Here is a 57,671-nt window from a genome sequence, read left to right as displayed (position 1 = left end):
GCACTGCAATTCGGGCCGCTTGAGCAGATGCGAGAAAAGGGTGTTGTTGCCGAAGTGGCACCTTTACCACCAGCTTCGCATACGCTTCCTCATTTATTTGTGACACCGTGCAGAGATGCGCAGCCAAGCGAGTCTGATCAGGTGGTTGTTGGAAACAGTGCTGAAGTGCAATGATTGCATAAATGGTGTATCAGGTCTGCGCCATGTAAAAACATGCTTTTGAGGAGTAGGGATATGATTAACGAAGAGTTGAGTGCGCGTATTTCGTTAGTAGGGGATGTACTTGCGCCGTTTTTTCTTCAGGATCCACGTACGGGTGACGCGCAAGCTTGTTTTGATGCGCTTGCGACACTTGATGTTCAGACTGCCTCTCTAGAGTGGCCTTTTGTAGAAGCTGCTGAGGCGCGTGCTGATCTTGGGGCTATGCAAGCCTCCTTGCGCAAAAAAGACACTGCTGTCAGCGCTGATGCGGCGGTGATTTCTGATGAGATGATGTGGGAGTATCGCCGACTGTTTATTGGGCCAGGGAAGAAACCTGCACCGCCATGGGGTTCGGTCTACACCGATCATGAGTGCGTTGTGTTTGGCGAAAGCACGCTTGCGCTTCGTGCTTGGATGCGTGCTCATGGAATTGAGCGCATGAGTGACGAGAGAACGCCTGAAGACCATATTGGTCTTATGCTTGCGTTGCTTTCTTTGTTGGCCGCACAAAGGCCTGATTTAGTGGAGGTTTATTTACAAGACCATCTGTTGACGTGGTCCTCACACTATCTTGAAGAGCTTGAACAAGCAGCAGAGCATCCCTTTTATTCATCTCTTGCTCACTTGTGCCGCCTGAGCTTAGAAGGTATGCAAGACGAGCTTGGAATTGAAGTAACCTATCCTAAATACTATCGCTAGGGTGGGAGTGTGTTGTGATTTCGGGATTTGAGACAGCCCTTGGCGAAATAACGCTTGTACTGTTCACAACGCTTGCGCCTACCGGCGCGCTTGCGGTGCTCTGCATGGGACTCCCTCTGATTTTTGGAAGTGCAACGGATCGTGATATTGCGCGTCTCAACAAATATTTGTGCATTCCGCTTGTTGTCTCAATGGTGGGACTCATTGCTTCAGCAACTCATCTTGGCAACCCTGCCAATGCGTTGTATGTTTTTGCCTCCATTGGTACATCTCCGCTGTCAAATGAAGTATTTGCTGCAGTACTCTTTTTGGCTTCTACGGGTTTGTACTGGCTCTATTCGTTTAGCGAAAAGGCCCACAGAACGCTTTTGCGCATATGGTTCATTGTCATTTCGTTCACCGCAATAGCCTTTGTTGTTTCAGTTGGTTTTGCTTATTCGTCGCGCACTATTATTTCGTGGCATATGTGGCAAGCACCTGTTGCGGTGATGTGTAATGCGCTTGTCGGGGGTCCGCTTTTAACACTCATGTCATATGCATGTGCAGGATGTCAGTTACTCAATAAGCGAAAAGGTGTTCAGCTGCTCGTTGTTTCCGTAGGAGCATTTCTGGTCAATGCAATTGTGTATGTGCTTCAAATTAGAGATGTTTTTGAACTGAGTAACTCAATGGCATCGGTATCAGAGTTGGTTCCTCTGTATTGGTGGGCGCTGTTTGCCTTTGTTGTATTGGTGGGGGCTGCTTTAGTGCTTGCATGGAATATGATCAAGCGCCTGCCAGCTGATCCGCACGAAGAGGCAATTGTGGTTGCTTCGCGCTCTAACATGACCTTGATTGTAGGGTTGTGCGTGGCAACAATCCTGTGTTTGGCTGGCATTTTTATCATGCGCTTCTGTTTTTATATGTCCCATATCACCGTTGGGCTGGGTGTTTAAAAGCTCTGCCCCCTGTGGATTGATCTCAAAAAAGTAGCCATAAAAGAAAACTGCCCACCAGGAAGTGGTGAGCAGTTGAATTTCAATGGTGGTCGATGCAGGATTTGAACCTGCGACCTTGTGCTTGTAAGGCACCTGCGCTCCCGCTGCGCCAATCGACCACGGAAAATATGTCATCACACATTTCGTGTGCGACGGTTTGTTATTGTCTCATACAACTTAGTATTTAGCAAACATTTCTTTGTGCAGATGCGCGAATAATCCACAGATTCACATAAATGGCGCACGTTTTGTGATAGATCCCCGTGAGATTGGTATGACTCTCTGTAATATTTGCGGGAAATTGTTGAGTAAAGCGTCTTCTTTTCTTGCGAATAACTAAGACAAACACTTCTAAACTCCGTGAAAAAAATGACAGGCATGTCTGTTTGTATAAGTAACAGCGCTTATGCCAAGCGTGTTGATGTCAAAGCTAGTTGCTGAGGAGTCTGAAGCCATGAAGCGAAATAAGTCGCTGATCGTTGGGTTGTTGTGTGGGGTAATTTGTGCAGGTTGTATTTTTGCCTACACCCAGTCTCTTCGCGCTCAGGTTATTCAAGAGCGCAATGAAGCGCTTACTCGCTATGGTGGAGAGCAAATAGAGGTTTGTGTAGCAAAGCGTGACATAACAGCAGGTGAAACTATTGATGCCGCATGTATTGAAACTCGGATGTGGCTTGCAGACTTGTTGCCTGCGGGCGCTTATGCACAAAGCGATGACGTCATAGGCTTGCGCGCCTCGTCAGATATATACAGTGGTGAAGTTTTGCTTGAGAAGCGGTTTTCGTCAGAGGCGCGCACGCTATCAATTCCTCAAGGTCTTACAGCACTTTCGGTGCCCGCACAAAAGGTACAGGCTGTAGGTGGTGCATTGGTGGCGGGATCGCGTGTTGATGTATATGCCACCGGTGCAACAGCAACAAAGCTCATTGGTCAAAATGTTTTGGTTGTTGCTACGGATGGTGCTCAGGACGGTTCGTCAAACTCAAATCTTTCATGGATTACGCTTGCGGTGCAGCCTTCAGCGGTGCAAGAAATGGTTGCTGCAGTTGCTTCAGCCGAGTTGTATTTTACGCTTCCCGCCACACAAGACGACATACCAAGCATTCGCGAGGAGGAATCATGAGTAAACCTGCCGTTGCATTATGCATTGACCAAGTAACTGAACAGTATCCTGAGCAGCTTGGCCTGTCAGGTGAAAACATGTCAGCACAACCATGGCTCAAGATCTTTAATGACGGTCGATCCGCGCGAAATTATCTGAATCAACACTCTGGCATTGAAGAGGTTTGGGTGGTTTCAGTAGACGATATTGCACCGATAAACCTTGCAGCAACTCTTAAAAAGGATCAACCAGAGTGTTGTGTTTGTTTGCTCACGCGTCAGGAGTCAGGTTCGCTTTCAAGTAGGGTCATGAATGCGGGCATTGATGCGACGCTTACCATGACCGCGTTTGCTCGTCGGTATGCAAGCAGAAAACAGCGCTATCGTGAACAAGCGTTAGCTGCTTCGACACTTGATAAACAATCGATTTCTCAAACTACTATTGAGACACCGTCAGTTTCACCGGTAAGTACCACCAAGAAATCCTCGGCATTCATCGTAAGTGTTGTGAGCGGAAGTGGCGGTACAGGAAAAAGCGCAGTCTCGTTACTGTTGGCATATCTTTCAAGTCGCTTGGGCAAAAAAACAGTGCTTGTGGATGCTGATTTGCAATTCGGGGATTTGTCAGAGCTTATGGGCAACCCCCATGCAATTCGCATTACCGATGTTGCGGCAAACCCTGCATTGTTGGCAGGGGTGCAAGGAGATGACAGCCAGCCAGCATTACTTGGTGCTCCTCGTCATATTGAGGAAGCTGAGGGAGCTGCTAGTGTTTTGGGATCAATAGTTGATCAGCTCAGCGCAGCTTTTGAAGTTGTGATTCTCAACACGGGTTCTTCATGGGCTGAATACCACGCTCAGTTGCTCGAACGCAGTTCAAAGGCGCTCTTTCTTGTCGACCAGCGACCTGGAGCATTAATGGCAAGTAAGAAAGCGTTGGATTTATGCGCGCGATGCGGAATTGCGGCAAGTCCTTTTTTGTTTGGAGTAAATCGTTATGCAAAAGGTTCTCCCTTTACTTCCATTGATGTGTCATTTGCAATGCGCGGGATTCCTGCAGTTGAGATTCATGAGGGAGGCTCTGAAGTTGGTGAATTGCTTGCTGCTGGTATGGCATCTGAGCTGATAGCTTCCCAAAACGCACTCTGTGTGAGTCTTGAGCGGCTATTGGTGGATATACTGCCCGGTATTGATAAGGAGCAGTGGCAGCGTCAAAAAGGAGGCCGACGCCGTAAGCGGAAAATGTCGCGACGTCAGAGGCGCAAGCTTATGAGCGGAGGTGCCTGATGTCTTTAGCAAGTCGGGTTCAGGCGGCCGAAGGAATCAGACCGCGATCCTTTGATGAGCCTATGCGGGGCCTGGGAGCACTCAAAGCGCAGGTGCGAAGCGTCATCTCTATGGATGATATTGCTTTGATAGCACGCGAGAATCCGCTTCGTGCGCGCAGTGAGCTTAAACGCGCATGTGTGCAAGCTTTTGAGGATGCGTGCTGGGCGCTCACGAGTGAAACGCAGCGAGAGGGGCTTATCCGGCGGTTCATGGATGAAACGTTTGGTATGGGACCGCTTGAGCCGCTTTTGGCTGACGAGAGTATCACGGAAGTAATGATTAACGGTCCAGATCATATTTTTTATGAGCGAAATGGAAAAATCTTTGCCAGTGATCAGATGTTTGCAGATGTCGAACAATTGCGAGCTCTCATCGATCGCATACTTGGTCCTCTTGGAAGGCGTGTTGATGAAGCTTCTCCGGTAGTGAATGCGCGACTGCCTGAAGGGCATCGTGTTCATGTGGTCATACCACCTCTTGCTCTGGATGGACCAATAGTTACCATCCGTAAGTTTTCTCAGGATATCTTCAAGCTTGATGACTTATGTGCGAGTGGTTCGCTAGAGCCTGAAGTGGCGCAGTTACTTACGTGGGCTGTGCTTGCGCGGAAAAATATTGCCGTATCTGGTGGCACGGGATCAGGCAAGACGACGTTGCTTAATGCGCTTTCGGCGGTTGTACCCGACTCCGAACGCATTATTACCATAGAAGACTCTGCTGAGTTGCGGTTTCTGACACATCCTCACGTTGTACGTCTAGAAGCGCGCCCCCGAAACGCTGAAGGGTTTGGTGAGATCACCATTCGCGACTTGGTTATTAACGCGCTGCGTATGAGGCCTGATCGGATCATCGTTGGTGAGTGTCGAAGTGGCGAGGCGCTTGATATGTTGCAAGCCATGACGACTGGCCACGACGGTTCGCTGACCACCTTGCATGCTAATTCTCCTTCAGATGCAGTGGCTCGTTTGACGACGATGGTTCGTTATGCGGTTGATCTCCCTGTTGATGTTATTGAGTCAACTATAGCAAGCGCGTTTGATGTAGTGGTTCAAACGTCGCGCGCAATGGATGGAAGGCGTTATGTATCTCATATTGCTCAATATCAATTTGATCCTGAATGCCGACAATGTGAAACGGTTTTGATATACGAGCGAAACGATGTAAGGGCATGTGGTTGTTGGAATGTTGAACCGAACTGGATAGGTGATGTGACGCGGCGCACAAGGGTAAGATCTGAGGAGGTGAGGGCATGGCGACAGCATATCTCTTTGTTGCAGGGGCGGTTGCAAGCTCGTTTGGCTTAGCTTACCTATTGGGGAAAAGTGCTCATGGATTTTTCCAAGGAGGTATTTCAGGAGGAACTAACAGCGGTTATCAACGCGGGCACCGGTTCTGGTATCTCAGAAACGGCGTGAGTGCAACTCGATGTGTGGCTCGTTGGCTGTTGCGGATACCAGGGGTGACGCTCTTTACCAATGAAGGCGTCTTAATATGCAAGCTCGCACATCTTGAAACGAATCCTGTGTCGTTGTTATCCGTATATGTGGCTCTCCTGTGTGTGATTGGTGGCATAGTTGCCCTTGCAACAGCCTCGTTGCTCAGCGCTCTTGCTGTATGTGCGTGCCTTACTGCGTTTTGCTGCATGTATCTCAATTCCAGGCGCGACGCGCGTGAAGAGGCAACGCGTGAGGCACTCCCAGAGGTGCTCCGTTCAATGGAGATATGCTTTCAATCGGGTTTTACACTCCTGCAGACATTTAGGCAAATTGAACAAGAAACAACAGGAGCGTTGCACTATCTTTTTGATCGCGCCGCGCGACGTCTTGAGCTGGGCGAATCTGCCTCATCTGCGCTTGCGGTGTTTCGCGAAAACTCAGCTGTATCCGGTTTGTCCTTCGTTTCTATTGCGCTTGATGTGCAGCATCAGGCAGGGGGGAGTATCGCTTCGGTTTTAGAATCCGCGCGATCTGCCTTAAGAGATGAGCTTGATTTGCGTCGCTCATTAAGGGTTCAAACTGCTCAGGCGAAATTGTCAGCGCGCGTTGTTACCATTTTGCCGTTTGTACTTATAGCGCTTTTTTCGCTGGTGTCAGAAGGATTTTTACAGCCCTTTTTTGCAAGTCCACTTGGTTGGATGCTCTTAGCTATAGCTTTTGCGATGCAGCTCGGCGGCATTCTTTTGGTTCGTCGCATGCTTGCCGTGGAGGTGAATTGAAGGTGATTGCTTCTTTTTCGGCGTTGGAAATTGCTGCAATGGTTACTTCGGCGACTGCGGCAGGATTGCTTGGTTTTTCTTGGATGCGTCAGGCAGACCAGCATGCACGGCGAAGGCGTGTTGTAGAAAAAACACTGGAAGCATCTTTGGTGGCCGATCGACGTATAGCTTCGAAAGATTTCATGCATGTGCTGGTGAAGCAGTCACAACGCTTGGAATACACATCCTATCCGCAAGAAAGAGAAAAGCGCCTTGGGGGGATGGTTAAGGAGTGGTGGTTAAAGCAGCCTGTACCCCTGGCATTCAAGCGATCAATTACGCCGTTGGCAATCCTGCGAACTGCGAGAGTTTGTGGTGGCGTTGGAGCACTAATCGGATATACGGTTGGCTGTCTGTTTTCTGGAGAGCTTGCTGGTATAGGTTGTGTGCTGGGAGCGTGCATAGGGGGGAGCGCACCCTTTCGCGCTATAAAGCATTCTGCCCGCACTCATCAGGTACAGCTAGAGGCTCAGTTGCCTGAGATGCTTGAAGTAGTTGCCCTTGGCATGCGAAGTGGCTTGTCATTCGATAGAAGTTTGGAACTCTATTCGGATCATTTCGATGGGGTTTTAGCTCAGGACTGCGCAAGTGCGCAACGGATGTGGACGATGGGGCTTTTAACCCGAGAGGAAGCTTTGAGGGATCTCGCCGCCTCATATAAATCAGCATCGTTTGAGCACATCGTTGAAGGGATCATTCGCGCACTTAAGTTTGGCTCGTCTATGAGTGAGATCCTTGAGGAAGCGGCGGCACAAGCTCGTGCGACGTACCGAAGTGACATAGAGGAGCGCGTGGCAAAAGCGCCAGTAAAAATGATGATTCCAACAGGCGTTTTGATTTTGCCTGCGATGCTTTTGTTGGTGGTAGGTCCGGTGCTTCTTGAGCTTATGCAAGGGTTTTAGATCGCGTGTCAATAATTATGCACATTTCTTTTATGACCAGGAGGTTTAAAAATGAATCAGTTACGAAAGCTCTCTGCATATGTTGCTGCGAAAAGCTTTTATCTACGCCGTCGTGAAGGCGGTCAGGGTACCACAGAATACGCCGTGCTGGTAGGGGTATTAGTGGTAATTGCCGTGGTGGCAATTACGCTCTTTAAGCCAAAGATCGAAGAGCTTTGGAACGCAATTGCAACGGGTATCAACGGTTTGTAGCAGGCCGACATGAGAGACGATTTGGGTCAATCAACCGTTGAGTTTGCCATAGTCAGTGCTGCTTTTCTTGCGCTTGTGATTGGTCTGAGCCTTTTATGGCGAAGCGTATCTGACGGGACCTTTGTCGATCATGCCATTTTAAGTGCGTCTCATCATATCCAACAAAGTGTTGTGGGAGGAGGTATAGATGTGTTGCTGTATTAATAAAGAACGCTTTCATAAGGTTGACTTAATCTGTGCTGAGCTCGGTAAAAAAGAGCAAGGTCAGGCAACCATTGAAGCGGCTGTAATGCTGCCAGTGTTTTTTCTTGTGCTGTTACTTATGTTGCAGCCTGGCATTTTGCTGTATGACCGGTTGGTGATGGAGGGCGCAGCAAGTGAGGCTTGCCGTCTGCTTGCTACCAAAACTGATGCATTTGGGCAGATGGATGACGGGTGTCAAGCGTTTGTTCGTAGAAGGCTTGGCGCTATTCCGCCCCTTCCAATATTTCATGTGCATGAGCCAGCATGTAGTTGGGATATATCACTTATAGGAAGCGAGAGAGAAAGCGAAGTAAACATACGGATTGCACATGAGGTTCGTCCATTGCCGCTTTTTGATGCTGGTGCACGCGTTATGGGGCTGACGAACGATCGGGGTAATTATGAGATTGTCGTTGAGAGGTGCTTGCCGGCATATGCGCCCTGGGTTATAGAAGCGGCTGACGCGCTTGAGCCTAATTCGTGGGTAGGAGCGTGGTTGCAATGAAAAGAACAGGGCGTGTGTTTTGCGATGTTTTTCGCGATGAGAAAGGATTCACTTCCGTTGGCATGGCTTTATGCCTCCTTCTTTGTCTAAGCTTGATTTTCTCTGCAGGGCGCATTTATCGAATAGCTACAAAGTCATCTGAGATTCAATATGTCGCTGATGCAGCTGCGTTAGCCGCGGAGAACGAAATTGCCGAATATATGGTGGTAGTACGCTTATGTGACGCGGTAGTGTTGAGTCTTTCGCTTACGAGCTTGCTTTCAAGCGGGCTTGGCGTAGTGGCTGCTTGCACGCCTGTTTCGGCTCCCTTTTCTGAGCCATTGCTCACGCTTGGTAAAAAGATTTCAGACGCAAGAGACAGATTTGCTAACACCGCTCAGCAAGGATTGGAAAAGCTTCAGCGCGCGCTCCCTTTTATTGCAAGCGCCAATGCTTTGTTGGTAGCTCAAGCAAACAATAATGGCGAATCAGACTATAAGGCTGTAGCGCTTTTGGCTCCCCTTGAAGGTACGCCACTTCAGATGCATTCAGGGGATGAGATTGCTGCGGCCCAAGATAGCATTGATGAGCGTGCAGAAGATTTGCGAGAAGCGTCTGAGTTAGCGGAAGAGCAAATGCGTGAGGCGCGCGAGGCGAAAGAGCGTGCGTATATGAGGGATTGCGGTGATGATCCAGCTTATTGCATGTCGGAGCGCGCATCAACGCTCTGTGGTATGCGCGGTGCAGAAAACCCTGTGTTTTCAACAGTTGACACGTGGTCATTTCAGGTAGCACTTGAAAGAGCACGCGTCTATTATGCAAGACGGCTCATGCAAGAGGCTCCTGAGTCTGATGCATTGGACGACCAGGTTCGCTCTCACCTGCGCAAACAGTTCTACGAGTACGCTGTGGTTGAACTTGCAGATGGTTTTGTTCATGAGGATATTGATAATTTCGATGCTTATTTTCCGCACCTGCCAAAGAATACGAGCGAAATGCGCCAAACATCGCTTTATAGTGCTGCGTGCTATCCGGTAACAGAAAGTGAGACAGGTGCGTTTTTACATGCATGGACAGGGTGTCCCCAAGCAGCTGGTTATGAGCGGTTTGGGAGTCTTGAGGAGGCGGAGAGCCAAGGATTTGAGACCTGTTCATCGTGCAAATTTAGTGCGGCAAGCCTTGGAAAAGTGGCGGCGGCATCAACCTCTATAGAGAACGGCTTTGAATGCCACTACAATGCGGTCGCTCAGGCTGCTGATGAATATCAAAAAGCGCGAGATAAAGCGGCTCCCACCGTGCAAGAAGCTCAAGATATCACCTCAGAGTTGTTGGATATATTGCAAGTTGCTTTTGGAGCTGCTGCGAAAAGTCGCATAGATGCATCGCCACCTGGCTCTTCTGGTGTGGTAGTTATAGTAGTTAATCTTTCTACAGTGGATACCCGTGAGGGTTTTGTAAGTAATTTTATTGCTCATTCAGAAGCGCTTGGTACCCGCGTTGCCTTGTCGGGAGCTACGTTGCTAGCTGATCCAGCTGATGAAACTGGCTCAGTTATTGCTTCTATGCTTGATGGTGTTAACTCTGAAGGTGTTGGTACGGGAGCAACAAAGGTGGTGTTAACAGCATGGTCGCACATTCTGCAGACGTATGGTCAAGGGCAGCAAGCGCTTGGTGATGCGTTGCGAAGTGCGCTTAATGCGTTGCCGCTCATGAGCGAAAGTGGCTTGGGTAATTGGGCCGCTGATGCGCTCACTGAAAGCATTGAGTCTGTTGGCTTAGCTCCTGCCAACTTAGATGCGCTGAAGCCCGTTGTTGTTAATTCGGGGCATGTTGCCAAAAAAGAATCATCTCCGTTCTTTACTTACGTCTGCGAGGTTAAATCAGCTGTTACTCAAAATCCCGAGCTGGCAAACAATCCCCTCAGCGGGCTTTTTTCCACAGTAGAAGATCGGACTGCTGCCGCTTTGCAAAATATGGATTCCCTTGAAATTGCGCGTATTGAAATCTTTGATGGCGCGGTTTTATTTCCTATAGAAATAGCGCTTCCGCAACCTCTTAAAGATCTTGCCGGGCAAGGTCTTGCAGGAATATTCGATACCCTGCGTTCTCTTGAAAGCACTTTTGTGCGCGTGCGTGTGTGGCAGTGAGCTGGCTTATGCACGAAAAGGGACAAATGACAGTTGAATTTGCGGTGGCTTTTCCTGTGCTTTTAGCTGTGGCGCTTATTGCAGTGAACGCTTTGACGTTTATGTCTGAGTGCGCTGCGTTTGATAATGAGTTTCGGCACCTCGTTCGTACCTACTGCACGTCTTTCGGACATGGGCAGTCAATTCAAGATGCTACAGCAGATGTTTTGGCCGGACTTGAACAGGAGTTTTGTGCAGATAATCTGGTGGTTTCTCTTGAGACGGAAAGCTCATATCCCGGCTATACAAGATTTATTGGCACGATTGATTATTACCCCACCTTTTTTGGTGCAAGTTTCCGATCAAGTTTTTTAGGTGTGTCGCTAGAACCGCTCAAGCACCAAATGTCTCTCACGCTTGATTGCTATAAGCCGGGTGTCTTCATATGAGCAAGTTGCAGCTCAAAGATAGGGTATTTGTGCAGCGACTATTGGGTGCCGTCAGGATGTTTTTGGTAGCCGCTCTTGTTGTTGTTTTAGGAGAGGTGCTTTATAGCCAAACCAAGCCATCAATTATCCAAGAAGGTATTAGCGAAATTGCCACCCAAAGCTTAGGAGAGCCTGAGGAGGTCTTCGATTTAATAGCCGAAAAGACAAAGCGTGATTCACAGGTTGAGCTCCCTCAAGGGTTTGAAGATGAAGTGATATCGGTTCACGACTATCAAGAAGTGCGCGCAAATCAAACCGCTCAACTGGTCGGATTGAGTGCGCCCTATCCGATGGAGAGAACAAAACAGCAGATCGAAGAAGAGCTTCGCGCTAATTGCTGGATCAAAGTAAGCAGCAATGCACAGCCGTGTGATTCGTGGGTCAAGCATGAGGGAGTTTTTTGTTGGCTTTGGGTGAGCTATGGAGAAGTAGGAGAGATGACAAGTGTTGTCGTGCACTATCAAGCAATGATGGAAGGAGTTTTGTAATGAGAGATAAACCAACGCGAAAAGAGCGCGTACACATACAGCACAAAGCCGTTGACCGTGAGGTTGAGCAGCGCTTTGTTTTGGCTGGTACGAGGCTTGCGAAAACAAGAGGACTGCTCTTCACGCGACCTCATGATAAAACGTTGCTTCTCATGCCATGTAATGACATTCACACCGTAGGCATGAGACATCATCTTGATGTCGCTTTTCTTGATGCGGATGGTCGGGTGTTGCAGGTACATCAAAATGTAGGACCTTTTAAGCGCTTACGCAACAGGCGTGCCGTGGCGGTGCTTGAGCGTTTTACTTCATGTCGGAGTGCTTGGTATGAAAAAGGCGATGTCGTTTTGCTTGGATGCAAAGAAAGAGGGTAGATATGAAAACGTGTCCAGTTTGTCAGGCAAAGGCCTTTGATGATGCTTCAGTTTGTTATGGGTGTATGTATCCCTTTAATAGAAAATCCTCGTTAGAAGAAGGTGCGTTATTTGGTGAAAAAACCCTTGAAAGCGCTGCTTGTTCTGAGGTGACATCTCTATCTGCTAAAAAAGAGGACGAGATAACTCAGGGAGATGAGTATAAAAGTGCATCCGTTTTAGAGCTCAAGATACCCCTTTTATTACAAGAGGATGCGTCGGGGTCATTGTCAGGCAACGTCTCAACGGTGCAACCTATTACCAAGCAGGAGGGCTGGGAGATTAAGATCAAAGTTCGTGGCATTACCGGCAATGGAGAAACGCCTAAGCGTATGAATAAAAAAGAAAAAAAGGCGAATGCTCAAGATGTTATTGCTCGACGAGACGCGCTTGATCTGGGAGAAGGGGTATATGTGTAATGGTCGCGAAGTTGTTTGCGGTGCAGATAACCTGGCTTTTGCGTCGCTTTAGCAGACGTGCTGCATTTTATGAGAGCGAGGAGGGGATCGCTGTTGTTAATCATCTCACATGCCTTGAAAGCCCTCGTTTTACCTTGTGGGCAAGAATGGCTCTTGCTCTTTCAGTAATTACGCCATTTTTATATTGGATACATAGTCACTTATTCTTACCAAGCATACTTGTGTTTTTGATCTGCTTGGTCTTAAGCGATGCAGTTCTCTGTGACTTGGTAGCTCGTATTATTCCCAAAGAGTGTTGCATCGGTTTAGTTGTTTTAGGAGTTGCGTATCAGCTTCTTTGTAATGATGTATATAGTTTGCTTGCTGGGGTCTGTTGTGCGCTTTTGGCAGTAATAATTATGGTAGTTACACCGAGGCTTTTTTGCCAGGATAAGACAGCAGCCGTTGGTGGGGGAGACATAAAGCTCATTGCTGCCCTATCTATAGTCTGCGGCAAGCTTTCAGCATTTGCTTTATTGGTGGGCGTGGGGAGTGCTGCTCTCTTTGCTCTTGGATCTTTGTGTCTTAAAAGGCTTTCTCGGAAAGACACTTTTGCTTTTGCGCCCTTTATTGCTGCGGGGATAAGCGTACTTGTCTTGCGATAGGCAAGTACGCTTATGTGACTAGTTGATTTCTTCTTGGTAAAGAGCCTCAGCGCGTTGTTGAGTGAAGGCTTCAAGTTCGTTGTAGAGCTTCAGCAGCGTTTGGCATTCCTGAGTGAGCGTACTGCCGTGCGCGCCATTGCGCACAAGAAGTTGTACGCCAAGAGATTCTTCTGATTCACGAATAATACGCCAAGCTTTGCTATATGCCATGTTCATGCTTTTTGCAGCAGCATTGAGGGAGCCAGTTTCAAGAACACCTTCGCACAAAAGAGCAATGCCCTTGCTAAACATTGCATTTGCGTGTGACTGAGGATTCGAGATAGCTACGCGCACAAGCGGTTTAAGCTGACTGAGATCTTGCATATCAACCTCATTAATCCTGTTGATCGTCAAGAAATGTACTCACTGCCTCTTCGATGCTGGAGACATTATTGCTAATGATCTCGGTGAAGCGAATAGGAAGCTCGTCAAGTTCTGCTAAGCCTGCAGGAATGTTGCACATGCCCGTTTCTTGAGCAATAAGCTCATTAAGCTGGCAGCCGCTCAGTGATGCAACATCTTCAGGCAATGGCTGGCTTGGCTCTATGTCGTGAAGTGCGCGATAAACATTATTGCCAAACTTTGCCCAATGCGCAGTACTTGCAATCAGAACCGGGTTTTCGCCACGAAGGCTTTGGGCGACATGGAGCGCTACTGCAGTGTGAGGATCAACTAAATAGTTGTGCTCATCAAAGACATCCTTGATAGTTTTGAGGCAGGTGTCGTTGTCAACAGAATCAGCGCTAAAGTGTTCGCGTACGCAAGCGAAAGTTTCTGGATCAATGCGGAAGCTCTTGTTTTGCTTGAGGTCATTCATCCATTGCGCAATTGAAGTGGTATTACGACCTGTTAACTCAAACAGCTGACGCTCAAGATTTGAAGAAACCAAAATGTCCATAGAAGGGGAAGGGGTTAAAACAAACTCGCGATCAGAAATGTCGTAGGTGCCGGTGTTGATGAAGTCGGTCAATACGCGATTTTCGTTGCTTGCGCAAAAGAGCATGCCAATAGGAACACCCATGCGTTTGGCGTAATAGGCAGCTAAGATGTTGCCGAAGTTTCCTGTTGGAACGCATATATCCAAAAGTGCTCCAGCCTCAAGCTTGCCTTCAGCAACAAGCTGTGAGTAAGCCGAAATGTAATAAACAATCTGCGGCATGAGGCGTCCCCAATTAATGGAGTTCGCACTGGAAAGTGAGGTGTTGAAGCGCTCGCTGAGTACTTGAGCGTACTCGGTGTCACCAAATACGTTTTTGGCGCCTGTTTGGCAGTCATCAAAGTTGCCCTCTACGCTCCATACGCATACATTTTCACCCTTTTGAGTTGCCATTTGTTTGTATTGGATATCGCTTACGCCGCCATGGGGATACATGACTCCAATGGAAATGCCGTCAACGTCACAAAAGCCTTCAAGAGCAGCTTTGCCTGTGTCGCCAGAAGTTGCTACGAGGATCAAAAATTCATGTTCAAGTTTGCCCTCTTCGCGCAATTTGGCAGCGCTTGCTGAGAAGAAATGCGGAAGGCATTGGAGCGCCATATCTTTGAATGCGCTGGTAGGACCATGCCAAAGCTCAAGCACGTGAGTTTGTGCGTCAAGGCTGGTAATAGGGCAGATTGCTTCGGTATCAAAGTTGTTGCCGTAAGACTTTTGCATGAGCAAGTCAATCTGCTCATCAGGTAAGTCAACGCCAAAAACCTGATAGATGAATAGAGCGCGTTTTGCGTATGGCATATGTGCCAGTTCGCAAATCTCATCAAGTGTGAGTGTGGGTATATGCTCAGGGACATAGAGTCCGCCACCTTCAGCAAGACCATTAATGACAGCTTGGGTGAAGGGGACAGCTTGCTGACAACATCCGCGGGTATCACAATAAAGGTTCTCTGACATGGCAAGAGCTTTCTGCTTTGGGGTTAATTATCCACTGACAATATAATAGCCTCAATGCGTCCATGGCTCTACAAAACAATGAATGCTTCAAAGTGTACGGCGAGCGCCGTTTGGGTGATCAAGCAAAATACCACTTACTAAAAAGTTTTGGAGAAAATGTTAACCATGGTTTCCAAGATAAAAAGTTAGTAGTACGATACTTTTTGTTGCATATGGTTAACTTATAGGAGAAGAGATACGCGTACTCTGCAGAGTGAAAATACAATCTCTGACTTGCAATGCACAAAAGGAGCCACAATGAGCGCAACCATAACACAAGAAATGCCAACATTTGTCCCTGCATCAGCTGAGCAGATGAGCCAAAACGCATACAGGGCGCAGCAGATGCCGCTTTCGTTTTTGCGCGGTGGGCAGCAAGGTCGTGTGGTTAAGGTACGCGGCAAAGGAGAGCTTCGTCAGCATCTTAAAAACCTCGGGTTTGTTGAGCATGCGCCTGTGACGGTTATTTCTGAGCATAGTGGAGATGTGATTGTTGAGATTAAAGGGGCGCAATTTGCGCTCAATCGCGCAGTTGCCCTCAACATTACTGTTGAAGCCTAAGGGTACATTGCTCAAAACGTGAGCTGCAAAAGAAGCAGATAAGAAAGGAGACAGTACATGGATCACACACAAAACGATGTAGTAACTTTGCGAGACATACCGATTGGTCAAACCGCAACGGTGGTTTCGTTGACAGGGGAGGGTGCTCTTAAGCGTCATATTATGGATATGGGTATCACAAAGGGCACCGCAGTTTACGTTCGCAAGGTGGCTCCGCTAGGAGACCCTCTTGAGGTTACGGTTCGTGGCTATGAGCTTTCACTTCGTAAAAGCGAGGCGCAAAACGTGCTGGTGATACCGCAATAAGAAACACGCTTGCAAGACGCGGGTGTTTTGCAGAAGAGAAACGGAATGCAAAGCGCAAAGCGCTTTTCTTTTGAGGACGAGTTAACCCTAACTAACAATTAGGACATAGCTCAAGAATTAATTTAGAAAGGATGAAGATGGGAATCAACGTAGCCCTTGCTGGTAATCCTAATTGCGGCAAGACCACGCTTTTTAACGATCTCACGGGTGCAAACCAGTATGTGGGCAATTGGCCGGGTGTAACGGTTGAGAAAAAAGAAGGTAAGTACTCTGTCGATAAAGACGTGACTATCACGGACTTGCCGGGAGTGTACTCGCTGTCCCCTTATTCGCCCGAAGAGGTTGTGACGCGCGAGTATCTGCTAAGCTCGCATCCTGATGTGGTGATTAATCTTGTGGACGCCACTAATCTTGAGCGTAATCTGTATCTGACAACGCAGCTTATTGCTGTGGGCATTCCTGTAGTTATTGCACTTAATATGATGGATCTTGTTGAGAAAAACGGTGATCATATTGACGTTGATGCGCTTTCGCAAGAACTTGGTTGCCCGATTGTGCCTATATCTGCCCTGCGCGGTCGCGGTATTAAAGAGCTTATGCAAACCGCCGTTGTTGAGGCAAAAAAGGCAGCAGAACCAACCTCTCACCTGCGCTTTTCTGCTTCAGTAGAGGCGGCGCTTCTCAAGGTGGAGGACTGTGCAGGCAGTGCTATCGCGGGTCGCGCTCAACGTTGGTATGCCATCAAGCTGCTTGAAGGTGAGCAAAAGACTATAGCTTCATTGACGCTTGACGCGTCTTCGTTGCACGCAATCGCAGCTATTCGCGAACAGCTTGAAGCGGCTGAGGATGAGGATGTGGAGTCCCTCATAACCAACGAACGCTATGAGAATATCGCTGCAGCATGTAGCAGGTGCGTTGAGCGAAAGCCGCAAACTGAAACCTTGACGCAAAAGATTGACAAGGTTGTGACGAATCGCGTTCTTGGTTTGCCTATCTTTATCATCGTGATGTTTTTGGTGTACTACATCTCGGTCTCAACTGTAGGCACACTTGTGACCGACTGGGCAAACGATGGTTTGTTTGGTGACGGGTGGCTCTATACCGGCACCGAACAATACGATGCCGCTGTTGAAGAATTCGAAGGGATTCTTGAGACCTCGGAAGGTGTAGCTGCATTTGAAGCTGGCGAACTTGAAGAGCCTGACCCTGCGGCATATGGCTTGTATCATGTTGGCGTGCCTGTTGTTGTGGGAGAGTGGCTTGATTCGATTGACTGTGCGCCATGGCTTTCCAGCTTGATCCTGGATGGCATTATTGCTGGTGTCGGTGCAGTTATTGGCTTCATCCCTCAGCTTATCGTTCTCTTTATTCTTCTCGGCTTTTTGGAGGGTTGCGGCTATATGGCGCGCGTTGCGTTCATTATGGATCGCATCTTCCGTCGGTTTGGCCTATCAGGTAAGTCGTTTATTCCTATGCTCATTGCGTCCGGTTGTGGAGTGCCAGCAGTTATGGCAACGAAAACAATCGAAAACGAAAAAGACCGCCGCATGACTATCATGACCACCACCATGATCCCGTGCGGAGCAAAACTGCCAATTATTGCGCTTGTGTTTGGTGCTTTGGCAGGGGGAGACTATGAAGCTACCTGGTGGGTTGCTCCAGTATTTTACTTCCTCGGACTATTCGCCATTATTATTTCGTGCATCATGCTCAAAAAGCTCAAGGCGTTTGCTGGCGAGGCTGCCCCATTCATCATGGAGCTTCCGCAGTATCACCTGCCCACGGTAAAAAATGTGTTGTTGTCTATGTGGGAGCGCGTTAAGAGCTATGTGGTTAAGGCGGGAACGATCATCTTCCTCTCCTCGATGGTAATTTGGTTCCTGTTGAACTTTGGAATGTATGAAGGTTCGTTTGGGTTGCTTGATACTGAGATGGATGACTATATTCAGTACTCACTGATGGCTGGTTTGGGCAATCTTTTGGCATGGATTTTTGCGCCGCTTGGCTTTGGCAATTGGGAGTCAACAGTTACCACCATCACCGGTCTTGTAGCGAAGGAAAACGTTGTTGCCACGGTTGGTATTATCACCAGCTTGGGCGAGGTGGGCGAAACCGATCCGACTCTGTGGTCTTCGTTTGCTGCGCTTATGGGTGGCTCGTCGGTTGCAATTATGGCGTTTTGCGCATTCAATCTTTTGTGCGCTCCGTGCTTTGCAGCTATTGGCACAATTCGTCGTCAAATGATGTCTGCACGATGGACCTGGGCTGCCATTGGTTACATGACGGGATTTGCGTGGTGCGTTGGTTTGATGGTGTATCAAATTGGTGGCCTGATCACAGGCGAAGTGGCTTTTAACTTCTGGACAGTTGTGGCGTTTGTGGTAGCTGCTGGCATGCTTTATCTCATCTTTAGGCCGACGCCTGATTATTCACATGAGCCAGTAAAAGGCTTGAAGAAAACACAGAAAAACGCAGCATAGCGGATATGAAAATATGAAAGGAAATTGGTATATGGTGCCTTTGGAAATGACTCCAGCCACCGTAGTCTTGGGATTGGTTATTGTGGCGCTGGCGGCTCTTGCACTCAAACGCTTGTTCAAAAAGGGGCTTTGTGACTGTCATGCGGATAAAGATAGTACAAGCGCCTCGGCTGGTTGCGGTTGTGCAGGAGGTTGTGCAGGGTGTCGCGGATGCTCAAGCATCAGCCATGAGGTATAAGCACGCGCGTCTTGTGAGTTTGTGACTGACCCATCTTGGTGAAATCTTTGTGCTACCATAGACGCTGATTATGAGGAGGCGCTCTGTGGAAAAGATGTCGAAGTCTTACGAGGATTACTTAGAAGCTTTGGTGATGTTGGGAGGAACCACAGATGCGGCCGTTCGCTCAGTGGATCTAGCGGCCAAAATGGGAGTGTCTAAAGCGTCAGTTAATAAGGCGGTGGGCATCCTTAAGGAGAAAGGCTTCGCTGATCAGCCTTATTATGGGGACATAACGCTTACCGCAGAAGGGTATGCTTATGGTTCTTCGGTGCTTGAGCGCCATCAGATGCTTTTCGCCTTTTTGCATAAGGCGCTTGGGATTGAAGCCGAGCGCGCAGAGAAAGAGGCGTGCATGATGGAGCATGCTATCTCCGATGAATCGTTTGAAAAATGGCGGTGCTTTATTAAGGATTTAGATTTGTAGTCATTTTGCAAAAGGACGCTGTACCATTTACCGAATCGTATCGTGCCTATTGCGCCAAAAATTTAGTATCATTCTAACTTCGCCTTTTCGCTGGGTTGCGAGAAGGCGAAGTTGCAATTTGGCAAGTAAAAGGCGTTTTGCACGCGAGATATTTGAGCATAGGAGTGGTGCATATGGCATTAGGTGTAAGTAGAAAAGAATTGGTAATGGTTGGCGTGTTGCTTACCGGCACGCTGCTGGCGGTATTGAATCTCACCATGCTTTCGCCAGCACTTCCAGCAATTATGGCCGATATGGGAATTACCCCCACAACAGCACAGTGGTTGACATCAGTGTATGCATTGGTCGAGGCGGTTGTTATCCCGCTTTCGGCGTATCTTGTTGGACGTTTTAGCACGCGACAGCTTTTTATTACGGCGCTATCGGTGTTTACCGTAGGTAGCTTTCTGGCGGCAATCGCGCCGAATTTCTGGGTGATTTTGCTGGGTCGTATTCTGCAAGCTGCGTGTACTGGTGCGGTCATGCCGATGGTATTTACCGTGATTCTGCTGGTGTTTCCGCGCGAAAAGCGTGGAACGGCAATGGGTGTTATAGGTCTTATCATTGGATTTGCGCCTGCGGTAGGTCCATCACTTTCGGGTTTGTTGGTTGATAGTGTTGGTTGGCGTGCTCTTTTCACAATTATCACGGTGCTTGGCGTTGTGGTTGTGTTGCTTTCTGCGCGTTTTTTGCGCAACTATGGCGAATTTGCTCGTATGAAATTTGATGTGGTGTCAGTGATTCTTTCAACACTGGGCTTGGTCAGCTTGCTCTACGGGCTCTCTACCTTCGCCTCAACGGACAATATGTTTGTCACTTTGGCACTGATCGTAGTAGGTATTGTGCTTGTTGCGTGCTATGTGCGTCGTCAGCTTAAACTTGAGCAGCCTATGCTTAATGTCAGCATTTTAAAAACACGCAAGTATGCAACAGCTGCAATAGTCATCATTATTGTACAAGCATCGCTTTTGGGCACAGAAGTTATTACGCCGCTCTACATCCAAGGAATTTTGGGCTTTACGGCAACAATGTCAGGTTTGGCCATGTTGCCAGGTGCGGTTATTGGCGCGGTCATGGGCTTGATAAGCGGACGCCTTTTCGACCGTTTTGGTATGCGCAGAATTGCAGTGCCTGGCGTTATCGTTGCAGTCATTGGTGCATCAGGTCTTGCGCGTTTGGGCATAGATGCAAACTTTATTACGGTGGTAATTACTTATACCGTTTTGGTGATTGGTCTCCAATTTACCATGACGCCACTTAATACATGGGGCGTTAACTCGCTTGATAATCGTGTCATCCAACACGCCCAAGCGCTGTCAAATACCATGAACCAGGTGGCAGGTTCTTTTGGTACTGCGGTCTTGGTGTCGGTCTCTGCGCTGGCTCCTTATGTGGCACCAAACGCTTCTGCCTTTGAGCAGTCATATTTGGGCGACCACATGGCATATATGACCACGTTCGGACTTATGTGTGTTGCAGCTTTGGTGATTCTGTTCTTCGCTCGAGACAAGAAGATGCCTGCTCAAGCTGCTGCTGGTGCGGTTGAAAAGGGCGAAGAGTTGGTCGATTACGCGGCAGGCATTGATGGCGTTGTGGTTGATACAACTTCTGAACAGGCCTTCGGTCAAGATAAGCTGTATCGTGCGGTTGACGTGATGAATCGCGAGCCGGTGTGCGCCCTTGATACTGCCTCTATGAAAGACGTGATTCGTTTGATGGACAAACATCAAACCAGTGGTGTTCCGGTTGTGAACAACGAAGGTGATCTTGTCGGCTTCGTTTCTGATGGCGATGTGGCAAGTTATCTGGGCAAAACAGAAATTTCACTTTTGGATTCAACACTTAATATCTATCGTTACACCGACGACGAAACGTCCATTAATCGCTTGATTGAGCTTATGAATCTCAATGTTATGGCGGTTGCAACTAAGCGTGTGATCTCAGTTTCTTGGGACACACCGCTTGATGAGGTTTGCACGTTGTTTGCTACCAAACGCATTAAGAAGGTGCCCGTTATTCGCGATGGCAAATTGGTTGGTGCTCTCTCTCGCAGAAACATCATGCGATCACTTGGGGAGGCCATTGACGTTTTGGAGGCGCAAGGAAACTAGCGCGCGCTCCTATTTGGAAGCGTGGAGAGTTTAGCATTACGCGCAACCAAAACATTCGTTGACAAAAAGTCGACAATCACAGAGCAACTCTGTGCGTCTGCGCTGTTGTTTTTTACAATGCAGCAAAAGCAGCGCGCAAAAGGGTTGCTCTGTGGTATTCTGATAACTAGCTTCTTGCATTATATAAACATTAACCACACTACAATGCGCAAAGGAGCCACTTCCGTTGGCAAAAAAGACGAATATACTTTCGTTTGACGAAGCGCGACGCAGCGGCGTCGGCTCTTCTCGTGTGCCTTCATTGGCTGATGGTTTTGGCGGCTCTTCTTCGCGCAGTCGTAATCGTTCCGCATCGCGCAATACAGGGATGGTTGCACTTTACGGTCCAGATGACTACGAGCAGGACTGCGAAGAAGATGAGGAATACGCAGTTCAAAGAGGAGCTTCAAAAAAGAGCGTCTCTCGGAGCGCACAAGCCAAAAAGCGCAATCGAACAAAAAAGAAAGCAGAAGCTCGTTTCAATAAGCAATACGGCTCTGATTCGCCTGCCTCGTCAGAGGGCGCGCCGCGGGCTGCGCTTTACAAAGGGCAGATGGGCACAAAGCATAAACAAGCAGCGCGCATGCAGCAAAGTGCGACAAAGTCTTCGTCTAAGCGAGGTTTTGGCGCATTTGGCATCAAGCAAAACTTCATTAAAGCCCCTGTTGTACTGGGTACCGTTATTGCGGTGCTGGCTCTATCATGGGTATTTTTGTATCAGCCCGCCAAAGACCTCTACGTGGCTTCACGTGAACACGATCAGCTGCAAGCAGAATATGCAGCGCTTGAACAACGCAATGCGCGTTTGGCGGCCGATGTGGCTGACCTGCAAACGCAATCAGGTGTTGAGGCTCGTGCACATGAAGAACTTGGTTGGATTAAAGAGGGCGAAGAAACAGCAAACGTGCGAGGTCTTGATCTAGAAGAGGTAGAGGATCCCTTTGTAGCTAATGTAGTAGCTGGAAGCGTTCCTCCTCCACAAACCTGGTATTCGCCATTTTTGGATGTAGTTTTTGGCGTTGGCGATGTGCAAGAATCACTTGAAACGGAAGCAGAATGACCTTACAACCTGGACGTTATGGTGCAATTGATATTGGAACTGTGACGTGTCGAATGTTGATTGCAGATGTGTTAGCTGATGGATCAGTGCGCGATGTTGAACGCGGATACACCATCGTTAACTTGGGCGAGGATGTAAATGCTACGGGCGTCTTAAAAGAGAGTGCGATGAAGCGCGCTGAGGCTGCCATCACGCATTACCTGCAAAGAGTAGACGAGCAACAACGCGCTTATGGCAAACCCATTCCTATCGTTGCTGTAGCAACTTCAGCAGCTCGAGATGCTCAAAATGGCGAGGAGTTTATTGCTCGTGTTGAGCGTCTTGGTGTCAAGCTTGCCATAATACCTGGTGAGCGCGAAGCAGCCCTTTCGTTTGCGGGGGTTGCAAGCAGCTTTGCTTGTGAGCGAATTGCTGTGGTTGATATAGGTGGCGGCTCAACCGAGGTAATTGTTGGATGCACGGGTGAAGGTGTACAGTGCGCGCATTCTTTTGATGTGGGATGTCGCCGCGTGACTGAAAAGTTTTTCTTTACCGATCCGCCCACCGAAGCTGAGCTAGATGCAGCGCGCTTATGGATTCGCCAGACAATGGAGCCATTTTTTGCCCAGCTGGCAGCTGAAAGCGCTCCAGTTGACAAGGTGGTCTGCGTTGCTGGAACAGCAACTTCAGTGGTTTCAATTCGCGAAAAGATGGTGGTCTACGATACCGAACGCGTGCATGGTGCGCGTGTAACCAGGCATGATGTGGACAGTATTGCAAAGCAATTAGCAAGCGAAGATGTTGCAAAACGCGCACAAACGGTTGGTCTCGACCCGGGGCGAGCACCTGTTATTGTTGCGGGCATGCTGATTTTGCAGGTGGTTATGGATTTGTTCGATACACCCGATTTTGTGGTGAGTGAATCTGACATCTTGCAAGGTATTGTATTAGCCGAGGCGCGCAAAGAGTTTATCTAGTTTCTCGTTCTTGAGGTGCCGGGTACTCCTGATGGCGTAATCAGAATGAACGTCTTATGCGTTCACCAACTCTTTGTGGCTTGTTTTGGTGAAGTTTGGTACTATAGTCTGCGTTGACAATTTGGGAGCGTGGCGGAATTGGCAGACGCAGCGGACTTAAAATCCGCCGCCGCAAGGCTTATGGGTTCGAGTCCCATCGCTCCTACCAGTTCATCAATTTAAAGCGTCCTTTGGGCGCTTTTTGTTTTCTCTGGGTGCCTTTTTGCTGTGATCAAACCGCCAACTTGGCGAATGTTGGCGAATTCGCCATAACCCATAGAGTGCACAAAACAAGCTCTTTTTTTGTGGTACCATGGACAGTTGAACTAGCACACGACAACACAAGAAAGCGCTCATGAATACCATCAATTCAATTATCGAATCAGCACCAAATTATCCCGAATCCTTTGCGTCGTATCTTGCATATTTTGCTGATCCTGTTGGTGATTTGGTGAACACATTTATTCCTCAGGGGTCACATCCTGACATGGATCGATATTTATACGACCCACTGAGAAGCTATAGCGAAAATGCTGGTAAGCGCCATCGTCCGCTTATTTGTTTTGCGGCATGTAGGGCAGTTGGTGGCAATATGGATAAGGCCACTTCGGCCGCAGCTGCTATTGAGCATTTCCATACTGCAGCGCTTATTCATGACGATATTGCCGATGAAGCTGAGCTTCGTCGTGGAGAGCCGTGCATGCACCTAAGCGAGGGCTTAGGCATTGCCATCAACGTAGGAGACTTGGCGCTTTCTACCGTTAATGGCACGGTTGTTGATGATGACAATCTTGATGATGCAACAAAAGTACGCGTTATTTCTGAACTTATTAATATGACGCGTCGAACCATTGAAGGTCAGGCGCTTGATATTGGCTGGGCGCGCGACGGTCGCTACGATATTACGCCTGAGGATTATCTGGTAATGGCAACTCACAAAACTGCACATTATTCAGGAGCGGTGCCGCTTGCTGTTGGAGCAATCGTGGGCGGTGGTACCGAGGAAGAAATTGAAGCGCTTCGCCAATATGGTCTTGCTACTGGTCTTGCGTTCCAGATCCAAGACGACTTGCTCAACCTTATTGGTTCTGAAGAGAGCACCAAGAAGGATTTCCGCAACGACATCACTGAAGGAAAGCGCACGTTAGTTGTAGTGCACGCAATTCAGCATGCAGATGAGCAAGATCGTGCGCGCTTAATTGAGATTCTGTCTTCGCATGAAAAAGATGCAGAAGTATTAGCTGAAGCGGTTGCCATTATGGAAAAAACGGGCAGTATTCAATATGCTCGCGAATATGCTTCGCAATTAACTGATCAGGCGAAACAATCTTTGGTAGCGCAGCTTCGAGAGTCTGATGCTCGCGACCTTTTGGTGTCAATGGCGGACTGGTTTGTGAATAGGTTGCAATAGCGCATGGAAACAATCAAGAAATATGATCAGGGAGTTGCTGTTGAAGACGTGCAACAGCGTCTAGCGCTCATTGGTCTTTTAAAAGAAGCAGATATCGATGGCAATTTTGGCGACACAACCGCAAAGGCCTTGCAGGTATTTTGCGAGCAGTCCGGCCTTGAACCTGCTGATGGTGTAACTGAGCGTGTATGGGTGGCGCTTGTTGATGCGTCATTTAGCTTGGGGGATAGAACGCTGTATCTGCGCATGCCTTATTTTCATGGACACGATGTGCTGCAATTGCAACAAGCACTTGGAGCACTTGGCTTTGCCTGTGGTGAAACCGATGGCATTTTTGGTGCATTTACTGAACTTGCATTGCGCAAATTCCAGCTGAATTTAGGTCTTCCTTCTGATGGTATTGCCGGGGCGTACACTTACGCTGCGCTTCGCAATCTGCATCATTCCTGGGAAGGTAAAGAAGCAGTTCATGGCACAAGTCATCTTGGCTTTGCTCGTGCAGCAGATGTGCTTGAACGCAATGCGCTCTGCTTGTTTGGTACCGATGAATTTACGCGCTCTGTCGCTTCTCGTATGTCAAATTTGGCGCTTGCAACCAATCCCGCTTCAAAGATCGTAAGCGCGGATTCTTTATTGGTTGCCCCAGATGAAAGCATGCTTTTAGTGCATATCGTTTTACCTGAAGAGCAAACAGGACAAGTTCCTCGTGTGACCTTTGACCCTGATAATACGTTGGCGCTTCGCCTGGATTCTGCCCTTGAGGCAGCCGAGATGGCTCAGCCTGCTCGCATTGCTATTGAGCTTCCGGGTATTGTTTGGGAAGGGGCTGGCGAAGGACGCTCTGCGCAGCATTTCGCTATTACCTTGCTGGATGCTCTCTGTTCGGCGCTTTCTTAGTGCTGCCCGCCGCTCGCGCTCGCGCTGATGCTCGCGTTCGCCCAGCTCGGGCGGCCGGCAGGGTGATCGGCGTGATAAAATTTGCAATAAAACACCAAACTTTGGCAGGAAAAGTGCCTGATTAGGTGGATTGGGCCTCAAAATGGCTGGAAAAGTTGCCGATTAGGTGGGTCATCCTTCAAAAACCGCCTAATCGGACACATTCCCTGCCAAAGTTTGCCAAAAACCGCCATATTTTAGTTCAGCTCTGTAACAAAATTGGCGCGCAGTTTCGACAAATTCTTCCATAACTCCTGATCAGCGCATAATAGATCAATTCGACCCTATTTGAGGTTTGGTCAGAGGTTTTAATCGTTGCGTGCATCAACCACTCAAGCGTGTTTCAAGAAGTGAAACCGCAACGAAAGAGGGTGCCTGAACTCTTATTCTTCGGCAACTCGAAATCTGTGTAATAATGAAAAATGGTCTTAAGAAAACCTGATTTATCAGCAACGATAGCTCATTGTAATCAGCTTAAAGAAGGGGCTTGCTTATACTATAAGTAAGCTTAATGCATGCTTTAATGAAGCATACCCAATATGATATTTGATCAAGAGAGGTCATTATGAGCGAAGAAGAGAAGCAAAATCAAACAATTGAAACGGCGACAAATTCTGAATCAGTCGTTTCATCGCAAGTTGTGTCAACTACAAATGTAGAACCGGCCAACGGAGGCGCACCGCAGAATGAGGTTGTCCAGGGGTCGCCTCAACCTGCGACAGCCCAACCCGCGCCTCAACCAGCGCCCCAACCTGCACCGCAGCCAACGCCGCAAGCAGCGCCGCAACCGGTAGGCGTTCCGCCAACAGCACAAGGTATGCCGGTATCACCAGCTTATCAACCACAGGTACAACCTGGGTATACCCCTCAAGCTGCACCGCAACCAGTATTCGTTCCAACGCCGTTGCAGCAACTTACGGGGGGCATGAAGTTTGCTTGGGCGGTTATCGGTGCGTTTTTGGGCATTCCGGGCGTAGTACTTGCGTGGGTTTGCAATGCAGATAAAGTGCCTCAAGTTAAAAATGATGCAGTGAAGTTCTCCATTATCGGTTTTGTAGTTTGGATTGGGCTTGGAGTTGTTGTTGGTCTTGCCATTGGGGGCATTGCCACTGCAACATTCTTTGGTGCGCTTGGGGCGTATTTGTAACCTCTGCGCCTCTGCACATTTCAAATCTGTTAAATACATCCTCTCGAAGAGCCTTACACGGGCTCTTCTCATAGGTGCTCCTTTACGGTGGTACAATAATTCGGATTGTATATGCGCTTTTATCACCGCTTTATGAGGAATAAAAGTAGCCAAAACGACAACGAAAGTACCAAGTGTGAAGGAGCATCTATGGCACGTCCCATGACGATGGCGGAAAAGATCTTGGCCGCACATGCCGGATTAGACGAAGTAGAGCCCGGTCAGCTCATCGAATGCGACCTGGATCTCGTCTTATCTAATGACGTTACGGCCCCTATCGCTATTCGCGAATTTAATAAAATTGGCGTTGAGCGCGTTTTTGATCCCACGAAGATCGCGCTTGTTCCTGACCATTATGTTCCGAATAAAGACATCAAAAGTGCCGAGCAGGCAAAGATTGTCCGTGATTTTGCTCACGAACAGGGTATCACGCATTATTACGAAGTTGGCTGCATGGGTGTTGAGCACGCGCTTTTGCCCGAGCAAGGCGTGGTGGGTGCTGGTGACTTAATCATTGGCGCTGACAGTCACACCTGCACATATGGCGCTCTTGGCGCATTTGCTACTGGTGTGGGGTCAACCGATGCAGGCGTTGGCTATGCAACTGGCAAAGCATGGTTTAAGGTTCCAGAAAGCTTGCTGTTTAAAATTGAGGGCGAACTTGCGCCGGGGGTTACCGGAAAAGATGTCATCTTGCATATCATTGGCATGATTGGAGTGGATGGCGCTCTGTATCAGGCAATGGAATTCACCGGAAGCGCCATTCGTAATATGGATATGGATGAACGTATGTCTATATCTAACATGGCAATTGAGGCAGGCGGCAAGGCTGGCTTGATTGAGGTTGATGAAGTGACGCGTGCCTATATGGATGGTCGCGTAGAAAAGCCTTATACCGAATATCATTCTGATCCTGATGCAACCTATGCGAAAGTCTACGAAATCAATGCGGCAGACATTCAGCCAACTGTTGCATTCCCGCATTTGCCTTCCAACACACGACCGGCAGCCGAGTCTCGCGATGTTGTTATTGATCAGGCGGTTATTGGAAGTTGCACCAATGGTCGCATCGTTGATATGCGCCAGGCTGCTGAAGTACTGCGCGGTCGCAAGGTGCATCCTCGTGTTCGCTGTATTGTTATTCCTGCAACGCAGCAAGTCTATCGTCAGTGCATCGAAGAGGGCCTGATGGACATCTTCTTAGATGCAAACTGTGCAGTTTCTACGCCTACGTGTGGTCCATGCCTGGGTGGCTATATGGGCATCTTGGCTGCGGGCGAACGCGCCATTGCAACCACGAATCGTAACTTTGTTGGACGCATGGGAGATCCAACGAGCGAAGTGTACCTAGCTTCTCCTGCTGTAGCTGCAGCTTCAGCAGTGCTTGGACACATTGGTCTTCCGCAAGACTTAGATGAACAGGAGTAGTAACCATGCAATTTAAAGGAACTGCCCATAGATATGGTCGCGACATTGACACCGATGTCATTATTCCGGCTCGCTACTTGAATACTTCTGACCCTGCTGAGCTTGCAAAGCATTGCTTGGAGGACTTAGACGTTGAATTTGTCAACAAAGTAACTCCTGGTGACATCATTGTTGCTGACGAGAACTTTGGTTGTGGCTCTTCGCGCGAACATGCGCCCATTGCCATTAAAGCAGCTGGTGTTGACGTTGTTATTGCCAAAAGCTTCGCACGTATTTTTTATCGCAACTCCATCAATACGGGCTTGGCAATCATGGAATGTCCTGAGGCGGTTGACGCAATCAGCGCTGGGGATGTGGTGAGTGTTGATGCTGATGCAGGCATCATTACCGACGAAACTACTGGTCAATCATTTAAAGCGCAACCATTTCCGCCGTTTATTCGCGAGATTATAGAGGCTGGTGGCCTGATTAATCGCACGAAGCAAAAGATGGAACAGTAAGAGATAAGGACTTGCAATGAAAAACTACAACATCTGCTTGCTTCCAGGTGATGGTATCGGACCAGAGATTATTGCTGAGGCAATAAAGGTCTTGGATGCCGTCGGCCAAAAGTATGACACGAGCTTCACCTATACCGAGGCGCTTATTGGTGGCATTGCTATTGACGAGACAGGAAATCCGCTTCCCCAGGAAACTCTTGATATTGCAAAAGCGTCCGATGCGGTTTTGCTTGCAGCAGTGGGCGGTCCGAAATGGGATACGACTGATCCGAATCAACCGCGCCCAGAACAGGGCTTGTTGGGCATTCGTAAAGAACTGGGTTTGTATGCGAACTTGCGCCCTGTTTGCATCTTTGATGCGCTCGCAGATGCTTCAACACTCAAGCCTGAGGTAGTTGACGGCGTAGATCTGCTTATTGTTCGCGAATTAACTGGCGGTTTGTATTTTGGTAAGCGCGAGCGCTTTTATGACGAAGAAGGCGCAGGTAAAAATGGCGAAAAAGGTCAGCGCGCTTATGACACGCTTGAGTATCGCGAATACGAGATTGAGCGCATTGCCCGCCATGCATTTGAGACAGCTCGCAAGCGCAGAAGCCGCGTGCATTCAATTGACAAAGCCAATGTGCTTGAAACAAGTCGTTTGTGGCGCCAGATTGTGCACGAAGTAGCTCAAGAGTTTCCGGATGTTGAGTGCATTGATATGCTGGTTGACAATGCTGCAATGCAGCTCATCAACAATCCGCGTCAGTTTGACGTTGTTGTTACCGAAAACATGTTTGGCGACATCCTTTCAGACGAAGCTTCCATGTTGACCGGTTCGCTGGGCATGCTGGCTTCAGCAAGCTTAGGTGACGGCACGGCGCTCTATGAGCCAAGCCATGGCAGCGCACCCGACATTGCTGGCAAAGGCATTGCAAATCCGCTTGCGCAGATTCTTTCAGTTGAGATGATGCTTCGCTATAGTCTAAATATGCCCGAAGCCGCCGATGATGTTGCACAAGCGGTACGCGCGGTGCTGGACGCTGGTTGGCGTACTGGTGACATTAAAAATGCCGACACGCCCCTTGATAAGGTTGTTGGCACTGAAATGATGGGTGACCTGGTAGTTCAATATATTCAGCCCTCGGATAAGCCCGAAGAGTTGTGGGGCCGTCATCCTGAGGACTGGACGGTTAACCGCGCTGACTAAAGCGGTGAAGACAAACGCAGTAAGCAGGCTGCGTTTCACATAAGCGCACTAAAGCTTAAGGGGGCGCAAAAGTGAAAAGCAGGCGAAGCTCTCGCTTGCTAAACGACAAGAGTTTCGCCAGGTGCTTTTAAAGCATCTGGCGCTTTGTCACTTTTTGAATAGTTGTACGGGCGCGAAAAGCGCTCTTTATTGAAGGAGGCATGTCATGGGTTTAACGATGAAGCTTGCTGTTCCTACTGAAGGCTCTGCAGGAATGGATGCGAAACGCGCGGGGCACTTTGGTCACTGTGATTGTTTTAGCGTTATTTCAATTGTCGATGGCGAACTGCTTGAGGTAACTGAAGTTATTAATCCCCCTCATGAAGAGGGCGGCTGCTTGCGTCCTGTAAGCCTGTTGGCCGATGCGGGAGTAAATGCAATTGTTGTTGCCGGTATGGGCATGCGCCCGCTTATGGGATTTAACGAGCGCGGCATTACGGTGTATTTCGACAACATTCATCCTCTCGTTGGCGATGCCGCACGAGCTGTTGCTGCAGGTGACGCTCCTGTGATGCAGGCAGATCAGGCGTGCCATCACCATCACTAAGAAATGCAAGTGGCAAGTAGTCTCACAGAGTTGACTACGCTTAAACTGTCAGAAAGCGTGTATCTATGACAGAGCAATCACAACAAAAGACATACCAGTTTTCTCGGTTTGCTCGGCTTTTGCAAGTGCATGAGCGTGTATTGGCGGATGCTGTTCCACGTGTGCCAGCTGGTATGGGGGAGAACATAAACAAGAGCTCTGCAGGCGCACTTGAAGAGACGAGTGCATCTGATGGAGCCCCTGTTCAACCGATATATGGTTGGGTTTCAGGTGGAATTTCCTTACCGGCGTCTGGCGGTTGTTATGCGGTTGAGATTTTGCCGGACACCTCAGTACGCGTTTTAGCATATCTGGATACATTTGGTCGCGCGTTTGTCATGAATGAGGCAACCGTTGTTCCGCCAGCACGCACGCCTGATATGCAATTTGTGGGCGATGATCCCGAACACCCCTTTGCTGATGGCACAGGAAGCGTGTATGTGCGAGGACCAGAAGGTGAACCGCGCGATGTTATGCGCTTTCGTCGTGAAAAAGGAAGGTATACCTTTTTTGATTCCTGGTATGACTTTGGCGAACATGGTGAAGACTTGCCTTATAACTCTGCTATGGCACGTGCATTCTTTGCTTTCGTTTACCGTCCTTCCTTGGGTGCTCCGCACTTACCCAAACGTGGTCTTGATGGCATCTTCCACCTACTTCGCAGTGAGCGACCACTTAAAGCTATGGAAGCCATCTTGCGAAGCGTCGAAGAGACGCGAGCTGACCCTCTTGTTCAAACACCGCCTTTGGTCTTGTGCTTAGCGGCATGGCTTGAGGAAGCAGGCATTGATGTGTTGCAAAAGGCGCACCTTGCTGACGATGCCTTAAGACTGGTGCGGACTATTCGCTATGCAGATACCTTCTTCTTGGCGCTTGACGATGAAACAGCAAAAGTACCTCCTTCATATATCTGGGCGCTTGAATCAGCGCTCAATCGTTTCTTGCTCGTGGCAGAGGCGTTGGGCGATCGCGCTTCTCAAGCAAGCGAAGAAGAGTGCTTGCGCTGGGATGGGCATCTGATTGAGACAATTGCTCTACAACAACCAGCGCTAGGCAACTTGGCTGACGCGCCTTTAGGTGAGGCGGGGAGTGAATGGGAAGTGCGTTGTGCAATCTCTTCGGCCATTGAGCGTTTGCGCCTTCCCTATAGGGTTAGCATCACAATTCGCGAAAATCTGGAGAATGGGGCGGTGGCGTTTAATATTGTTACGCCTGATGAAAGCATCATGCCGGCGTACAATTGTGAAAATACCGACCACAACGACAACCCTATTGCCAAGCTTAATTCCGAGCAAGATCGTCAAAACGAGGCGCTTCGCTATGCCATGCATGTTGGCCTTTTGCTGACTGCAATCTCGTTTGAAGCAAGCGAAAAGATTACTCGAGTTGATATTGTTGCACGATCACTTCGAGAGCTGAACAAAGAGTATTACGCGCGCGAAGGCTCGCATGATGTAGCTTCTCTTCCTGCGCTTTATGATGTGACTTTTGAACGTGATTTCTATTTGGAGAATGGCGAATTTGAATCAGGGCGTGCAGGCAACCCGCGCATGATTTTTGAGGCAGCGGGGGCTCGCTATGATGTTGATGATGCTGACGCGTTTGCCTTTATTAAGTCGCACGAATCCTATCAGCAGCGACGCGAAGCACCAGAGGCGTTTCACCAAGAGCTCGACGCGCGTGATGCTGCGGTGCTTGGCATTACGGGTGATGCCTGCGATATGCGCATTATGTATGATGGCACGCGCAGACGCTTTGCTGAAAAGCTTTCTGATGAGGTGATGTGCGCCACAAGCGCAACCGATGCTATTCGCTTGGTACGAACTGCCCAAGAAAAAGCTAGCTCAAACAATGATGAGCGCGCGGTGGCTGGATGTACACGCCTGATGGCTGCATTGACAGAGGGAAGCATAGATGTAACCGATCAAAATGCTATTGTGAGCTGTGTTTTGGGCGAAGACAGGTGTTTGGCTGCACTTGGGCGAGCCAATGCGCTTGCGGAGTCTGGCGAATATGACCAGGCAGTTGATGTGCTTATTGATGCTATTGCAGAAAGTGCTGCACTTGAAGGCTTTACTGATGGTTTGGCAACGGTGTATCGCACCTTTGATTCTTATGCTTCGCGTTTGATTTACAACCAAGCACGCCAAGGTAAATTACCTGCGCCGCAAAGTGCTCGGGAAGATGCAGATAAGCGTGTTGAGCTTGCCCCAGATTCATACTACCTGTGCTTCTTAGAGATCGTACGTTTACTTGAGCACTCATTTGAGCGCAGTGATGACGCGCTTCGTTATGGCAGGCAAGCACTTGCTCTTGGTCCTGCTACAGGTGCTGGGTATAGGCAACTCGGACGCGCATTTATGCTGGTAGGCGATATGGAAAACGCCGCACAGACGCTCATGCATGGTTTAAAAATCATGGTACAACCCAACGATATAGCCATGGCTTATTATCAGCTTGCTTATGTGCTCTGGAAGCAAAACCGCTATGCTGAAGGCGCATTGTGCTATGTTAAATCCATTATGACCTCTTCTATTATTGCCCCTCAAGCTTCTGCTGAACTGCAAGAGCTTATGGAAGAAGCTCCCGTAGTCTTGCCGGAACGCGAAGAGATTGATGGAGCACTTGAGAGCGCTGGCATTGTTGTTGCCCCTACAGGAGAGGTCCTTGATGCATTGGGGTCTGCCATTGTAACGGCGGTTAATGGCGGTCTTTTCCCCGTTGCGCGCAACTTGCTGGCAATACGTTTGCGTTATCGCCCTGATGATGCACTGATGGCGGTGTTGATATCGCTTGAAGACTAAACAAGTGACTACTAAATGAAGTCATGGTTGATTTCTCGGTAAGAAAGAGTTGAGTCCGCTTTTCTTTTGCGGAGATAAGGAATGAGGTATGGCGATTAACTGTCCAGAAGGAACACGCGATCTTTTGCCAGACGAAATGGCATTTTGGACAACATTTAAGGCGTGCACAACTGACATTTTTTCTCGGTATGGATATCTGCCAATAGAAACGCCAATTTTTGAACAGACTGAACTTTTTGTTCGAGGCATTGGTGAGGCAACTGACGTTGTGTCAAAAGAGATGTTCAGTGCGGTGTCGGGGGAAAACCTCAAGCGGCTTATGGCGGGGGAGTCTATTAAGGCAAAAAGCAAACTTTCGCTTCGTCCTGAAGGTACAGCAGGCGTCGTTCGTGCCGTTGTGCAACATGATCTGGTCCCTCAAGGCGCTGCGCCCGCGAAATTGATGTATGCCGGCCCTATGTTTCGCGCTGAGCGCCCGCAAAAGGGACGTCAGCGCCAGTTTAATCAGGTAGGTATTGAGTGTTTAGGCGCTGATGATCCGAGCGTAGATGCTGAAGGCATCATCATGCTTATGCGTTTTTATGAAGCAATAGGCATTCCCATTGAGCATACGCGCTTGCTCATAAATTCTATGGGATGTGAATCATGCCGCCCGGCTTATCGCGAAAAAGTTCGAGCGTATATGAGCGAGCACGCAGCAGAGTTATGCGATGAATGTAATCGTCGTGCTGAAATTAATCCTTTGCGCGCTTTTGACTGCAAAAATGATGCGTGTGCAAAAGTGATGGAGCATGCTCCTAAGATTTCTGATCATTTGTGTGACGATTGTAAAGCGCATTATGCCACCGTCAAATCTTATCTTGACGCGGCAGGGATTTCTTATGTGGAAGATTACAAGCTTGTTCGAGGCTTGGATTATTACACGCGTACTGTATTTGAAGTGCAAGTAACTGAAGGTATGGGCAGCCAAAATGCTATTGGCGGCGGCGGTCGATATGACAAGCTTGCTCAGGAGGTAGGAGGGCGTCCTACTCCCGGATTTGGGTTTGCGCTTGGTTATGAACGCTGTGTGTTAGCGCTCGAGGCAGCAGGGTTCAGCTTTCCTTCTGCGCAACGCTGCGATGTCTTTGTTGCCTGCGTGGATGATTCTGCGCGTTCGCTGGCGTTTTCGCTTGTCCAATCGTGTCGCGATGGCGGCTTAGTAGCTGAAATGGATCATCAAAACCGCAGCCTAAAAAGCCAGTTTAAGCTTGCTGACAAGCTTGGAGCTGAAAGTGTTGTTGTACTTGGTCCAGATGAAATTGCCCAGGGCGAAGTAGTAGTGCGCAATATGGCAACACACGATGAGCGCCGTGTGGCATTGGATGCAGTAGTTGACGCTTTGCGTTCGGATGCGCAATAAGATAAGCGCGAAGGGCTATTCTTGTGCCCTTGATAAAAGACACAATAAGACCCCGTTTTCAAGCGGGGTCTTATTAGTTTATGGGGCGCAATGGGAGGGATTAATTGCGCCCCACCGGGTATGTGATTTGCCTTGAAGCAGACTGCTTCATCTGGGCCAACGTAATGGCTAGCCGAGGAACTTGGCTACTGATTTGCCGCATTCGCGACCAAGAACAGTTGCAAAGCCAATGGAAACGCCAGGGATTGGAGTGACGTACTCGGTGCCGAAGCGACGACCGCAGTCATTACCTGAAACATAGAGGCCAGGAATTGGCTCGTAGTTTTCATCAACAGCATTCTGCTCACCGTCGGTGATAATGCCACCCATGGTAACCATGGTCTCGCCCAAAACCGGGTCAAATGTGCATGCATAGAAAGGACCTTCTTCAACCGGGAAGAGAACCTCAGATGCACGACCAAATTCCATGTCTACGCCATCTTTGCAATAGCCGTTATAGCGTTCAATTTGCTCGATGAATGCGGTTGCTGCGTCGCCGGTAAGACCAATTTGAGATGCCAGACCCTCAAGGGTGTCATCGGCAATCCACTCAACACCAGTCATAGGACCGCCGCCACCAGGTCCGCCCTGGCCTTCCTCTTGCTCCGGCTCTTCATAGGTGCCTTCAAATTTAGCATAAGCGGTGTCCATGGCTTCGCGAAGTGAAGCAATGTTCTCTTCGCTCGCAGTAAAGCCAGCATGTTGCGGAAGCGTGTACTGACGATACTCGGTGAAGTTGTTGTCAACAACAGCATACTTCGTCTTGCGGCTCATAAACGTAGTTTGATAGCCGCGCTGCTCTGACGTGGGATAATACTCGTTGCAGAAACGCTTGCCGTTTTCATCAATCCATACAGCCTGCGGTAAGCAGTTCATTTTGCCCGGAACAGACAGGCCCTTCATGTTCATGCCGGGGATAGGTGTGGTTTCAAGATGTGCGCCAGCCCAGTATGCCATCTGAACGCCGCGACCGTCGTTAGCAGACATTGAGGTGAGAGCGTCATTTCCGGTCAAAGCTTGAGCCATATCGGGCATGAAGTAAGCCATCATTTCAGGGTTGCCACCCATGCCACCGCATGAGATAACAACAGCCTTGGCATTTACTTTGATGTATCCGCTTTCGTCTTTTGCAACAAGACCGGCAACTGCGCCGTTGTCCATGATGACGTACTCAGCGGTGGTGCCGAAGTGGAACTCAGTGCCTTTTGCCTCAGCAACTGCTTTATTTGACAGAACAATCTTGGTCTGGTTGCAGTCGGGGCTGTAGAACGAGCAAACGCTTGGCCAGAACTTGATGCCAGAAAGCTCGCTGAGCTGATGCTCGGTGGGCGGGAAGAAGGCGGTGGTCATAGCTGAGAGCTCTTCTTCAGTGAGCTGATCAAGATACCAGTTGGTGGTATCTCCTGAGTTCTGAGCAAACTTCATAACCAAAGTTGGGTTAGGCATGTTTGCAGTGATCTTCATGAAGTTTTGATAAAACTCAACCGGGTCAATCTCGGGTACACCGCGAGCCTTCAAAACGTCAGAGTTAAGAGAAGCAAATTCGTTGCCAACTGGTGCATAGGTATCTTCCGGTTGCTTTTCAATAACGACAACCTTCTTGCCTTGCTCAGCAAGCTCGCGGCACGCGCAGATGCCTGCAAAGCCCATACCTGCAACAACAACATCGCAATCAATCTCTTGTGCGAAGTCAGTGACTTCCTCTGGTGGATTCATCCAGCTGGTGTCGGTTACACCATGAATGGTGTTGTTGACATCAGATTTTGCGGGCGTGTTTGATGCGCCGTTTTCCGCGGGGGCACCACTATCGTTGCCCGTGGTTGCGGCTGGAGCGCAGCCAGCAAGACCTGCGGCACCTGCAGCAACTGCTGCAGTAGCACCCAGTCCCAAGAAGGCGCGGCGTGAAAGACCTGCGCGAGAAATCTTGGATTCGTTTTTCATGTTTCCTCCCTAGCTCCTTGCTATTACGAGATTGCGTTTGATCTTTGTGTTTCAAACGCTGGGGCTAGCATATGCTGCACGGATTGTTTGCGTAATCGCTTAGCTTGGGTAAATGTGTCAAACATGTCCTCGCGGATATTGGGTAATTTTTGCAAAACCCCAGGTAATTGTTGTGCAGCTCATCATTCATCTACAAGATAAATCTCACAAAGAAAGCCCCAAGAACTCATTGCTCATGGGGCTTGTTGAACAGAAGTGGTGGCTGACGCGGGAGGGCTTTGCCAGCCACCGGAGTGGTAAAAAATGACCTGCCTTAAGCAAGATCTCCTGCCATGTGGCGTACGGCATGGCGGCTGAAGGTGATCGTGCGACCACATGCGCAACCAACGATATACTCGGGGTAGTTGTTTGCGAACACGCTACCAGAGCAGTCGCCAGCAGCATACAGACCTTCAATAACATGACCTTCGGTATCAAGAACTTGCATATCAGGATTGATGCGCAGACCGTCAACCGTGGTCAAGATTGAGCCACCGAACCATGTGCCAAAGAATGGAGCAGTGCGAATCTCAGAGAGGCGATAGGCTTCCTTGCCGAAATCCTCGTCTTTTTGAGCATCATAGAAACCGTTATATTTATCAATTTCAGCCAGGAGCGCTTCTTTAGCCTCTCCTGCAAAACCGAGTTTGTCAGCCAACTCGTCTAAGGTATCTGCCATAACCATGGTTCCCTTTTCCAGTTGGTCAGCATAGATTTGATCAATCGGCGTATCGGCTTCTTTAGCAAGCAGTTGTTGGGTTTGGCGTGAGCAGCCAATGGTATTGAAGCGCTTAACGTCCTCTTTGAGATTTGAGTCAAAGATTTGGCAGAAGACGCCACCTTCATTAGCTGCAGCGGCAAAGCAACAGAAGTCATACGGGGTAGATTCGTTAACGAAGCGCTTGCCATCGCGGCTAACCTTCAGGAACGGTTGAGAACCAAGGTTGAACTGCTTGTCGGTGCCGACAAAGGTGGCAGGAGCGCCTGCTTCACTGACGATACCTGCATTTTCGCCCGGAAGAACAGCGCCACGATCGAAGACCATCGGTGCACCAATGGCGTCTTTTTGTGCACCAATGTGCATAGCTGCGCGAATGCCATCGCCAGTGTTGTTTGGAGAACCATATTGCAAGGTGACACAACGCTCGACCATGGGGTTGCAGGCACGGAGCATCTCTGCATTTGATACATAGCCACCTGTGGTAAGCAAAACGCCCTTTTCAGCATTGATTTGCACATATCCGTCAGGCGTTTCAAAGATACCGCCGCAGACTTTGCCTGACTCATCCTGCACCAATTTGACCAGACCGTGATTGTAAGTTACGTCGTGACCAAGATCGTTGATATAGGCAAGCAGTATTTTATTACGCTCGAGTTTTTCGCCAGCAGCGTCTGTGCCAGAGTAGTAGTGCTCCATGGGGAAGATGTTGTAGTCAGTGCCGCCGGTTTCATGATCAACGTTCGTGTCGAAAGCGCATGTCATGCCCGCAGCGGTAAGGATGGGGTCAAGCCATTCGGTTACTTCGGCGCTCTCGTCAATCCAAACGCGCACAACGCGTTGATCAGCTTGGTTGGAAGAGTAGCGCGTGAATTCGTTCAGTAATTTAGCGGTATCAATCTCAATGTTTGCTGCCTTGGTATACATGGTATTAATGGCACCAAACCAATGACGCGTACGCTGGATAGATTCGGTCTTTTCGCACAGGGTGAAATCCAAGCCGAGGTCTGCCGCAGTAGCTGCTGCAGCCATACCACCGTTGCCTGCACCAACAATCAAAAGCTCGGTGTCACGCGTTTCAATGATGTCGCTCTCAGCAATTTCTGGGGCGCTACCCAGCCAATCGCTACCAGTGTTGGCAAGTTCGGTAGTATCTTCGCTGGCGGATTCGCTCTTGCTTGCGCTTGGTGCTTGCGGTGCGCATCCAGCAAGACCAAACGCTGCCAGTGCGCCTGCAGCAGTGGCACCAGTTAAGAAGCTACGACGAGAAAGATTGTTCAGAGATTTCATAGAGTCCCTCCTTGAATATGAGATGCTCAAGCGAAACAACTTTTCGCCCGCGACCCTCTCCCGTGGGGTCGTTGCATCGGCTAGGAGCATCATGGGGGAAAAGAGGTGTGTTGTAATCGCCATGAAAGTACTATTTAGAATGAAAAATGTGAGCAGAATAATCTCACCCTCCCGGTACCAGATTAGACGTTTCCCCTTGTCAGAATGTGGTGAGATGCGATAGTCTGCTTGTGCGTGTAAAAAAGGGGGAGGGAAGCGTTGAGCCTAATACAAGCAGATTGCCGACTTTGGTTCCGTTGCTTGATAGCACTGACCGCTGAGGTGTTTGGTACCTGGCTTACTAATGTGTATTTGTACCCACACTATATTGGCATTGCTCCAGAGGCACGTGATATCTCCTCTGCTTTGGCGGTAATAACGCTTGCAATTCTTGCACTTGTTGCCATGAATAAGCCAACGTCTATTCACGAGAAAACCCTTACCCCGATTTCTTTAACACTCTATTCATTTGGGTTTATGCTAATTCTGCTTGGCCTGTGGCAAGCAAATCCTGCGATTCTCATTTTAGGTGCAAGCATCCGATCAATAGGATCTCGTTGGATTGTGGTGCTTGCAGGTATTTCGCTGTGCTTGTTGCAGCGGCGCGATTGTATGCTTTGTATTGCGTCTGCGTTTGGGCTGAGCTATCTTTTGCGCATTCCCTTTGCTTTTGTCGGCTCAGACATAGCCATTGTTGTACTTATTTCACTCATGTTTGTTATGTATGCGGCATGTCGCCCGCTTGCTATAAGGGTGCTTGAGGATATGCAAACAGCCTTGGCTGGTAGAGAAGCGTCCATCACTGAGCCTGATTCATATTTGCCCTTTGCCCACGCATTTTTCGTTGCAATCTTTGTTTTCCGTATTGCGTATGGGTTTGCTTTGACTTTTGAATCGGTTGATGGAATCCCGCAAACAACCATGTTGGGTCTTATTCCAATTGCGCTGTTGCTTGTACTAGCGTTGAAATCAGGCAATCGGCGGGCAGATATTCTCTATGAGGCTGCGGCATTGCTTATTGTTGCCGGTTATCTGTTTATTATTGTGTTGCATGGGCGCGTTGTTGTGGGGTATCCGTCGCTGGTCAATGGGTGCTTATTTGCCGGGAGCGAATGCTTTGAGGTGCTCATGTGGTTTGCTTTGTCAGCTGTTGGAGCGCGCAACCCATCAAACGCTCTTGCGGTGTTTGCGTGGGGCAGGGCCGCGTCGTCTTTCGGCTTGCTTTGTGGTGCGAATTTTGGTCATTGGGCAAATGCGCTTCCCGATAACCTGGAAACCTCAGTGCTCGTAGCCGGTGTATTGTTCTGCTTTATGGCGGTAAATCTCACGGTGTTAAAAGGTTTTAGTTTTCAAGACACCATTGATGGGGTACAGCCAGTGAAAGCAGTGCGTATTGCTTTGTATCCAGATGACACATCTGAAGGTCAGTGTAAAGAAGAAATTGCAGATCGTACGCCTGCTGACGTGGAGCAAGAGCGTACAACAACACGTGCGTTATCCGATGCTCTAACGGCATCCTGCGATGGGATGGCACAGAAGTATCATCTTACCCCTCGCGAGCGGGAGGTTCTTGGCATGCTTGCTCATGGTCGTAACGCGCCTTATATCCAAGAGAAACTTGTGCTTTCTCGCAATACAATAAAAACGCACGTTCAGAATATCTATGCAAAGCTGGGTGTTCACTCGCAACAAGAACTGATTGATGCGGTGGAATTGTTTGGTGAGCATCAATCCTAGTGTTTCTTGCTGCCCAGAAAACGCCTCTGCAAATTGTTCTTGTTTCGGAGTGTGTTAGTATCACATAAAGTGAAATACCTTGTATTTGCACTGCACGATGTCTGCTTATGAGTATTGTGTAGGTGAGCAAAAGTTGTAGGAGGACACTTTTGCGGCTATCTTCAGATTTCAAGCTTGAATCGCTACTATTTGTGGCTTTTTTCGTCACAATACCAATCTATTCGCCCAATATCGTCATGTTTCGTGATGGTCTTGGCGGCAATGAAACACTTATGCCCTTTTTTGTGGGAGCAATGCTTACAACAGCAACCCTTGTTGGCATTCTCTTTGCCTGGCTTGCTGCGCGTCGGAGTGGCAATTTTGCGTTTGACAAAAGAGTGGTTATTGCAAGTGCTCTTGCCTATTTAATGGGGTTTGTACTCTTTGTGGCAACGCTGGCTTTTCCCGATTTTGGATCTCCTTTTACTGCGGTGGGTGCAGGTCTTTTGTTGGGGGCATCAACGGTAGAGCTCTGCATTGCGTGGGGAGCATATTTGGCAATGTATGACTTGCGGCAGGCGCTTTTGGCGCTTGCCATGATGGTTGGCATGGGCTCAGTCATTGAGCTTTTGCTCTCTACGACAGCCATTCAAGTAGGGTTGGTGGTTTTTGCAGTATTGGCGCTTGTGGGTGTTGCTTTTCCTTGTGTGCAGGCTGTGCAAGGGAATATGGTTTTTCCTGACATACACATTGAACACGCAAGCAAGCCAGCAAAACGGCAAGGATCATTTCGCTTAAGTGTTTTGCGTATGACGCAAGTGCTTGGTGTTCCCTTCGTAGGACTTTTAGTCTTTGCTTTTATTATGGGTGTGCGAAAATTCATGATTTTCGACGTAATTTACGTTGAAACTTTTGGTGGCATTATTGGTGCCATTTTGGTCTCCCCATTGTTTTTTGTTCGCAGTTCTCGTCCTTTGCTCCCGCTCATCTATCAAGTGCTGGTGCCGCTTTTCGCCCTTGTCTTAATTGTTTGTAATAGCTTTTCTGAAGGCTCGGTTCCCTTGTGGTTTGCGGCGTGGTTGTCATATGTGTTTTACGGCGTAGTGAGCGTGCTTGCACTTGCGAGTCTTTGCGGAATGGCGCATGCGCGCGAGTTTTCGGCAACGCTTATTTATGGCCTTACGGTAGGATGTTTTTCGGCTATCTCATTGTTGGGTATTGTCTGTGGCTCAACGCCTCTTTTCCAAGATGCCAGCTCAGGACCTATCCTTTTGGTGGTAAGTACTTGTTATTTTGCTTTCTTGATAGCCGTTCCGCTTGTTTCGGCTTGGAAGCGCCAAGGAATTGAGACAGACGATCTCAAGCCCTATGAGGCTGGCGTTGAGCAAGATGGGGACGCAGTAGGTGTTTCTATTGCAAAGCGTTGTGATGACATGGCAGTTTCACATGGTCTGTCTCCGCGTGAGACAGAAATACTTGGTTATCTTGGCCGAGGTCATGGTGTGGTTTTTATTGCTAAGACGCTGGTGATTTCTGAAAGCACCGTTCGCACGCACGTGAAAAGTATCTACAAGAAACTTGGCGTCAATTCGCGCGAGGAGCTTCTTGGTCGGGTGAATGCTGAATAGTTTTTGCACATTGCTGTTGCGATTGTTTAATTCACGCGGTAACTTGGATATAATTGTTTATTTGTGAGCAAATGTGACGCTCAATTGAACCTTATTGCAAGAGCAAGGAAGCACGCAATGACTGATTATATGAACGAATACTGCATGCATACTGCAACCTGTGGCCAGTTGCGCAAAGATAACGTGGGCGAAGAAGTAACGCTTACGGGTTGGGCATGGCACAATCGTGACCATGGTGGGCTGATCTTTATTGATCTACGCGACCGCAGTGGTTATACCCAAATTGTTGTTGATCCTGATTGTGTAAGCGCTGAAGACTTTGCTGCCGCAGAACACTTGGGACGTGAGTACGTCATTAAGGTGGTAGGCGTTGTTCGCGAGCGCGCAGCTGAGGCGGTAAACCCCAATATGGCTACTGGTCAAATTGAGGTTTTAGCAAAGAAACTTTCGGTTCTCAACACCTCAGTTACACCTCCGTTTGCAATTGAAGATGGTATTGAGACAGACGAAACCACCCGCATGAAATGGCGTTATCTGGATATTCGTCGTCCGGAAATGTTCGAGGCTTTGCATCTTCGCCATAAGGTAGCTCAAGCTATGCGTACTGCATTAAACGAGCGTGGCTTCTTGGAAGTTGAAACACCTATTTTGGCAAATTCTACACCTGAAGGTGCTCGTGACTACATTGTGCCAAGTCGTCCAAATCCTGGTTGTTTTTATGCCCTGCCGCAAAGTCCGCAGCAGTTCAAGCAGATGCTTATGGTGGGTGGCATTGAGCGTTATTATCAAATTGCTCGTTGCTTCCGTGATGAAGACTTGCGTGCTGATCGTCAGCCAGAGTTCACTCAGGTTGATATTGAGATGAGCTTTGTTGAGGGTGACGACGTAATTGATATGATGGAAGACGTCATGGCTGAGACGCTTGCGGCAGTAGGGGTGGAGCACGAATTCCCGCTTCAGCGCATGCAATACTCTGAGGCAATGGATCGTTTTGGTTGCGATCGTCCTGATACGCGCTTTGGGATGGAGCTCAAAGACATCACCGATATCGTGAAGGATTCAGGCTTTAAGGTGTTTGCAAGTGTTGCGCAAAATGGCGGTATTGTAAAAGCTATTAACGCCAAGGGTGCAGGTGACTGGAGTCGCGGCGACGTGGAGAAGTTGGCTGACATTGCTGCTGAAAATGGCGCAAAGGGTATGGCTTGGATTGCCTTTACCTCAGATGGTCAAGAGAAGAGCCCCATCATCAAGTTCTTTACTGACGAAGAGTTTGCTGCACTGAAAGAAGCCATGGACGTTGAGCCTGGTGACTTGTTGCTTTTCGCGGCTGACCAGCCCGAAGTGGCAAACGCCGTGCTTTCTGCGCTTCGTCTTCATATGGCTGATGCGTTGGATATCCCGCGTGAAGGTCATCAGCTTCTGTGGGTGGTGAACTTCCCGATGTTCCGCTATGACGAAGAGAGCAAAAAGTATGCTGCTGAACACCATCCTTTCACGCATGTGCTTGATGAGGATTTGGACAAGATTGATACTGATCCGCTTGCGTGCGGGAGCTACTCATATGACTTGGTAATGGATGGCTTTGAAGTTGGCGGCGGCACAATTCGTATCCATAACGCCGACGAACAGCGTCGTGTGCTTCGCGTATGTGGTTTGACTGACGAAGAGATTGATGAGAAGTTTGGCCATCTCATTCATGCACTTGAGTTGGGTGCTCCGCCTCATGGTGGTATCGCGCTTGGTCTTGATCGCTTGGTTATGCTCTTGGGCGGCAAGCAGTCCATCCGTGACGTTATTGCATTCCCCAAGACCAGCTCTGCATCTGATCCGATGACAGGTGCACCAAGTGCTGTCACACCCCGCCAGCTCAAAGAGGTAAGCTTGCGCACCATGTAGCACAAGATAGTGCTGCTTGAGGAGTTGCACAAGGTTTATATGAAAGGGCGACCATGTGGCCGCCCTTTTTCTTTGGAAGATACAAGAGGGGTATCTGTTTAACTAGTTTGAGGCGTGCGCATCCCAAAGAGCTTTGGCAAGTTGTGCCACAGCAGCTTCACTCTCTTCGCAATCAGGAGCGCTTGTCATGATGGACATGAGATAGACACGACCATTTTGATCAGTTATGAGTCCGGCATCACATGTGGCGCTAAAGGCAGGATCAGAATCTGCAATCCAGCCTGCTTTATTCATAATAGTGACGTCTTCATTTGCAAGACCGGTGCGAATATAGGAGACTTCAGTTTGCTCAAACTGCTGCGAAAGCCACGGAGCATAGTATGTAGAGGGGTCAGCAAGATATGTGGCACCATTGAGCCACATCAGGGCGCTTTCACGTGCGCTGTAGGTGGGGAACCACTGCTGCTTGTCAATTTCGGTTATGCCAAGACTGGCAAGCCATGCTTCCCATTCGTCATCTCCTGCGTAAGCGCGCAAGATGCGGAATGAGTCATTGTCTGAGGTTATTATGCTATCGGAAATAAGCGTTCCGACAGGATAAGCTGGGATGCCATCGGTAACGTAGATGCCGTCCATATCAAAAAGAGCCGAGCTTTCATCTATGAGTGTGTCGCCATTCATAAGATTAGTTTCAAGTTGGTTTTGGCAGTAGTACAAAGCAAGCGGTCCTTTAATGGAACTTGCGCCATACACGCGATAGTCAAGATTTCCTGCAATGCCTCTACCCTCAGCAATGTCCACCAGTATATAACTTGCATCTCCGCCTAAATCATTGATATTGCTCACAGCTTGTGCGATGGTGTCGTATTCATCTGAGTCTAAGGTTGCTTCGCTTGCTTCATTGGTGGCAAAGGCAAATGCGAAAGGCTCTCTATCGCTTGAAAGTGAAGCGAGGTCATTTGCTGTAAGGGTGTAGCCTTTTGTTTGGGGAAGCTTCAAAGTGGCCGAGTTATCTAGAGATTCCGGCGCATCATTTTCTTCCGAAGCGGCGGTGCTGTTTGGAGTTTCGGGTTTGTTGGTGGTGCCAGATTGCGCACTTGCTTGTATGGTGGTATCGAAATCATAGGCGTTGAGTGGATCATCAAGAGCAAGAGTAATGGAGGTGCCAACAATTCCCACTACCACGACAACGCCAATATAAGTAAATGCTTTTACTGCGGTGTTTTTAATAAGCTTAGGTGTGAGCTTTGACTTAATATCAAAAATTTCTGACTGCTCTGAGGTGTGCAAGGCGGCATGCTTGCCACGTGGTGCATCATTGCTGGAAGCTTTTTGAGTTACACATGACGAAGCATTGGAAGTAGTTGTATCAGTTGTGCGAGCGTGTTGTGCCACGAAAGCTAATCCCTCAGTTCAGATGTGCGTTTGTATAGGATGTTTAATTCTTGCGTATTGTAACAAATTCTTTTGGCTTCAAGAGGGGTAATGAGAGTAAAGAGGTGTCGTTTTCGTTGGATTCGCACAAAGTAAAACGGGCGCCTTAAAAAGGCGCCCGAGATGTTGAGGATGAGAGGAAAATGACAACGCGTTTAGCAGGACTATCCTAAGCAACCGCTTCGTCTTTTGGAGTGCAATCTTCCAACAATTCTGCGCTGTCAAAAGAAATAATATCTGCACGCTCTTCTGAGGTTTGATTGTCAGGCATAGGAACAATGGTTCTGCCAATGCGTTCAAACTTAGCTTTGTCGGTGTCGGCCATGCCTTGACCTGGGTCTTGACGCTTTTCGAAAAGCGGATCTTGCTCGTTTCGCCACAGGCGCTCTGCAACAGGAGCCCATGCGTCGCTCATCTCTTTAGTTTTGGCGCATAAATCGCATGCTTGCTCTTCGTGCTGCAAGTCGGTTGAACGAGCGTTTGCGCGTTCAACCATTTCTGTTAATCGTCCGCTGTTTTCAAGAATGGGGCAGGGGCGAAGCAGGTTGTCATTGAAGGGTTGGTTGCGGTAGTACTCCATAAAGAGGGGAGACTGCAGCGCTTCAAGTAATGATACTTCGCGAATGTTGGCATTTGCATAGTGGGCAAAAACACAGGGCTCAACATCGCCCGCTGCATTGATATGCAGGTAACGACGACCACCAGCAATGCAACCACCAACGAATTCGCCGTCATTTTGGAAGTCAAGCGTAAAGAGGGGTTTGGTCTCTCGCATCTCACGGACGAAGTGATATAGATGCTCGCGCTGTGTTGGATTAGCCATCAAATCGGTGGGCGCACCAACGCCAACGGGGAAATAGGAAAAGATCCAACAGAACAAAACTCCCTGGTCAATCATCCAATCAAAGTATTCTTCCGAGGCAATAGAATCGGCGTTTTGGCTAGTGAAACAACATGAAACACCAAAAGGCAAACCGGCGTCGCGCAGCAGTTTCATAGCGCGTTCAACTTTGGCATAAACGCCATCACCACGGCGTGCGTCTGTTGCCTCTTCAAAACCTTCAACGCTAATGGCGGGTACAAAGTTCTTGACGCGAATCATCTCTTCAACAAAGTCCGCATCAATAAGCGTAGAGTTCGTAAAGGACAAGAACGCGCAATCTTGGTGCTTTTCGCAGAGTTTAATGAGGTCGTCTTTACGTACAAGCGGCTCTCCACCGGTATAGATATAAACGTGCGTACCAAGCTCTTTGCCCTGTTCAATAATTGAGTCAATTTCGTCGAAGGTTAAATTGAGCTTATGGCCATACTCTGCTGCCCAGCAGCCAGTGCAATGCAAATTGCAAGCAGAGGTTGGGTCAAGCAAGATAGCCCAGGGGATGTTGCACTGGTATTTTTCGCGCATGGCTTCTTGTTTTGGCCACGCCATTAAATTGCCATCAATAGCAAACATCTTGATAAGGTCATTGCGCACGGCAGGATTGAGATCCATGATGCGCATAATGAGCTGATACCAGTTGTTTTGGCTTTCTAATGCACTGCGAAACGCCTTGCGTTGAGAAGGGAATAGATCAGCGGGAGCTACTTTATCCAGCAGATTCATAATCTTAGTGGCATTTGCTTCAGGATCCTGCAAAAAGTAATCAAATGCTTTTTCGTAGGCGATGTGCTTGATTTGGTCGGTCGCTTTCATAGCTCTAACTCCTTGAACGCTTGAGTTATTCTATATCTGTGGAATAACTATGATGCGCATGATTATAATGATGAGAGAGCGGCTGAGAATTTTCAGTTTGGTGACAGCCGTAGTTTGCGCCACAGTTAAAGAAAAGATGGGGAACAAAGTACATGCAATCAGATGATCGAGAGACAAAAAGGGCGCGCGATAAACGTGTTGTCCGAACACATGCAGCCATTCGTCAGGCTATGCACAACCTCTTGCTTGAGGTTGATTATGACGACATTACCGTCACCAAGCTGGCACATGAGGCAGGCATTGACCGCAAAACGTTCTACTTACACTATGATGGAGTTGCTGATGTGCTTAACGAGGCAGTTCAGGAGCACGCCGATGTAATTGTTGGACGAGTTGCGGCAATTCCCTATGACGATAAAGGCGAAATTGACTTTACTGCCTTCTTCATTGATTTAAGTGTAGAAATTGCCCAGTTCGTAGCAAACAATCAACGATTAGTGCAGCATTTTTCTTCAACACTTTTGCTTGATGTTATTGAGAATTCTCTGACTGCATGCCTTATAGCGAACGAATCTCTTGACATTGATCCTGCTGCAGGTCCATACATTGACTATTGCGTATCGTTTATGTGTGCGGGAGTCCTTGCAGTCTATCGGCGTTGGATGACCACCGAATCGGATATCCCTTTGGAAGATTTAGCAACGCTTGTTGGTACGATTGTTCGCAATGGCTTGCAGGGTGTAGAGCGACGCTAGATAAAATTATTTCTTAAGAGATGTTGAGCGCATATGGACATTTAGTTGGAGTAGTTGGTTAGGTGTGCGTGAGCGCTTGTATGCGTTATACTAACAAGACGCAAAGTGCGTAGATTGGGCTTGGGCGGCGCCAAGTTTTGAACCTGGTCAGGTCCGGGAGGAAGCAGCCATAAGAGACCGCTGACGAGCGCCCATGTCCTCTCTGCGCACTTATGTTAGAGCAACAGTTTTATTGCCAACCTTCGGGTTGGCTTTATCGTATAAGGGGAATTGTGGGAGTCATAGAGTTTTTCGTCAACTTACTCAAAGATCCTCGTGGGGCTATTGCTGGTTGGATACTTGCGCTTGGACCTTTTTGGGTATACTCGCCTTTGTTTCTTATTGTCTTCGTTGAGACGGGTTTGGTGTTTTTCCCATTCTTGCCAGGAGATTCGCTCTTGTTTGCTGCGGGCGTTTTTTCCGCTGATGGGGGCGGTTTAAATATTTGGGCAACTCTTTTTGTCTTTTACGCGGCTGCCATATTAGGCAACACATCAAACTATTGGATTGCGCGCTTTTTTGGTGCGCGCATTATTGATTCAGGTAAAGTGCGAGCACTTACTCCTGAGCGCATGGAAAAGCTTGATCACTTTTTCGCGAAGTATGGCGGTTTAACCATTGTTATTACGCGCTTCATGCCATTTTTCCGTACCTTCGCGCCATTTATTGCAGGAACTGGCCACATGAACTTTGGCAAGTTCACCTTCTTCAATACCCTTGGTGGTATTGCGTGGGTAAGCTTGTTTGTTCTGGTGGGTTATTTCTTTGGTGGCGTGCCTTTTGTGCAAGAGCATTTTGAGGTCATTGTCTTGGGCATTGTTGCCGTATCAGTTGCGCCTGCAATTATTGGCGTCATCAAAGGGGCTCTTGCGCCAAAAAAGAACAAGACCGAAGCGGCCAATAGTGAGGAGAAGTAGCTATGGCTGAAGCTTTGTATAGAAAATACCGGCCCCAGATTTTTGAGGACGTTGTTGGTCAAGAGCACATTGAGCGTACGCTTAAAAATGCTATTGAGCAGGATAAAGTAAGTCATGCCTATCTGTTTACTGGACCGCGAGGCACGGGTAAAACAACTACCGCACGCTTGCTTGCAAAGGCGCTTTTGTGCGAATGTGGACCGACGCCTACCCCTGATGGTACCTGCGAAGACTGCGTTATGATTGCCAATGGCGAGCATCCCGATGTTTATGAGTTGGACGCAGCATCGCGCACGGGCGTTGAAAATGTTCGAGAAGAAATTATTGGGCGCGTGCAATATGCACCTACGCGTGGAAGATACAAGATCTATATCATTGACGAGGTTCACATGCTCTCTACGGCAGCGTTTAACGCGCTGCTCAAGACGCTTGAAGAACCTCCTGCTCACGTGGTATTTATCCTGGCAACCACCGATCCTCAAAAGGTACCTGAAACCATTCATTCACGTTGTCAGCGTTTTGATTTTCATCGTATTTCGCCTGAGGCTATCGTTGGCCGTCTTGCGGCAATTTGTACCCTTGAAGGTATTGATCCTGAGCCAGATGCCCTTGACTTGATTGCGCACCGCGCAGATGGTGGCATGAGAAACGCGCTCACCTCACTTGAGCAGCTCATAGCTTTTGGTGAGGGCGAAGTTAAAACGTCAGTTGCTCTTGGTTTATTTGGAGGAGCAGAAGCTACTGAAGTAGGAGAGCTGCTCGGTCTTATTGGACGCAGGGATGTTGCAGGTTGCTTTTCTTGGATAGCCGATTATGTTGAAAGCGGTGCCGATCTGGCGGTATTTACGCGCGAATTGGCTGAGCGCGTGCGTAATTTGTACGTGATGACGCTGGCAGGTGCTGACGTGGCGCTTGACATTACCGTCTCTGAGCGGAGCGCTCTTGAGAAAGACATGCAGTTTTTCGGCGAAGATCGCTTGGCTCGTATGATGGGCGTACTTGGTGACCTATCGGCAGAATTAAAGACTTCCACAAATGCGCGCCTTTCATTTGAGATTGCGCTGACTCGCATGGTGCGTCCTGATGCGGATCTGACACTTGCGTCTTTAGCAGAGCGCATTGAAGCACTTGAGTCTGGTTATTCGTCGGTGGCTCATGTCATTAGCGTGCCAGCATCAGCGGAATCCAAGGTTGAACCAACGTCGGTTCCGGTGGTTCCAAGTGGCGCATCTGCGGCTGCTTCAGCACCGGCGCCTCTTTCTGCCCCTACGCCAACTCAAGTACCCGGGCCTGCTCCCGCAGCAGCTCCTGCGCCCACGCCAGCTCCAGCGTCGGTACCAGCGCAAACGCCGGTACCCGTTCAGGTTCCGCCCGCAGCGCAGCAATCTGCCCCTAGCGTTCCTGCAGCACAAAGCGCAACGCCAACTGCTGGCATGCTTTCACCAACATTGATAGCAAGTTTGCAAAACCCAGCTACCGTGCAGCGTGTCTGGCATGAAGCTCAAAGCATTCTCAAGCGTGATAGTGTGGTGTCACCCGCCATGTTTTTGACGGTGACAACGTCTTTTGATGCTGCTGCTCAAGTGCTTGTGATTGAATTTCCTGCCAACACGTCTAGTTTTGTCCTTAATATGGCTCAGCGCACTGAAACAAGTGATGCGGTTGCGGCTGCGCTCCATAAGGCTTGCGGAGAGCCGCTTGCGTTTGAATATCGAACTGCAGGTCAGAGCACTGGTGTGCAGTCGCAATCTCAGCCGCAGCCCCAGCCGCAGCAAAGAGCGGCTGCGCAACCAATTCCCAACGCTCCGCTGCCACCGCAAGCGCCTGCACCGATTCCTGCTTCACCAATTCCAGCTCCTGCACCGACGCGTGTTGGGGCTCCTCAGCAGCCTTCTGCAGCAGGAACGCAAACATCGGCGCCGAAGATGCAGCCTGCTCCTGTGCCTCAGCCTGCACCGCAAGTGCCTGCATCTGCGCCCATGCCCGTGCCTCAAGCCGCACCTGCACCTACCACAGCGCCGCAAGGTGAGGTGTTGGGGTCAGCTGCTTCGCAGGCGGCTTCTGCACCTTCGCCGAACGAGGCGTCGGCAGATGACTTGCAAGCAATCTTGGCAGCCGGATTTGGCGACAACATAACCTTTGAGGAGATTTAGTTGCATTGAGATGCGTCTGTGATGCATAAGGCATAATTGAAGCAGTTTCAATGAAGAACATATAATCAATTGTGAGTTTTACTGAGAAAGGCACGACTTATGGATATGAAGAAAATGATGAAGCAAGCTCAGAAGATGCAGATGGAGCTTGCTCGCGCTCAAGAAGAAATTAAGGATATGACGTTTGAGGCGTCTGCTGGTGGCGGGATGGTGAAGGCTGTTGCGCGTGGTGACATGTCTTTGGTTTCTATCACTATTGATCCTGAAGCGGTGGACCCTGAGGATATTGAGATGCTGCAAGATACCGTCACTGCTGCTGTTAACGAGGCGCTTCGTGGCGTGTCAGATATGAGTGCTGCTCGCATTAATTCTGCAACGGGCGGAATGAACATTCCTGGTTTAATGTAGTCTCGTTTGGTCTGTGGGAGATTTGCATGAATGCAGCGCCGTCAATTCAGAAACTCCTTGATGAATTGGAGCGACTCCCTGGTATTGGGCCGAAATCTGCTCAACGTATAGCCTATTGGATCCTCAACACCGACAAAGAAACCGCCTTGCGACTATCTGATGCTATTGTTGAGGTGAAAGACCAGGTACGTTTTTGCTCACGATGCTTTAACTATGCCGAGGATGATTTATGCGAGATTTGTCAATCTCCTCGGCGTGACAGTTCGGTTTTGTGTGTGGTAAGCGAGCCGCGTGATATTCCTCCTATTGAACGAACAGGCGTATATAGCGGTTTGTATCACGTCCTTGGTGGCGCTCTTTCTCCTATGGATGGTATAGGGCCAGAGGATCTGCATATTGCAGAGCTCATGCGCCGCTTGTCGTCTGAAGACATTCGCGAAGTGGTTTTGGCTACCAATCCCAACGTTGAAGGTGAAACGACCGCTTCGTATCTTGCGCGTTTTATTAAACCTTTAGGAATTACCGTATCGCGCCCGGCAAGCGGGCTGCCTGTTGGGGGAGATTTGGAGTTTGCGGACGAGGTGACGCTTGGTCGTGCATTGGAAGCTCGTCGCGAGCTTTAAGGATGCGATCGTTGCGGCATAAGTGTCGTATGAAAAGTAATACGTAAGATAAAAAAATAAAGGACTCTGTCCCCTCCAAAAACAGAGTCCTTTTCTTTACCGAAGCTTCGAGCCTCTGTAAACACGAGGCAAAGTATACCACCCGTCTCCATGAAATATCAACAAATTCTTTTGATTTGCTGCACCTCTGTTGTTTGTTCGCGTGTATGGATGCTCTATACTTTTCAAGAATATATACCAAGACTTATGGCGCCTGTGTTGTGTTATCTGCAGGTCAAATAAGGGGATGGGGGAACTGTGTTTGAGGTAGGATTGATTCGCGTCATCACGCTTGATGATCCAAAACAGCTCAATATGCACGGTAAGGTAATTGAGCAACTTTATCCTGATATTGCTGTTGAAAGTGCATGTATTCCCAATCAGCCCGAAGGTATTCATTCGGCAGAGTTGTGCCGTGAGGCAATACCTAAGATCGTTGAGCTTGCGTGCGAACGCTTTGCGCACAAGGACATGATTTTGGTGAGCTGCGCTGATGACCCTGCAGTTGAAGAAATTAAGGCAGCTCTTCCTGGTATGCCTGTGACCGGTGGCGGTGAATGCTGTGTGGCTACCGCCCTTCGTTATGGTCAAAACATTGGTGTTTTGGGCATTATCGATCAAGCTCCTAAAGCATATCGTCGCATCTTAGAAGGACGACTGGTGGGCAACTACCGTCCTGAAGGTGTGCATTCCACCTTAGATTTGCAAACAGATCAAGGTTATGAGGCTTGCATTGAAACAGCGCGGAGGATGGCTGCTGATGGCTGCGACGTAATTGCGCTTGGTTGTACTGGTCTTGCCACGGTAGGCATAGCCTCCGAACTTGAGCAGGTAAGCGGCCTGCCGGTTATTGATCCGGTGGTGGCAATGGGTGCTTTTGTTGCGCTTGAGGCTGCACGAAAGACGGTGCGAAATACAAGATGATTACCGCTGCAGATATTCCAAGTCCTGCGCTTTCTATTGTGGGGCGCCACAATTCGGGAAAGACAACCTTAATTGAAAATCTCATATCAGAGCTGGTGTCGCGTGGCTATGACGTGGGCAGCGTCAAGCATCATTCGCATGTAGGCTTTGATATTGATTATCCGGGTAAAGATTCCTATCGTCATCGTGCTGCAGGTGCAAGTGAAACGGTCATTGCGGCTCCCGGGCAGATGGCGCGCATTAAAACTCTGAGTGGCGAAGTTGAATGCAACGATATTGTTCGCAGTATGCCCGGACACGACATTGTCATTGTTGAAGGGTATAGAAAAAGTGGCTTGCCCACTATTGAGATTATGCGCTCAGGTAATGAATCGGATGCGCGTGTGGCTGAAGTGTTTGCAGAAGGTGCGCGAAAAGGCTGGCCGCTCGGTACTGATTTTACGCAGTTTACTCGCGGTGCTATTCCATTATCGGACCAAGATAAAGCGCATCCTAAAGAGACACCTGCACCAGAAACACCTTGTGCAGTTCAGCTTCATAGTCGGTGTGGCGCACTGGTTGGCAATAACGAGGTTGAACATTTTGCCACGCAGGCACCCGATTATAGTGATATCTCAAACAAGTTGCCCACTAATCAGACCATTGCCGTTGTGACTGACATAGCTGCAGCAATTGAGGCAGCAGCGCTCTATGGAATTCCAGCCTTTGACCTGAACGATTATGCGGGTATCGCGGATTTTGTCGCGCAGCACTGCGTGCGCCCACAGATTAGCGTTGTTATTCAAGCAGGCGGCGAAAGCAGGCGCATGGGGCAAAGCAAGGCAACGGTGCCTTTTAATGGGCGTCCATTGATTTGCCGCATTATTGAACGTCTAGCACCTGTGGCAAACGAACTTATCATTACAACCAATGAGCCAGATAATCTTGCCTTTTTGGATGAATGGTATCCGCAACTCAAGATTCGACTTGTGCGGGATGCCTTTAATGAACGCGGTGCTCTTCCCGGCATCTATACCGCACTGTCGGCGGCGCAGCATCCGTATGTAGCAATAGTTGCTTGTGATATGGTCTTCGCATCACCTTCCTTGGTGGTAGCTGAGGCATTGGCCATGAATGAAGCAAACTCGGATGCGGTGATACCAGTGAACAAACATGGCTATGAGCCTTTTCATGCAATGTATCGTGCGGCAAGCTGCCTGCCTGCCGTGAAGCTGCACTTAGATAAAGGAGAAAAAAAGGCCCAGTCATTCTTTGAGGATGTTGAGGTTTTAGAATTCCCGCAGTCAGCGGTGTTTGAAGTGGAGCCTATGGGTGGTTGTTTTGTTAATGCAAACACTCCAGAAGAGCTTCGTAGTCTTGAAGATAGCTTACTGAATGGGTAGGAGAGGTCTATGCCAAACCTAGTAGAAATAGTTGAACTTGCCGAAGCGCTTGAGACAAAAGCTGTCTATCTTGCAACAGATAGATGCACGGTGGTGCGCAATCGCAATTCAAAGTGCTCCAAGTGTTCTGACGCATGTTTGGCGGATGCTGTTCATGCGGAGAAAAACAAGCTGGAACTTGATTTTGATGCATGTATTCGCTGTGGGGCTTGTACGACCGTTTGCCCAACTGAGGCTCTTATCCCTCTTGATCCAATGGATGTTGATCTGGCAGATCAAATTGCTCATGCCCTAGACAAGACACACGATACCGCTATTTTTGCCTGCGCGCGCATTGCCTCAAAGCATGTGGGAGATCCAACGAAGTTTGCCGAAGTTCCGTGTCTTGGGCGTATGGAAGAATCTCTTTTAGTAAAGCTTGCTGCGCTTGGAATTGACGACATTGTTTTGGTGGATGGCGTTTGTAAGACCTGTAAATATCGCGCAACTTCAGCGATTACTGACAAAACCGTTGATGATGCAAATCAGCTTATTGAGGCGGTCGGCGGAACTGCACATGTTCGTCGGAGTTCTGAGTTTCCCGAGGTAGCACTTTTGCAAGATGCCCGACAATTGGTGGGCGAAGCGCGACGTGGATGGTTTTTGAAGACCCGTGATCGCGCTAAGGATGCAACGGTAAAAACAGTAGAAGTGGTTGCGCTCAAGTCAAATAATCAGGTTGTTGCTTCGCTGCGTGAGCGTTTTAAGATATCTGAAGATGGCACATTGCCACAGTTCAATCCTGAGCGGCGCACTGAGATTTTGGATGCAATGTATGAGATAGGCGAGCCAGTTGTGCCCGAGATTGACACAAGGCTTTTTGGTTACGTAACCATTAATACTGATCTGTGTAATGCATGCAATATGTGTACGGTGTTCTGCACAACAGGGGCTTTGTCAAAGAGCAAAGAGAAACCTGCAGATGGCGATGGAAGCTATTTGGAATTTCAGGCAGCTGATTGCGTCCAATGCAACCTGTGTCAAGATGCATGTTTGAAGAAATGCTTGACGGTTGAAACTGTCGTGCCAACTGATGAGCTCTTTGATTTTGAACCGCGTCTTATTTGGCTCCCTAAGCCGTCGCGCCGTCCGGGCGTGTTGGGATCTACGCGCAACAAAAAATAATGCGCTTGCGTAAGGTGAGCCAAGCATAAAACTACCACCGAACCCAGAGGGAGAAAACATGGGATTGTCCCTTGACGTCAGCGTGCCAGCTCTGACCGTTTTTATTCAAGGAATTGTAAGCTTCTTTTCGCCGTGTGTTTTGCCGCTTATTCCGCTTTATATGGGATATTTGGCTGGTGGAACAATTGTTTACAACGAGGACGGCACTCTTGAATATCCGCGCAAAAAGGTGCTCATCAACACCTTGTGTTTTGTGCTGGGTATTAGTTTTACCTTTGTACTGTTGGGGCTTGGTTTTAGTGTTTTGGGGCAATTTTTCAGCGCAAACCAGAAAGTGTTTTCAGTCATTGCTGGCATCGTGATGATGGCTTTCGGCTTGTATATGATTGGCATCTTTGGCAAGTCGCGTGTGGTGGAAACCGAACACCGATTGCCATTTCGCCTTGATAAGTTTGCTATGAATCCGCTTGTTGCTTTAGTGCTCGGTTTCACTTTCAGCTTTGCATGGACTCCTTGTGTAGGACCAGTCCTTGCAAGTGTGTTGCTTATGGCATCTTCAAGTGCGTCAGCACTCTATGGCTTTGTGCTTGTCGGGGTTTATACACTGGGATTCGTGCTGCCCTTTTTGGCGGTAGGGCTTTTTACCAATGAGGTGCTACGCTTTTTTAAAAAGCACACGAATATGGTGAAGTATACGGTCAAAATTGGTGGAGCACTTTTGATTGTTATGGGTGTTATGACGCTTACAGGGTGGATGAACGGACTGAGTAGTTACTTGTCTTCGTTTGGAGAAACTCCAAGCGTATCCCAAACGCAAGAGGCTACCGAAGACAAGCAGGACAACCAGCACGACGACAATAATACGACCGACAACAAAAGCGAAGCATCATCAGGCCAGCCAGAAGATAAAACGGGTGCAGCACCTGATGAAAACACCAGTTCTGCTGATCAATCTCGCATAGCGCCGTTTGCTGATGTTGCGCTTGAAGATCAATATGGAACCACGCATACGCTTTCCCAATATCAAGGAAAAGTCATACTGTTGAATTTCTTTGCTACCTGGTGCGGTCCATGCAAACAAGAGATCCCTGATATTGAAGCGCTCTATCAAGAATATGGCGAAAACACGCAAGATTTAGTAGTCCTTGGCATAGCTAATCCCGCAACTGAGGGCAACGCAACTGCAGCCGATGTTTCAGTTGAAGAGCTCCAAGCATTTATTGAAGAGCAGGGAATAACCTACCCCGTCTTAATGGATACAACAGGGAAGTTTTTCTCAGCCTATGGTATTAGCGCTTTTCCAACAACCTTTATGATCTCAGCAAATGGAGAAGTATATGGCTATGTGACTGGTGCCCTGAGCGCCACTCTTTTGCAAGATATTGTTGACCAAACATTTGAGGGGCAAGGGGCAAACTAAGAAACTGCTGCAAGCAGATGCTTTTTTGAAACGCGATATTTTTAATCTTCAAGAAAACTAAGTACGCACCTGTTAAACGCATCAGGGTTTTTGGCGGCAATAAAATGATCCCCTTCAATAAAGGCAAGTGTGGCATGGGGAAGTGCTTGGGCTATGGCTTCGGTATGCGTACGCTTGATCATGTCGTCGGTGCCCGCAACGACGAGGGTGTGTGCAGAGAGCGTTTTGAGTGCTGAAAGGGGAATATGCGGCTCATTAACCATCAGCGCTAAGAGTTCTTTTTCGGCAGGATCCTTCGTAAGATAAAAGTGCAGCAAAATGGAGGCTCGCACGGAAAGCTTTAGACCAGAAGGGTCAAGGTTTGCGCCGTTGAGGATGAGCTTTCCTACGCGTTCAGGATGCGTGAGCGCAAGGATAAGAGCAATATTGCCACCATCAGAAAAACCGAGAATATCAGCACGGTCTATCTCGTTATCATCCATGAAAGCCAGCACGTCTTCGCTAAATTGGGCTAAGGTAAAAGGAGCACAACCTCGTGGCGACTTGCCGTGCCCCCGCGTATCAAGTGCAATAACCTCGCGCGTGGTATTAAGCGCATTCATCTGATGTGAAAAAAAGCTTGCGTCTTCGCCGTTGCCATGAAGGAGGATGA

At 48.7% G+C, this 57,671-nt stretch carries 53 protein-coding genes, 2 tRNA genes and 1 other RNA gene (2 of these 56 cut by a window edge); 48 read left to right on the top strand and 8 right to left on the bottom strand.

Annotated features, from left to right (window positions below; genetic code table 11):
* The 3 genes in view from NFR28_RS00475 to NFR28_RS00465 are tightly spaced (at most 60 nt apart) and all read left to right on the top strand, a layout consistent with a single transcriptional unit that may run on beyond the window.
* A protein-coding gene (locus NFR28_RS00475; protein WP_251177876.1) for a 4Fe-4S dicluster domain-containing protein crosses the window boundary here: on the top strand, nucleotides 1-174 show its 3' portion. The gene continues 447 nt to the left of window position 1, outside the view; the window shows 174 of its 621 coding nt (coding positions 448-621); its start codon lies off the left edge, out of view; it ends in the stop codon at nucleotides 172-174.
* 60 nt (nucleotides 175-234) lie between these two features.
* Nucleotides 235-900 carry a Tat proofreading chaperone DmsD gene (dmsD, locus tag NFR28_RS00470; RefSeq protein WP_251177875.1) on the top strand — a complete coding sequence of 222 codons (666 nt, stop codon included), beginning with the start codon at nucleotides 235-237 and terminating at the stop codon, nucleotides 898-900.
* A 14-nt stretch (nucleotides 901-914) separates the two neighbouring features.
* Entirely contained in the window at nucleotides 915-1,835 is a 921-nt protein-coding gene (locus NFR28_RS00465) for a dimethyl sulfoxide reductase anchor subunit family protein (protein ID WP_251177874.1), read from the top strand.
* 86 nt (nucleotides 1,836-1,921) lie between these two features.
* On the opposite strand, the gene NFR28_RS00460 is transcribed toward NFR28_RS00465, so the two are convergent.
* Nucleotides 1,922-1,996, bottom strand: a tRNA-Val gene (locus tag NFR28_RS00460).
* Between the two features lie 335 nt (nucleotides 1,997-2,331).
* Between NFR28_RS00460 and cpaB the strand changes: the two genes are divergently transcribed.
* The 14 genes from cpaB to NFR28_RS00390 all read left to right on the top strand — a co-directional run bounded on the left by cpaB (nucleotide 2,332) and on the right by NFR28_RS00390 (nucleotide 13,020).
* Nucleotides 2,332-3,000 (top strand): Flp pilus assembly protein CpaB, encoded by a 669-nt coding sequence (cpaB, locus tag NFR28_RS00455; RefSeq protein ID WP_251177873.1) that lies wholly within the window; start codon nucleotides 2,332-2,334, stop codon nucleotides 2,998-3,000.
* The gene (locus tag NFR28_RS00450; protein ID WP_251177872.1) at nucleotides 2,997-4,265 is read left to right on the top strand and encodes a CpaE/TadZ family protein; all 1,269 of its coding nucleotides are present in this window, start codon (nucleotides 2,997-2,999) and stop codon (nucleotides 4,263-4,265) included. Before cpaB ends, NFR28_RS00450 begins: the two co-directional genes overlap by 4 nt.
* Entirely contained in the window at nucleotides 4,265-5,611 is a 1,347-nt protein-coding gene (locus NFR28_RS00445; protein ID WP_251177871.1) for a TadA family conjugal transfer-associated ATPase, read from the top strand. The genes NFR28_RS00450 and NFR28_RS00445 overlap by 1 nt, the downstream gene beginning before the upstream one ends.
* Complete coding sequence (locus NFR28_RS00440; RefSeq protein ID WP_251177870.1) at nucleotides 5,557-6,522, top strand: type II secretion system F family protein; 966 nt, start codon at nucleotides 5,557-5,559, stop codon at nucleotides 6,520-6,522. Before NFR28_RS00445 ends, NFR28_RS00440 begins: the two co-directional genes overlap by 55 nt.
* A 2-nt stretch (nucleotides 6,523-6,524) precedes the next feature.
* Nucleotides 6,525-7,463: a type II secretion system F family protein gene (locus NFR28_RS00435; protein WP_251177869.1), complete on the top strand. Its 939-nt coding sequence runs from the start codon at nucleotides 6,525-6,527 to the stop codon at nucleotides 7,461-7,463.
* 51 nt (nucleotides 7,464-7,514) lie between these two features.
* Nucleotides 7,515-7,715, top strand: a complete 201-nt coding sequence (locus NFR28_RS00430) for a hypothetical protein (RefSeq protein ID WP_251177868.1) — start codon at nucleotides 7,515-7,517, stop codon at nucleotides 7,713-7,715.
* A gap of 9 nt (nucleotides 7,716-7,724) precedes the next feature.
* A complete protein-coding gene (locus tag NFR28_RS00425; RefSeq protein ID WP_251177867.1) occupies nucleotides 7,725-7,919 on the top strand; it encodes a hypothetical protein in 195 nt (64 codons plus the stop codon).
* Nucleotides 7,903-8,463, top strand: a complete 561-nt coding sequence (locus tag NFR28_RS00420; RefSeq protein ID WP_251177866.1) for a TadE/TadG family type IV pilus assembly protein — start codon at nucleotides 7,903-7,905, stop codon at nucleotides 8,461-8,463. Before NFR28_RS00425 ends, NFR28_RS00420 begins: the two co-directional genes overlap by 17 nt.
* Nucleotides 8,460-10,589, top strand: coding sequence for a molybdenum cofactor biosynthesis enzyme (locus NFR28_RS00415; protein ID WP_251177865.1), 2,130 nt, complete (start codon nucleotides 8,460-8,462; stop codon nucleotides 10,587-10,589). The genes NFR28_RS00420 and NFR28_RS00415 overlap by 4 nt, the downstream gene beginning before the upstream one ends.
* Before the next feature lie 26 nt (nucleotides 10,590-10,615).
* Nucleotides 10,616-11,017, top strand: a complete 402-nt coding sequence (locus NFR28_RS00410) for a hypothetical protein (protein WP_251177864.1) — start codon at nucleotides 10,616-10,618, stop codon at nucleotides 11,015-11,017.
* A complete protein-coding gene (locus NFR28_RS00405; RefSeq protein ID WP_251177863.1) occupies nucleotides 11,014-11,544 on the top strand; it encodes a hypothetical protein in 531 nt (176 codons plus the stop codon). Before NFR28_RS00410 ends, NFR28_RS00405 begins: the two co-directional genes overlap by 4 nt.
* The gene (locus NFR28_RS00400; RefSeq protein WP_251177862.1) at nucleotides 11,544-11,918 is read left to right on the top strand and encodes a DUF192 domain-containing protein; all 375 of its coding nucleotides are present in this window, start codon (nucleotides 11,544-11,546) and stop codon (nucleotides 11,916-11,918) included. Before NFR28_RS00405 ends, NFR28_RS00400 begins: the two co-directional genes overlap by 1 nt.
* Nucleotides 11,919-11,920: 2 nt before the next feature.
* Nucleotides 11,921-12,376, top strand: coding sequence for a hypothetical protein (locus tag NFR28_RS00395; RefSeq protein WP_251177861.1), 456 nt, complete (start codon nucleotides 11,921-11,923; stop codon nucleotides 12,374-12,376).
* A 221-nt stretch (nucleotides 12,377-12,597) separates the two neighbouring features.
* Nucleotides 12,598-13,020, top strand: a complete 423-nt coding sequence (locus NFR28_RS00390; RefSeq protein WP_251177860.1) for a prepilin peptidase — start codon at nucleotides 12,598-12,600, stop codon at nucleotides 13,018-13,020.
* Nucleotides 13,021-13,038: 18 nt separating this feature from the next.
* On the opposite strand, the gene NFR28_RS00385 is transcribed toward NFR28_RS00390, so the two are convergent.
* Nucleotides 13,039-13,383, bottom strand: a complete 345-nt coding sequence (locus NFR28_RS00385) for a winged helix-turn-helix domain-containing protein (RefSeq protein WP_251177859.1) — start codon at nucleotides 13,381-13,383, stop codon at nucleotides 13,039-13,041.
* Between the two features lie 10 nt (nucleotides 13,384-13,393).
* A complete protein-coding gene (gene thrC, locus NFR28_RS00380; protein WP_251177858.1) occupies nucleotides 13,394-14,947 on the bottom strand; it encodes a threonine synthase in 1,554 nt (517 codons plus the stop codon).
* A gap of 297 nt (nucleotides 14,948-15,244) precedes the next feature.
* Here thrC and NFR28_RS00375 point away from each other — a divergent pair, with 297 nt between their 5' ends.
* The 18 genes from NFR28_RS00375 (at nucleotide 15,245) to hisS (ending at nucleotide 34,762) form a co-directional block, all read left to right on the top strand.
* Nucleotides 15,245-15,547, top strand: coding sequence for a FeoA family protein (locus NFR28_RS00375; RefSeq protein ID WP_251177857.1), 303 nt, complete (start codon nucleotides 15,245-15,247; stop codon nucleotides 15,545-15,547).
* Between the two features lie 57 nt (nucleotides 15,548-15,604).
* Complete coding sequence (locus NFR28_RS00370; protein ID WP_251177856.1) at nucleotides 15,605-15,853, top strand: FeoA family protein; 249 nt, start codon at nucleotides 15,605-15,607, stop codon at nucleotides 15,851-15,853.
* Between the two features lie 137 nt (nucleotides 15,854-15,990).
* Entirely contained in the window at nucleotides 15,991-18,333 is a 2,343-nt protein-coding gene (feoB, locus tag NFR28_RS00365) for a ferrous iron transporter B (protein WP_251177855.1), read from the top strand.
* Between the two features lie 31 nt (nucleotides 18,334-18,364).
* The gene (locus NFR28_RS00360) at nucleotides 18,365-18,571 is read left to right on the top strand and encodes a hypothetical protein (RefSeq protein WP_251177854.1); all 207 of its coding nucleotides are present in this window, start codon (nucleotides 18,365-18,367) and stop codon (nucleotides 18,569-18,571) included.
* A gap of 85 nt (nucleotides 18,572-18,656) precedes the next feature.
* Nucleotides 18,657-19,037: a metal-dependent transcriptional regulator gene (locus NFR28_RS00355; protein WP_251177853.1), complete on the top strand. Its 381-nt coding sequence runs from the start codon at nucleotides 18,657-18,659 to the stop codon at nucleotides 19,035-19,037.
* Nucleotides 19,038-19,210: 173 nt separating this feature from the next.
* The gene (locus tag NFR28_RS00350) at nucleotides 19,211-21,187 is read left to right on the top strand and encodes an MDR family MFS transporter (protein WP_251177852.1); all 1,977 of its coding nucleotides are present in this window, start codon (nucleotides 19,211-19,213) and stop codon (nucleotides 21,185-21,187) included.
* Nucleotides 21,188-21,413: 226 nt separating this feature from the next.
* The gene (locus NFR28_RS00345) at nucleotides 21,414-22,286 is read left to right on the top strand and encodes an FtsB family cell division protein (protein WP_251177851.1); all 873 of its coding nucleotides are present in this window, start codon (nucleotides 21,414-21,416) and stop codon (nucleotides 22,284-22,286) included.
* Nucleotides 22,283-23,242: a Ppx/GppA phosphatase family protein gene (locus NFR28_RS00340; protein ID WP_251177850.1), complete on the top strand. Its 960-nt coding sequence runs from the start codon at nucleotides 22,283-22,285 to the stop codon at nucleotides 23,240-23,242. The genes NFR28_RS00345 and NFR28_RS00340 overlap by 4 nt, the downstream gene beginning before the upstream one ends.
* Before the next feature lie 123 nt (nucleotides 23,243-23,365).
* Nucleotides 23,366-23,450, top strand: a tRNA-Leu gene (locus NFR28_RS00335).
* A gap of 186 nt (nucleotides 23,451-23,636) precedes the next feature.
* Complete coding sequence (locus NFR28_RS00330) at nucleotides 23,637-24,692, top strand: polyprenyl synthetase family protein (protein WP_251177849.1); 1,056 nt, start codon at nucleotides 23,637-23,639, stop codon at nucleotides 24,690-24,692.
* A 3-nt stretch (nucleotides 24,693-24,695) separates the two neighbouring features.
* The gene (locus NFR28_RS00325; RefSeq protein WP_251177848.1) at nucleotides 24,696-25,589 is read left to right on the top strand and encodes a peptidoglycan-binding domain-containing protein; all 894 of its coding nucleotides are present in this window, start codon (nucleotides 24,696-24,698) and stop codon (nucleotides 25,587-25,589) included.
* 604 nt (nucleotides 25,590-26,193) lie between these two features.
* Entirely contained in the window at nucleotides 26,194-26,775 is a 582-nt protein-coding gene (locus tag NFR28_RS00320; protein WP_251177847.1) for a spore coat protein SP96, read from the top strand.
* Between the two features lie 189 nt (nucleotides 26,776-26,964).
* Entirely contained in the window at nucleotides 26,965-28,242 is a 1,278-nt protein-coding gene (gene leuC / locus NFR28_RS00315; RefSeq protein ID WP_251177846.1) for a 3-isopropylmalate dehydratase large subunit, read from the top strand.
* A 5-nt stretch (nucleotides 28,243-28,247) separates the two neighbouring features.
* Nucleotides 28,248-28,742, top strand: coding sequence for a 3-isopropylmalate dehydratase small subunit (gene leuD, locus NFR28_RS00310; protein WP_251177845.1), 495 nt, complete (start codon nucleotides 28,248-28,250; stop codon nucleotides 28,740-28,742).
* Between the two features lie 16 nt (nucleotides 28,743-28,758).
* Nucleotides 28,759-29,931, top strand: a complete 1,173-nt coding sequence (leuB, locus tag NFR28_RS00305; protein WP_251177844.1) for a 3-isopropylmalate dehydrogenase — start codon at nucleotides 28,759-28,761, stop codon at nucleotides 29,929-29,931.
* A gap of 205 nt (nucleotides 29,932-30,136) precedes the next feature.
* On the top strand, nucleotides 30,137-30,517 hold the full coding sequence (locus tag NFR28_RS00300) for a NifB/NifX family molybdenum-iron cluster-binding protein (RefSeq protein ID WP_251177843.1): 381 nt from the start codon (nucleotides 30,137-30,139) through the stop codon (nucleotides 30,515-30,517).
* Nucleotides 30,518-30,582: 65 nt separating this feature from the next.
* A complete protein-coding gene (locus NFR28_RS00295) occupies nucleotides 30,583-33,360 on the top strand; it encodes a tetratricopeptide repeat protein (RefSeq protein ID WP_251177842.1) in 2,778 nt (925 codons plus the stop codon).
* 88 nt (nucleotides 33,361-33,448) lie between these two features.
* Entirely contained in the window at nucleotides 33,449-34,762 is a 1,314-nt protein-coding gene (gene hisS, locus NFR28_RS00290; RefSeq protein WP_251177841.1) for a histidine--tRNA ligase, read from the top strand.
* Between the two features lie 168 nt (nucleotides 34,763-34,930).
* On the opposite strand, the gene NFR28_RS00285 is transcribed toward hisS, so the two are convergent.
* Both NFR28_RS00285 and NFR28_RS00280 read right to left on the bottom strand, forming a co-directional pair.
* Complete coding sequence (locus tag NFR28_RS00285; RefSeq protein ID WP_251177840.1) at nucleotides 34,931-36,742, bottom strand: FAD-dependent oxidoreductase; 1,812 nt, start codon at nucleotides 36,740-36,742, stop codon at nucleotides 34,931-34,933.
* 313 nt (nucleotides 36,743-37,055) lie between these two features.
* Entirely contained in the window at nucleotides 37,056-38,789 is a 1,734-nt protein-coding gene (locus tag NFR28_RS00280; RefSeq protein WP_251177839.1) for an FAD-binding protein, read from the bottom strand.
* Nucleotides 38,790-39,047: 258 nt separating this feature from the next.
* Here NFR28_RS00280 and NFR28_RS00275 point away from each other — a divergent pair, with 258 nt between their 5' ends.
* The 3 genes from NFR28_RS00275 to aspS all read left to right on the top strand — a co-directional run bounded on the left by NFR28_RS00275 (nucleotide 39,048) and on the right by aspS (nucleotide 44,068).
* Complete coding sequence (locus NFR28_RS00275; protein WP_251177838.1) at nucleotides 39,048-40,565, top strand: response regulator transcription factor; 1,518 nt, start codon at nucleotides 39,048-39,050, stop codon at nucleotides 40,563-40,565.
* A gap of 149 nt (nucleotides 40,566-40,714) precedes the next feature.
* Entirely contained in the window at nucleotides 40,715-42,172 is a 1,458-nt protein-coding gene (locus NFR28_RS00270) for a response regulator transcription factor (RefSeq protein ID WP_251177837.1), read from the top strand.
* Nucleotides 42,173-42,289: 117 nt separating this feature from the next.
* Nucleotides 42,290-44,068, top strand: a complete 1,779-nt coding sequence (gene aspS / locus NFR28_RS00265) for an aspartate--tRNA ligase (RefSeq protein ID WP_251177836.1) — start codon at nucleotides 42,290-42,292, stop codon at nucleotides 44,066-44,068.
* 102 nt (nucleotides 44,069-44,170) lie between these two features.
* Here the strand turns inward: aspS and NFR28_RS00260 are convergent, their stop codons facing one another.
* Together NFR28_RS00260 and NFR28_RS00255 are read right to left on the bottom strand one after the other, a co-directional pair.
* Complete coding sequence (locus NFR28_RS00260) at nucleotides 44,171-45,463, bottom strand: serine hydrolase (protein WP_251177835.1); 1,293 nt, start codon at nucleotides 45,461-45,463, stop codon at nucleotides 44,171-44,173.
* Between the two features lie 208 nt (nucleotides 45,464-45,671).
* On the bottom strand, nucleotides 45,672-47,195 hold the full coding sequence (locus NFR28_RS00255) for a radical SAM/SPASM domain-containing protein (protein ID WP_251177834.1): 1,524 nt from the start codon (nucleotides 47,193-47,195) through the stop codon (nucleotides 45,672-45,674).
* Between the two features lie 152 nt (nucleotides 47,196-47,347).
* On the opposite strand from NFR28_RS00255, the gene NFR28_RS00250 reads away from it, so the two are divergent.
* The 10 genes from NFR28_RS00250 (at nucleotide 47,348) to NFR28_RS00205 (ending at nucleotide 57,019) form a co-directional block, all read left to right on the top strand.
* Entirely contained in the window at nucleotides 47,348-47,950 is a 603-nt protein-coding gene (locus tag NFR28_RS00250; RefSeq protein ID WP_251177833.1) for a TetR/AcrR family transcriptional regulator, read from the top strand.
* Nucleotides 47,951-48,061: 111 nt separating this feature from the next.
* Nucleotides 48,062-48,159, top strand: an RNA gene (gene ffs / locus NFR28_RS00245) — signal recognition particle sRNA small type.
* A gap of 63 nt (nucleotides 48,160-48,222) precedes the next feature.
* The gene (locus NFR28_RS00240) at nucleotides 48,223-48,906 is read left to right on the top strand and encodes a VTT domain-containing protein (RefSeq protein ID WP_251177832.1); all 684 of its coding nucleotides are present in this window, start codon (nucleotides 48,223-48,225) and stop codon (nucleotides 48,904-48,906) included.
* A 2-nt stretch (nucleotides 48,907-48,908) separates the two neighbouring features.
* Nucleotides 48,909-51,059, top strand: coding sequence for a DNA polymerase III subunit gamma/tau (dnaX, locus tag NFR28_RS08855; protein ID WP_275556950.1), 2,151 nt, complete (start codon nucleotides 48,909-48,911; stop codon nucleotides 51,057-51,059).
* Nucleotides 51,060-51,158: 99 nt separating this feature from the next.
* Nucleotides 51,159-51,467: a YbaB/EbfC family nucleoid-associated protein gene (locus NFR28_RS00230; RefSeq protein WP_251177831.1), complete on the top strand. Its 309-nt coding sequence runs from the start codon at nucleotides 51,159-51,161 to the stop codon at nucleotides 51,465-51,467.
* A 26-nt stretch (nucleotides 51,468-51,493) separates the two neighbouring features.
* Entirely contained in the window at nucleotides 51,494-52,090 is a 597-nt protein-coding gene (gene recR / locus NFR28_RS00225; RefSeq protein WP_251177830.1) for a recombination mediator RecR, read from the top strand.
* 297 nt (nucleotides 52,091-52,387) lie between these two features.
* On the top strand, nucleotides 52,388-53,053 hold the full coding sequence (locus NFR28_RS00220) for an aspartate/glutamate racemase family protein (protein WP_251177829.1): 666 nt from the start codon (nucleotides 52,388-52,390) through the stop codon (nucleotides 53,051-53,053).
* Nucleotides 53,050-54,435, top strand: coding sequence for a molybdopterin-guanine dinucleotide biosynthesis protein B (mobB, locus tag NFR28_RS00215; protein ID WP_251177828.1), 1,386 nt, complete (start codon nucleotides 53,050-53,052; stop codon nucleotides 54,433-54,435). The genes NFR28_RS00220 and mobB overlap by 4 nt, the downstream gene beginning before the upstream one ends.
* A 9-nt stretch (nucleotides 54,436-54,444) precedes the next feature.
* Nucleotides 54,445-55,599 (top strand): 4Fe-4S binding protein, encoded by a 1,155-nt coding sequence (locus tag NFR28_RS00210; RefSeq protein ID WP_251177827.1) that lies wholly within the window; start codon nucleotides 54,445-54,447, stop codon nucleotides 55,597-55,599.
* Nucleotides 55,600-55,657: 58 nt separating this feature from the next.
* Nucleotides 55,658-57,019 carry a cytochrome c biogenesis protein/redoxin gene (locus NFR28_RS00205; protein WP_251177826.1) on the top strand — a complete coding sequence of 454 codons (1,362 nt, stop codon included), beginning with the start codon at nucleotides 55,658-55,660 and terminating at the stop codon, nucleotides 57,017-57,019.
* A 41-nt stretch (nucleotides 57,020-57,060) separates the two neighbouring features.
* On the opposite strand, the gene NFR28_RS00200 is transcribed toward NFR28_RS00205, so the two are convergent.
* Nucleotides 57,061-57,671, bottom strand: partial view of an alpha/beta fold hydrolase gene (locus tag NFR28_RS00200; RefSeq protein ID WP_251177825.1) — the 3' portion only. The gene runs 73 nt beyond the window's last position; the window shows 611 of its 684 coding nt (coding positions 74-684); the start codon falls outside the window, past its right edge; its stop codon occupies nucleotides 57,061-57,063.

The organism is Adlercreutzia agrestimuris, from assembly GCF_943193125.1.
GTDB classification, from domain to species: domain Bacteria; phylum Actinomycetota; class Coriobacteriia; order Coriobacteriales; family Eggerthellaceae; genus Xiamenia; species Xiamenia agrestimuris.
The sequence above is the reverse complement of the archived record's forward strand: the minus strand, read 5'-3'. Positions and strand labels throughout refer to the sequence as shown.

Coding starts and splice junctions, on each gene's coding strand:
- dmsD (WP_251177875.1), top strand. CDS start 235: ATGATTAACGAAGAGTTGAGTGCGCGTATTTCGTTAGTAGGGGATGTA.
- cpaB (WP_251177873.1), top strand. CDS start 2,332: ATGAAGCGAAATAAGTCGCTGATCGTTGGGTTGTTGTGTGGGGTAATT.
- NFR28_RS00450 (WP_251177872.1), top strand. CDS start 2,997: ATGAGTAAACCTGCCGTTGCATTATGCATTGACCAAGTAACTGAACAG.
- NFR28_RS00445 (WP_251177871.1), top strand. CDS start 4,265: ATGTCTTTAGCAAGTCGGGTTCAGGCGGCCGAAGGAATCAGACCGCGA.
- NFR28_RS00440 (WP_251177870.1), top strand. CDS start 5,557: ATGGCGACAGCATATCTCTTTGTTGCAGGGGCGGTTGCAAGCTCGTTT.
- NFR28_RS00430 (WP_251177868.1), top strand. CDS start 7,515: ATGAATCAGTTACGAAAGCTCTCTGCATATGTTGCTGCGAAAAGCTTT.
- NFR28_RS00425 (WP_251177867.1), top strand. CDS start 7,725: ATGAGAGACGATTTGGGTCAATCAACCGTTGAGTTTGCCATAGTCAGT.
- NFR28_RS00420 (WP_251177866.1), top strand. CDS start 7,903: ATGTGTTGCTGTATTAATAAAGAACGCTTTCATAAGGTTGACTTAATC.
- NFR28_RS00415 (WP_251177865.1), top strand. CDS start 8,460: ATGAAAAGAACAGGGCGTGTGTTTTGCGATGTTTTTCGCGATGAGAAA.
- NFR28_RS00410 (WP_251177864.1), top strand. CDS start 10,616: ATGACAGTTGAATTTGCGGTGGCTTTTCCTGTGCTTTTAGCTGTGGCG.
- NFR28_RS00405 (WP_251177863.1), top strand. CDS start 11,014: ATGAGCAAGTTGCAGCTCAAAGATAGGGTATTTGTGCAGCGACTATTG.
- NFR28_RS00400 (WP_251177862.1), top strand. CDS start 11,544: ATGAGAGATAAACCAACGCGAAAAGAGCGCGTACACATACAGCACAAA.
- NFR28_RS00395 (WP_251177861.1), top strand. CDS start 11,921: ATGAAAACGTGTCCAGTTTGTCAGGCAAAGGCCTTTGATGATGCTTCA.
- NFR28_RS00385 (WP_251177859.1), bottom strand. CDS start 13,383: ATGCAAGATCTCAGTCAGCTTAAACCGCTTGTGCGCGTAGCTATCTCG.
- thrC (WP_251177858.1), bottom strand. CDS start 14,947: ATGTCAGAGAACCTTTATTGTGATACCCGCGGATGTTGTCAGCAAGCT.
- NFR28_RS00375 (WP_251177857.1), top strand. CDS start 15,245: ATGAGCGCAACCATAACACAAGAAATGCCAACATTTGTCCCTGCATCA.
- NFR28_RS00370 (WP_251177856.1), top strand. CDS start 15,605: ATGGATCACACACAAAACGATGTAGTAACTTTGCGAGACATACCGATT.
- feoB (WP_251177855.1), top strand. CDS start 15,991: ATGGGAATCAACGTAGCCCTTGCTGGTAATCCTAATTGCGGCAAGACC.
- NFR28_RS00360 (WP_251177854.1), top strand. CDS start 18,365: ATGGTGCCTTTGGAAATGACTCCAGCCACCGTAGTCTTGGGATTGGTT.
- NFR28_RS00350 (WP_251177852.1), top strand. CDS start 19,211: ATGGCATTAGGTGTAAGTAGAAAAGAATTGGTAATGGTTGGCGTGTTG.
- NFR28_RS00340 (WP_251177850.1), top strand. CDS start 22,283: ATGACCTTACAACCTGGACGTTATGGTGCAATTGATATTGGAACTGTG.
- NFR28_RS00330 (WP_251177849.1), top strand. CDS start 23,637: ATGAATACCATCAATTCAATTATCGAATCAGCACCAAATTATCCCGAA.
- NFR28_RS00325 (WP_251177848.1), top strand. CDS start 24,696: ATGGAAACAATCAAGAAATATGATCAGGGAGTTGCTGTTGAAGACGTG.
- NFR28_RS00320 (WP_251177847.1), top strand. CDS start 26,194: ATGAGCGAAGAAGAGAAGCAAAATCAAACAATTGAAACGGCGACAAAT.
- leuC (WP_251177846.1), top strand. CDS start 26,965: ATGGCACGTCCCATGACGATGGCGGAAAAGATCTTGGCCGCACATGCC.
- leuD (WP_251177845.1), top strand. CDS start 28,248: ATGCAATTTAAAGGAACTGCCCATAGATATGGTCGCGACATTGACACC.
- leuB (WP_251177844.1), top strand. CDS start 28,759: ATGAAAAACTACAACATCTGCTTGCTTCCAGGTGATGGTATCGGACCA.
- NFR28_RS00300 (WP_251177843.1), top strand. CDS start 30,137: ATGGGTTTAACGATGAAGCTTGCTGTTCCTACTGAAGGCTCTGCAGGA.
- NFR28_RS00295 (WP_251177842.1), top strand. CDS start 30,583: ATGACAGAGCAATCACAACAAAAGACATACCAGTTTTCTCGGTTTGCT.
- hisS (WP_251177841.1), top strand. CDS start 33,449: ATGGCGATTAACTGTCCAGAAGGAACACGCGATCTTTTGCCAGACGAA.
- NFR28_RS00285 (WP_251177840.1), bottom strand. CDS start 36,742: ATGAAAAACGAATCCAAGATTTCTCGCGCAGGTCTTTCACGCCGCGCC.
- NFR28_RS00280 (WP_251177839.1), bottom strand. CDS start 38,789: ATGAAATCTCTGAACAATCTTTCTCGTCGTAGCTTCTTAACTGGTGCC.
- aspS (WP_251177836.1), top strand. CDS start 42,290: ATGACTGATTATATGAACGAATACTGCATGCATACTGCAACCTGTGGC.
- NFR28_RS00255 (WP_251177834.1), bottom strand. CDS start 47,195: ATGAAAGCGACCGACCAAATCAAGCACATCGCCTACGAAAAAGCATTT.
- NFR28_RS00250 (WP_251177833.1), top strand. CDS start 47,348: ATGCAATCAGATGATCGAGAGACAAAAAGGGCGCGCGATAAACGTGTT.
- dnaX (WP_275556950.1), top strand. CDS start 48,909: ATGGCTGAAGCTTTGTATAGAAAATACCGGCCCCAGATTTTTGAGGAC.
- NFR28_RS00230 (WP_251177831.1), top strand. CDS start 51,159: ATGGATATGAAGAAAATGATGAAGCAAGCTCAGAAGATGCAGATGGAG.
- recR (WP_251177830.1), top strand. CDS start 51,494: ATGAATGCAGCGCCGTCAATTCAGAAACTCCTTGATGAATTGGAGCGA.
- mobB (WP_251177828.1), top strand. CDS start 53,050: ATGATTACCGCTGCAGATATTCCAAGTCCTGCGCTTTCTATTGTGGGG.
- NFR28_RS00210 (WP_251177827.1), top strand. CDS start 54,445: ATGCCAAACCTAGTAGAAATAGTTGAACTTGCCGAAGCGCTTGAGACA.
- NFR28_RS00205 (WP_251177826.1), top strand. CDS start 55,658: ATGGGATTGTCCCTTGACGTCAGCGTGCCAGCTCTGACCGTTTTTATT.